This is a genomic window from Arthrobacter sp. AOP36-C1-22, assembly GCF_052377515.1.
GTDB lineage: Bacteria > Actinomycetota > Actinomycetes > Actinomycetales > Micrococcaceae > Arthrobacter_H.
Map to the genome: position 1 here is coordinate 1 of NZ_JBQSWW010000021.1, position 57,671 is coordinate 57,671.

Annotated in this window: 50 protein-coding genes, 1 tRNA gene and 1 pseudogene (1 of these 52 running past the window's edge); 14 read left to right on the plus strand and 38 right to left on the minus strand. The window is 66.1% G+C overall.

Annotated features, from left to right (window positions below):
* The 9 genes from ACT3S6_RS11700 to ACT3S6_RS11740 form a co-directional block, all read right to left on the minus strand.
* A partial coding sequence (locus ACT3S6_RS11700; RefSeq protein WP_444555100.1) for an SDR family NAD(P)-dependent oxidoreductase occupies window positions 1-455 on the minus strand: 455 nt, incomplete at its 3' end.
* 154 nt (window positions 456-609) lie between these two features.
* Window positions 610-1,728, minus strand: a complete 1,119-nt coding sequence (prfB, locus tag ACT3S6_RS11705) for a peptide chain release factor 2 (protein WP_444555101.1) — start codon at window positions 1,726-1,728, stop codon at window positions 610-612.
* A gap of 17 nt (window positions 1,729-1,745) precedes the next feature.
* Window positions 1,746-2,177: a hypothetical protein gene (locus ACT3S6_RS11710; protein WP_444555102.1), complete on the minus strand. Its 432-nt coding sequence runs from the start codon at window positions 2,175-2,177 to the stop codon at window positions 1,746-1,748.
* Window positions 2,178-2,268: 91 nt separating this feature from the next.
* Window positions 2,269-2,652, minus strand: coding sequence for a hypothetical protein (locus ACT3S6_RS11715; protein WP_444555103.1), 384 nt, complete (start codon window positions 2,650-2,652; stop codon window positions 2,269-2,271).
* A 64-nt stretch (window positions 2,653-2,716) separates the two neighbouring features.
* Window positions 2,717-3,142 carry a TadE family protein gene (locus ACT3S6_RS11720; RefSeq protein WP_444555104.1) on the minus strand — a complete coding sequence of 142 codons (426 nt, stop codon included), beginning with the start codon at window positions 3,140-3,142 and terminating at the stop codon, window positions 2,717-2,719.
* Between the two features lie 25 nt (window positions 3,143-3,167).
* Window positions 3,168-3,347: a hypothetical protein gene (locus ACT3S6_RS11725; RefSeq protein WP_444555148.1), complete on the minus strand. Its 180-nt coding sequence runs from the start codon at window positions 3,345-3,347 to the stop codon at window positions 3,168-3,170.
* Window positions 3,348-3,461: 114 nt separating this feature from the next.
* Window positions 3,462-4,403, minus strand: a complete 942-nt coding sequence (locus ACT3S6_RS11730; RefSeq protein ID WP_444555105.1) for a type II secretion system F family protein — start codon at window positions 4,401-4,403, stop codon at window positions 3,462-3,464.
* Window positions 4,400-5,251 (minus strand): type II secretion system F family protein, encoded by an 852-nt coding sequence (locus tag ACT3S6_RS11735; RefSeq protein WP_444555106.1) that lies wholly within the window; start codon window positions 5,249-5,251, stop codon window positions 4,400-4,402. Before ACT3S6_RS11735 ends, ACT3S6_RS11730 begins: the two co-directional genes overlap by 4 nt.
* Window positions 5,248-6,474 carry a CpaF family protein gene (locus ACT3S6_RS11740; RefSeq protein WP_444555107.1) on the minus strand — a complete coding sequence of 409 codons (1,227 nt, stop codon included), beginning with the start codon at window positions 6,472-6,474 and terminating at the stop codon, window positions 5,248-5,250. Before ACT3S6_RS11740 ends, ACT3S6_RS11735 begins: the two co-directional genes overlap by 4 nt.
* Window positions 6,475-6,903: 429 nt before the next feature.
* Here ACT3S6_RS11740 and ACT3S6_RS11745 point away from each other — a divergent pair.
* Window positions 6,904-7,173 (plus strand): annotated as a pseudogene (locus ACT3S6_RS11745) (FHA domain-containing protein); the annotation flags it as partial.
* A gap of 168 nt (window positions 7,174-7,341) precedes the next feature.
* Window positions 7,342-10,521, plus strand: a complete 3,180-nt coding sequence (locus tag ACT3S6_RS11750) for an FtsK/SpoIIIE domain-containing protein (protein WP_444555149.1) — start codon at window positions 7,342-7,344, stop codon at window positions 10,519-10,521.
* On the opposite strand, the gene ACT3S6_RS11755 is transcribed toward ACT3S6_RS11750, so the two are convergent.
* On the minus strand, window positions 10,518-10,961 hold the full coding sequence (locus ACT3S6_RS11755; RefSeq protein WP_444555108.1) for a hypothetical protein: 444 nt from the start codon (window positions 10,959-10,961) through the stop codon (window positions 10,518-10,520). The two genes, ACT3S6_RS11750 and ACT3S6_RS11755, sit on opposite strands and share 4 nt — an antisense overlap.
* Before the next feature lie 305 nt (window positions 10,962-11,266).
* On the opposite strand from ACT3S6_RS11755, the gene ACT3S6_RS11760 reads away from it, so the two are divergent.
* Both ACT3S6_RS11760 and ACT3S6_RS11765 read left to right on the plus strand, forming a co-directional pair.
* A complete protein-coding gene (locus ACT3S6_RS11760) occupies window positions 11,267-11,515 on the plus strand; it encodes a WhiB family transcriptional regulator (protein WP_086994524.1) in 249 nt (82 codons plus the stop codon).
* A 147-nt stretch (window positions 11,516-11,662) separates the two neighbouring features.
* Entirely contained in the window at window positions 11,663-13,816 is a 2,154-nt protein-coding gene (locus ACT3S6_RS11765) for a PASTA domain-containing protein (protein ID WP_444555109.1), read from the plus strand.
* Between the two features lie 89 nt (window positions 13,817-13,905).
* On the opposite strand, the gene ACT3S6_RS11770 is transcribed toward ACT3S6_RS11765, so the two are convergent.
* Window positions 13,906-15,303: a class II 3-deoxy-7-phosphoheptulonate synthase gene (locus tag ACT3S6_RS11770; RefSeq protein ID WP_444555110.1), complete on the minus strand. Its 1,398-nt coding sequence runs from the start codon at window positions 15,301-15,303 to the stop codon at window positions 13,906-13,908.
* Between the two features lie 103 nt (window positions 15,304-15,406).
* Window positions 15,407-16,345, minus strand: a complete 939-nt coding sequence (locus ACT3S6_RS11775; RefSeq protein ID WP_444555111.1) for a lysophospholipid acyltransferase family protein — start codon at window positions 16,343-16,345, stop codon at window positions 15,407-15,409.
* Window positions 16,346-16,469: 124 nt separating this feature from the next.
* Between ACT3S6_RS11775 and ACT3S6_RS11780 the strand changes: the two genes are divergently transcribed.
* Both ACT3S6_RS11780 and ACT3S6_RS11785 read left to right on the plus strand, forming a co-directional pair.
* Complete coding sequence (locus ACT3S6_RS11780) at window positions 16,470-17,258, plus strand: alpha/beta hydrolase (RefSeq protein WP_444555112.1); 789 nt, start codon at window positions 16,470-16,472, stop codon at window positions 17,256-17,258.
* The gene (locus tag ACT3S6_RS11785; protein WP_444555113.1) at window positions 17,251-17,706 is read left to right on the plus strand and encodes a hypothetical protein; all 456 of its coding nucleotides are present in this window, start codon (window positions 17,251-17,253) and stop codon (window positions 17,704-17,706) included. The genes ACT3S6_RS11780 and ACT3S6_RS11785 overlap by 8 nt, the downstream gene beginning before the upstream one ends.
* A 33-nt stretch (window positions 17,707-17,739) precedes the next feature.
* Here ACT3S6_RS11785 and ACT3S6_RS11790 read toward each other — a convergent pair whose 3' ends face one another.
* The gene (locus tag ACT3S6_RS11790; RefSeq protein WP_444555114.1) at window positions 17,740-18,720 is read right to left on the minus strand and encodes an ROK family protein; all 981 of its coding nucleotides are present in this window, start codon (window positions 18,718-18,720) and stop codon (window positions 17,740-17,742) included.
* Window positions 18,721-18,860: 140 nt separating this feature from the next.
* On the opposite strand from ACT3S6_RS11790, the gene ACT3S6_RS11795 reads away from it, so the two are divergent.
* On the plus strand, window positions 18,861-20,672 hold the full coding sequence (locus ACT3S6_RS11795; RefSeq protein ID WP_444555115.1) for an AMP-dependent synthetase/ligase: 1,812 nt from the start codon (window positions 18,861-18,863) through the stop codon (window positions 20,670-20,672).
* A 73-nt stretch (window positions 20,673-20,745) separates the two neighbouring features.
* On the opposite strand, the gene ACT3S6_RS11800 is transcribed toward ACT3S6_RS11795, so the two are convergent.
* From ACT3S6_RS11800 to ACT3S6_RS11810, 3 genes are all read right to left on the minus strand, one after another.
* A complete protein-coding gene (locus ACT3S6_RS11800) occupies window positions 20,746-22,167 on the minus strand; it encodes a mycothione reductase (protein ID WP_444555116.1) in 1,422 nt (473 codons plus the stop codon).
* A gap of 5 nt (window positions 22,168-22,172) precedes the next feature.
* The gene (locus ACT3S6_RS11805) at window positions 22,173-23,513 is read right to left on the minus strand and encodes a MinD/ParA family ATP-binding protein (RefSeq protein WP_444555117.1); all 1,341 of its coding nucleotides are present in this window, start codon (window positions 23,511-23,513) and stop codon (window positions 22,173-22,175) included.
* 114 nt (window positions 23,514-23,627) lie between these two features.
* On the minus strand, window positions 23,628-27,074 hold the full coding sequence (locus ACT3S6_RS11810) for a pyruvate carboxylase (RefSeq protein ID WP_444555118.1): 3,447 nt from the start codon (window positions 27,072-27,074) through the stop codon (window positions 23,628-23,630).
* Window positions 27,075-27,336: 262 nt separating this feature from the next.
* On the opposite strand from ACT3S6_RS11810, the gene ACT3S6_RS11815 reads away from it, so the two are divergent.
* A complete protein-coding gene (locus tag ACT3S6_RS11815; RefSeq protein ID WP_444555150.1) occupies window positions 27,337-28,158 on the plus strand; it encodes a ParA family protein in 822 nt (273 codons plus the stop codon).
* Between the two features lie 100 nt (window positions 28,159-28,258).
* Here the strand turns inward: ACT3S6_RS11815 and ACT3S6_RS11820 are convergent, their stop codons facing one another.
* The 13 genes from ACT3S6_RS11820 to ACT3S6_RS11880 form a co-directional block, all read right to left on the minus strand.
* A complete protein-coding gene (locus ACT3S6_RS11820; RefSeq protein WP_444555151.1) occupies window positions 28,259-28,846 on the minus strand; it encodes a MerR family transcriptional regulator in 588 nt (195 codons plus the stop codon).
* Between the two features lie 198 nt (window positions 28,847-29,044).
* The gene (locus tag ACT3S6_RS11825; RefSeq protein WP_444555119.1) at window positions 29,045-29,527 is read right to left on the minus strand and encodes a bifunctional nuclease family protein; all 483 of its coding nucleotides are present in this window, start codon (window positions 29,525-29,527) and stop codon (window positions 29,045-29,047) included.
* Window positions 29,528-29,545: 18 nt separating this feature from the next.
* Entirely contained in the window at window positions 29,546-30,295 is a 750-nt protein-coding gene (ftsR, locus tag ACT3S6_RS11830; protein WP_444555120.1) for a transcriptional regulator FtsR, read from the minus strand.
* An 11-nt stretch (window positions 30,296-30,306) separates the two neighbouring features.
* The gene (locus ACT3S6_RS11835) at window positions 30,307-30,783 is read right to left on the minus strand and encodes an FHA domain-containing protein (protein WP_444555121.1); all 477 of its coding nucleotides are present in this window, start codon (window positions 30,781-30,783) and stop codon (window positions 30,307-30,309) included.
* 307 nt (window positions 30,784-31,090) lie between these two features.
* Window positions 31,091-31,164: transfer RNA gene (locus ACT3S6_RS11840), tRNA-Pro, on the minus strand.
* Window positions 31,165-31,248: 84 nt separating this feature from the next.
* Complete coding sequence (gene der / locus ACT3S6_RS11845) at window positions 31,249-32,787, minus strand: ribosome biogenesis GTPase Der (RefSeq protein ID WP_444555122.1); 1,539 nt, start codon at window positions 32,785-32,787, stop codon at window positions 31,249-31,251.
* Window positions 32,788-32,868: 81 nt separating this feature from the next.
* On the minus strand, window positions 32,869-33,537 hold the full coding sequence (cmk, locus tag ACT3S6_RS11850) for a (d)CMP kinase (protein ID WP_444555123.1): 669 nt from the start codon (window positions 33,535-33,537) through the stop codon (window positions 32,869-32,871).
* Window positions 33,538-34,641, minus strand: a complete 1,104-nt coding sequence (locus ACT3S6_RS11855; RefSeq protein ID WP_444555124.1) for a prephenate dehydrogenase — start codon at window positions 34,639-34,641, stop codon at window positions 33,538-33,540.
* 3 nt (window positions 34,642-34,644) lie between these two features.
* On the minus strand, window positions 34,645-35,670 hold the full coding sequence (locus ACT3S6_RS11860) for a pseudouridine synthase (protein WP_444555125.1): 1,026 nt from the start codon (window positions 35,668-35,670) through the stop codon (window positions 34,645-34,647).
* A gap of 33 nt (window positions 35,671-35,703) precedes the next feature.
* Complete coding sequence (gene scpB / locus ACT3S6_RS11865; protein WP_444555126.1) at window positions 35,704-36,309, minus strand: SMC-Scp complex subunit ScpB; 606 nt, start codon at window positions 36,307-36,309, stop codon at window positions 35,704-35,706.
* Window positions 36,306-37,178, minus strand: coding sequence for a segregation and condensation protein A (locus tag ACT3S6_RS11870; RefSeq protein WP_444555127.1), 873 nt, complete (start codon window positions 37,176-37,178; stop codon window positions 36,306-36,308). The genes scpB and ACT3S6_RS11870 overlap by 4 nt, the downstream gene beginning before the upstream one ends.
* A gap of 26 nt (window positions 37,179-37,204) precedes the next feature.
* The gene (locus tag ACT3S6_RS11875) at window positions 37,205-38,101 is read right to left on the minus strand and encodes a ParA family protein (RefSeq protein ID WP_444555128.1); all 897 of its coding nucleotides are present in this window, start codon (window positions 38,099-38,101) and stop codon (window positions 37,205-37,207) included.
* Between the two features lie 227 nt (window positions 38,102-38,328).
* The gene (locus ACT3S6_RS11880) at window positions 38,329-39,702 is read right to left on the minus strand and encodes a cation:dicarboxylate symporter family transporter (RefSeq protein WP_444555129.1); all 1,374 of its coding nucleotides are present in this window, start codon (window positions 39,700-39,702) and stop codon (window positions 38,329-38,331) included.
* Between the two features lie 153 nt (window positions 39,703-39,855).
* Between ACT3S6_RS11880 and ACT3S6_RS11885 the strand changes: the two genes are divergently transcribed.
* Together ACT3S6_RS11885 and ACT3S6_RS11890 are read left to right on the plus strand one after the other, a co-directional pair.
* A complete protein-coding gene (locus ACT3S6_RS11885; protein ID WP_444555130.1) occupies window positions 39,856-41,580 on the plus strand; it encodes a sensor histidine kinase in 1,725 nt (574 codons plus the stop codon).
* The gene (locus ACT3S6_RS11890) at window positions 41,570-42,271 is read left to right on the plus strand and encodes a response regulator (protein WP_444555131.1); all 702 of its coding nucleotides are present in this window, start codon (window positions 41,570-41,572) and stop codon (window positions 42,269-42,271) included. The genes ACT3S6_RS11885 and ACT3S6_RS11890 overlap by 11 nt, the downstream gene beginning before the upstream one ends.
* Window positions 42,272-42,291: 20 nt before the next feature.
* Here ACT3S6_RS11890 and ACT3S6_RS11895 read toward each other — a convergent pair whose 3' ends face one another.
* Window positions 42,292-44,187, minus strand: coding sequence for a propionyl-CoA synthetase (locus ACT3S6_RS11895; RefSeq protein ID WP_444555132.1), 1,896 nt, complete (start codon window positions 44,185-44,187; stop codon window positions 42,292-42,294).
* A 162-nt stretch (window positions 44,188-44,349) separates the two neighbouring features.
* On the opposite strand from ACT3S6_RS11895, the gene ACT3S6_RS11900 reads away from it, so the two are divergent.
* From ACT3S6_RS11900 to ACT3S6_RS11915, 4 genes are read left to right on the plus strand one after another with little or no spacing between them, the layout of a single operon-like run.
* Window positions 44,350-45,000 (plus strand): GntR family transcriptional regulator, encoded by a 651-nt coding sequence (locus tag ACT3S6_RS11900; RefSeq protein WP_444555133.1) that lies wholly within the window; start codon window positions 44,350-44,352, stop codon window positions 44,998-45,000.
* Window positions 44,997-46,514: an MmgE/PrpD family protein gene (locus tag ACT3S6_RS11905; protein ID WP_444555134.1), complete on the plus strand. Its 1,518-nt coding sequence runs from the start codon at window positions 44,997-44,999 to the stop codon at window positions 46,512-46,514. Before ACT3S6_RS11900 ends, ACT3S6_RS11905 begins: the two co-directional genes overlap by 4 nt.
* Window positions 46,515-47,465 carry a methylisocitrate lyase gene (gene prpB / locus ACT3S6_RS11910; protein WP_444555135.1) on the plus strand — a complete coding sequence of 317 codons (951 nt, stop codon included), beginning with the start codon at window positions 46,515-46,517 and terminating at the stop codon, window positions 47,463-47,465. It abuts the gene before it with no gap.
* A 2-nt stretch (window positions 47,466-47,467) separates the two neighbouring features.
* Complete coding sequence (locus tag ACT3S6_RS11915) at window positions 47,468-48,610, plus strand: bifunctional 2-methylcitrate synthase/citrate synthase (protein WP_444555136.1); 1,143 nt, start codon at window positions 47,468-47,470, stop codon at window positions 48,608-48,610.
* An 8-nt stretch (window positions 48,611-48,618) separates the two neighbouring features.
* Here the strand turns inward: ACT3S6_RS11915 and ACT3S6_RS11920 are convergent, their stop codons facing one another.
* The 8 genes from ACT3S6_RS11920 to ACT3S6_RS11955 all read right to left on the minus strand — a co-directional run.
* A complete protein-coding gene (locus tag ACT3S6_RS11920) occupies window positions 48,619-50,259 on the minus strand; it encodes an NAD-dependent epimerase/dehydratase family protein (RefSeq protein WP_444555137.1) in 1,641 nt (546 codons plus the stop codon).
* Window positions 50,260-50,435: 176 nt separating this feature from the next.
* Window positions 50,436-50,993 (minus strand): NUDIX domain-containing protein, encoded by a 558-nt coding sequence (locus ACT3S6_RS11925; protein ID WP_444555138.1) that lies wholly within the window; start codon window positions 50,991-50,993, stop codon window positions 50,436-50,438.
* 18 nt (window positions 50,994-51,011) lie between these two features.
* Entirely contained in the window at window positions 51,012-51,995 is a 984-nt protein-coding gene (xerD, locus tag ACT3S6_RS11930) for a site-specific tyrosine recombinase XerD (RefSeq protein ID WP_444555152.1), read from the minus strand.
* Between the two features lie 21 nt (window positions 51,996-52,016).
* Entirely contained in the window at window positions 52,017-52,682 is a 666-nt protein-coding gene (locus ACT3S6_RS11935) for an NUDIX domain-containing protein (RefSeq protein ID WP_444555139.1), read from the minus strand.
* 3 nt (window positions 52,683-52,685) lie between these two features.
* A complete protein-coding gene (locus tag ACT3S6_RS11940) occupies window positions 52,686-54,374 on the minus strand; it encodes a CTP synthase (RefSeq protein WP_444555140.1) in 1,689 nt (562 codons plus the stop codon).
* Window positions 54,375-54,437: 63 nt separating this feature from the next.
* Entirely contained in the window at window positions 54,438-56,177 is a 1,740-nt protein-coding gene (gene recN, locus ACT3S6_RS11945; protein ID WP_444555141.1) for a DNA repair protein RecN, read from the minus strand.
* Complete coding sequence (locus tag ACT3S6_RS11950) at window positions 56,174-57,184, minus strand: NAD kinase (protein ID WP_444555142.1); 1,011 nt, start codon at window positions 57,182-57,184, stop codon at window positions 56,174-56,176. The genes recN and ACT3S6_RS11950 overlap by 4 nt, the downstream gene beginning before the upstream one ends.
* A 96-nt stretch (window positions 57,185-57,280) precedes the next feature.
* Window positions 57,281-57,671 carry the end of a TlyA family RNA methyltransferase gene (locus tag ACT3S6_RS11955; protein ID WP_444555143.1) on the minus strand. Its footprint extends 407 nt past the window's final position, so only the last 391 of its 798 coding nucleotides appear in the window; the start codon falls outside the window, past its right edge; its stop codon occupies window positions 57,281-57,283.

Consider the following 57,671-nt stretch of genomic DNA (forward strand, 5'->3'; position numbering starts at 1 on the left):
TCTAGGCCATGCTTCGCGGCGACATAGGCACTCTTATAGGCGGAGGCGCGCAGCCCATGGATGCTCGAGAGGTTGATGATCCGCCCGAACCCACGTTCATACATGCCCGGAAGCACCGCACGGATGAGCAGGAAGGGCGCTTCGAGCATGAGCCGGTGGATCAGCCGCCAGTCGTCGGGAACGAATTCGTGCACGGGGTTGATGCGCTGGATCCCTGCATTGTTCACCAGGATGTCCGCTTCCAGGCTGAGGTCCTCCAGCGCCGAGGTGTCCCCCAGGTCGATCTGCCATGCCTTGCCGCCGATCTCGGAGGCGACCTGCTCGGCAGCTTCCCCGTTGAGGTCCGCGACCGTGACCGTTGCACCACGCTCGGCAAAGGCCCGGGCACATGCGGCTCCGATGCCGCTGGCTCCCCCGGTGACGATTGCCTGGCGTCCCTGCAGATATCCGCTCATTGCTTTGCTCCCGTTCTCGCACTTCACGCTGTTCCAGCGATCATCGAAGGCGGCCGGCCAAGCAGCACGCCGTTGATCGCTGCACTCGGATCATTGCACGGCAGCGGTGGAACTGTCAGGGGACGGCGGCCTCTGCGGGGCGTCGTGACGGGTGTTATTCGGCGTGTTCATGCCGGGCGTTGGCCCGCCAGCGGATTCCTGCGTCGATGAAGTCGTCGATCTCCCCGTCGAAGACGGCACCGGTATTGCCGACCTCGTGCTCGGTCCGCAGGTCCTTGACCATCTGATACGGGTTGAGCACGTACGAACGCATCTGATCGCCCCAGGAGGCCTTGACGTCACCGGCGAGCGCCTTCTTCGCCGCGTTCTCTTCTTCCTGACGCGCCAAGAGGAGCCGGGACTGCATGACGCGCAGGGCGGCGGCCCGGTTCTGGATCTGGGATTTCTCGTTCTGCATCGAGACGACGATCCCGGTGGGGATGTGGGTCATCCGCACGGCGGAGTCGGTGGTGTTCACCGACTGGCCTCCGGGGCCGGAGGAGCGGAACACATCGATTTTGAGCTCGTTGTCGGGGATCTCTACCGAGTCGGTCTTTTCGATGAGCGGGATGACTTCAACAGCAGCAAAGGAGGTCTGGCGACGTCCCTGGTTGTCGAAGGGACTGATCCGCACCAGCCGGTGGGTACCTGCCTCGACGGATAACGTCCCGAAGGCGTAAGGGGCATTGACCTCGAACGTCGCGGACTTCAGGCCGGCTTCCTCGGCGTAGGAGGTGTCCATGACCGTCGTCGTGTAGCCGTGGCGTTCGGCCCAGCGCAGATACATGCGCATGAGCATGTCGGCGAAGTCTGCGGCATCAACACCACCGGCGCCGGCACGGATGGTGACCACCGCGGCCCGCTCGTCGTATTCCCCGGCAAGCAGGGTGACGACTTCGAGCTGGCTGAGCGCCTTGCGCAGGGACTTCAGCTCCTTCTCGGCTTCGGCCCGGGAGTCAGCGTCGTTTTCCTCTGCCGCGAGCTCGACCAGGACCTCAAGGTCATCAATGCGGGCTTCAAGCCGCTCGATCTTGCCCAGTTCGGATTGCCGGTGGGAAAGCTTGGAGGTGATGACCTGCGCCGCAGCGGGATCGTCCCAGAGGTCAGGGACACCAGCCTGTTCGGATAGCTCGGAGATATCCGTCTTGATCCGCTCGATGTCGGTGACGGCTTCGATGGAGGCGAATGTATTGCGCAGGTCGCGGATTTCCGCGGGAAAGTCAGTAGAAGCCATGATCTTCCAAGACTACGTCATCTGGTGAGTCCGGTTCGGGCACTGGACTCGACGCTGATGGGAATCCCCTCGGGGACGAACCAACCAATAATGGGTGGGCGCACCACCGCGCTCAGGCGCACGACCGCTGTGGTGTCGTCTCCGCTGGAGCTGGCGCGCGCCAGGGCGAATCCGTCGAACCTCTCCGCCGCACCCACGTCGGCCACGTACTTGGCGGCGGCCGCCGCCACTCCTTCGTCGCTCAGACGCAAGTCCAGGGCACCGTCTTCGCCATTTTCCTCCACTTCGAAGCTGTCGGCCGCAGCCGTGACGGCACTATCGGCAACGCTCAGGAGTTTGCGGGCCTGCGTGTTGACCAGGGTTGCAGCCAGGGTCGCGCTGACGGCGAGGAGCACTATCAGTACATAGCCGATGATCAGGATCATCGATTGTCCGGTTTCCTCGGTCATGGGGGGTCGGTGGCGGCCCCACGCCCCGTGCACTCTGCGGCACCCGGGGCGGTGTCCGGTGAACCATCGTCTTCCGGTGGACATGTTCGACTCACCCATACCGATCAACGCGGACGGTTGCCGACGAGGAAGACCGCCCGAAATCAAGGTCCACTCCTGGTGGCAGGTACGGCAGTCCCACACGAATGGAGACATCCACCGTCACCGTCGACCCCGGCTCAAGGCAGGACGGCGAACACCGGTATTCCATCGTTGCCGCCTGGGAGTCCACGGCAAGATTTCCCAACGCCACCTCAACCGCGTTCCTGGCCCGGGCCGCCCCTTCCGTCTCGGTATCGGCAGTCGCGAACGTCCTTGCAGCATGGTCTGCAGCACCGACTGCAGCGAAGGAGGCAGCCTGCAACTGCGAAGCGCTGATGATGAGGTAGGTGACCGGAACCAGCAGGAGGACCCCGAGGAAGATGAATTCAACCATGGAGGATCCACGTTCCGATGAATGCCCATCGGCCCACGTCTGGCGGATTCGTTTCATGAGCTCCCTATCCGCCATATCGCGCCGCTTCCCCGCTGACATGCAGATGCCCACCCACCGCAAAGTACCCCAGCAGTGGTAAGGGAGTGCTGACTGTTATCTTGAGCCCAGGCTGACCGCCGATGGTCGTGGCTGTGAATTCGACGTCCTTGTTCAGTCCCGGCCCCAGCGAACCATCGATGAGTTCCCTCGTACGCTGCGCCCCCTCAGCCGGTGAACGATCAGCCAGTGTGCCGAACCGCGCTCCCGACGCGGCGGCGTCCATCAACGTGTTGCGTACGTGCAGGACAAGTGCCAGTTGCAGAACGGAGACGAACAGCATCGTCAACAGGGCAGATACCATGACGAATTCCGCGACGGCGGAACCGTTCTCCGGACCGGCTTCCGCGCCGTGCTTCGTGCGACACCTGTCGGCATGCTGCAGAGTCTTCATCGAGGCTATCTCGTCCTGGCTCCTCCTAGCCGAGACCGGATACCCGGTTGATGGCCTGGTTGAACAGATCGCTCAATCGCGGGCCCGCGACGGCGAGCAGCGCCGCCACCAGCACCGCAGACATCAGCGTGATCATGACCCACCCAGGTACATCTCCCCGTTCGTCATCGCGAAACCGCGAGCCGAGGCCTTGGACCCTGGCCATGCAGATCAACGTCGCCGTCAATCCGAGTGCCCTGGCTTGGCTCCATGCGTACTTCATTGTGTTGTGCCTTCCTGCTAGATGGCTGGATGCCGCGGATAAGACCCCATTCGGCATTCAGAGGTTCATGTCGATCAGCGAGAGACCCGGATAGACGGCGAAGACGATGGTGAGCGGGAGCATGCCGAAGACAACGGGGATCATCATGCTGATTTCCTTACGCCCGGCAGTCTCCATCAACTCTCTTTTGGCTGCGTCCCGGACATCTTGGGCTTGGGCCCGCAACACTTCTGCCAATGGCGTCCCGCGCTCTGCTGCGACCGTGATTGCGTCGGAAAATCGGGTCATTGCGTTGAGATCAAGTCTTCTGGCCAGCCGTTGGAACGCCGTTGTCATGGGCGTTCCGGATCGAACATCCGCCAATAGGGCCTTGAATTCGTCCGGTAAATCGCCTTCGGCAGTGCTGCAGATACGCTCGATGGCCCCCACTGTGCTCTCCCCCGCCCCCACGGCCAAGGCGATGAGTTCGGCAATGCTCGGAAACTGCCCCAGAATCCTCCGGCTCCGTCGGGTCCCCAGCTCCGTGAGATGCCATTCTCGGAACGCAAATCCCGCTACCCCCGCGATCAACAGCACCGTGATTGCCAGGACCCCGTTGAAGTTCCCCCTCGCCGCCGATGCGACAACGAAAATGCTTCCCAGCAGAAGTCCGGCACCTGCATAAGTCAATTGCGATATCCGGTATTCGGTAACGCTCGCCACCAGTCCTGCCCGTTGGAGCCGCCGTTGAATTCCTCCCCCAGCCGGATTGAAACGGTTCAACATGGTGACAAGATCCTTCAGGACCGGCCAGAGGATCTTGACCAGCGGACCCAGTGGCGTTTCCGCCGCAACTTGACCGGGGCGGGTCCCGGAAGGATTCGCGGCCGGGCGCAATTGCCCGGAAATGCGATCTGAGAACTTCACCCGACGCAGGGCGGGAAGTCTCACAAAACACAACCAGAGTCCTGAGCCCAGCAGCAGCCCCAACGCCAGGGACCAGGCAATTGAGCCCGTCATTTGAGGATTCTTTCCTCGGAGGGCAATGTCCCAATACCCAGCATGATCCTGTAGCACAAGAAGGAAATGAACAGCCCGCCCAAAAGTACGACGGCGCCTCCGACCGTTGAATATGCTTTGACCGCTTGTGGCTGGGACGCCATGAGTAGCAGGATCACCCAGGGAGCAGCGACGGCCAGGCGCGCCGCGTTCACCGTCCATGACTGTCGAGCTTCGAGCTCGCCACGGGTGCGGGCACTATCGCGGAGGAACCCGCCCAAAGTCCCCAGCATCTCTCCCAGATCCGAGCCACCGACCTCGCGGGTGATCATCAGGGCCGCAACGATCTTGTCGGCGACGGGATCTGCCAGTCGGTACCGTAGTCGCTCCATCGCATCAACAAAATGCGACGTTGCCCGGTAGTCGAGCCCGAATTCCGTAAAGGCCGGCCGGAGTTGCTCGGGGCCTTGAACCCCCAATTGCATCAGCGCCTCCGGCAACGACAGACCGGCCCGGATGGCCGACCGAAGATGGTCGACCACATCCGGCCATTGCTCCCGGAGCACCATTGCTCGCTTGGCTGCACGCCAGCGGACGACCAACATCGGGACGAGTGTGCCAAAAGCTCCGAATATGGGAGCGATCAGCGGCGACAACGTCACAACAAAGACGATCACGGCGACGATGACGAAACAGAGCAGCATGGCAGACATGAAGCCAGCGACACTGACCTTATCCAGTCCGGCACGCAACAGCAGCGCCTGGATTCGGCGCTTCCGTGGTTTCGCCGGCTTCGCTGGTTCGCTCCAGCATGCCTGCCAAACCAATAGGAGTCCCAGGCCCAAGACCAGCCCCCAGACCAAAGTCATTGTCCGACCCCCAAGAGCAAGGTCGGGTCGATTCCAGCGTTGTCGAACTTGTCGTGGGCCAGATCCGCCGACGGAGCCATCCGTAGTTCGCCGTCGGTCCGTTTGAACGTCGTCGAGGACTCGATGATGCCGTTTTCGACCCTGCGACCTAGCTTGATGATCTCGGAAACCCTGCGATGCCCCGCAGCACTCCGCTCGCAGTGCACCACCAGGTCGATGCAGGAGGCAACGGTCGGCAGCACGAAATTGGAGTTGATGTTTTCTCCGGCCAGCAGGGGCAGCGTACAGATTTTCGTGACGGCGTCCCGGGCGGAGTTGGCGTGAACGCTAGCCATCCCCGGAAGTCCCGAGTTCATCGCGATCAGCATGTCCAACGCTTCTGCTTCGCGGACTTCTCCGACAATGATCCTGTCCGGCCGCATGCGCAGAGCCTCCTTGACGATGCGGCGCATGTCGATTTGGCCGTGACCTTCCAAGTTCGACTGGCGGCACTGCATGGCCACTACATCGCGCAGTGGAATCTTGAGTTCAAAGATCTCCTCCACCGTGATGACTCGCTCGCGGCTACCGATCCCCGAAGCCAGGCAATTCAGCAGCGTAGTTTTTCCTGCCTGTGTGGCCCCGGAGACCAGCACATTGAGTCCAGCCCCAACAGCGGAGTGCAAATAGTCAGCGGCCTGTCGGCTGAGCGATCCCAGCTCAACCAGATGATCAAGGCGAGATGCCCTGGCAATGAATTTCCTGATGTTGACCGACCAGTGTTTTCTGGTGATATCCGGGATGACCACGTGCAGACGCGACCCATCCGGCAGCGCGGCATCGACAAAGGGTGTGGATAGGTCCAGGCGGCGGCCCGACGTCTTCAACATGCGTTCCACCAGGATCCGCACATGCCCGTCGTCCAACCGAATCGAGGTCAATTCAGAACTGCCGCCCCGCGCAGCAAAAACCTCCGAAGGAGAGTTGATCCAGATCTCCTCGACCTCCGGGTCATCCAATAGCGGCTGCAACGGCCCGAAGCCCGCGATGGCGTCGAAGACCGATCTGCCTGCTTCCTCCAGGTCCCCGAGTCGTGGCAGCCCTTCCAATAAGGATCGTTCATCGTAGTCACGCACTGCCATGTCCACGATCCGACGGATCTCGGCGACATGTTCGGAAGGGTCCAGTCCCCGGCGCCGAACACGCTCGCGTGCCTCGTCCTCGATGGTGCGTTGTCCGTCCACCTGCATCTCCCGTGCAAAGTTCTGGGCACAGGACTTGATACCCGTGGTGTCCTCCGCTGGGACAACTCTTGTGACGTTACCCACACCGCATGCATCAAACAAGGGATTAGGCCCATGTGTGGAAAATCCTTGTGCATGTTATCCACAATATTTCGCTAATAAATATTGCGCTTGTGAATCCGGGCTAACGTGACCTGGAGCCGGGGATCATTGAGCGAAAGGCGCTTTCACATGACACTTCACGTCGCCGTCGTCCGACAGCCCTGGGGCCCGTTCGACGCTGCCCGGACAACGAGTTTCGAAGTCACCGGCCCCGACGGTCTATCGGGGGCCGAGCTGGGAAGTGTCCTGACCGATCTGGGCTACGCGCGACTCCGTCTGGCCGGTGGCGGACAGCTGGATCAGGTGGAACAGCTCCCCACCGAGGGGATGGTGACCCTCACACCGTTCAGCCGACCATTTTCACCTCCGCCTACGCCCTCCGAAATATGGCTGGTTGCCATCAAAGGACCGGATTGTGGTCCCCGTCTGCTCCTGACCCGCGGGAGATACTCCATCGGACGCGGTGACTGCGACCTGGCTACTTCCGATCCCGGGCTTTCCCGCCACCATGCCGACATCATCGTCGACAAGACCTCCATTGCACTTGTGGAAACCACTGGTCCACGATCAACCGGACGCGGTGTCTCAAAACCAAGGAAACAGTTCCTCGGCGCCGACGACGAGTTCTCCCTGGGGAACACCACCTTCCGCATTCACTCCGTCCGGGTCGATGGCCATGCGCGGTCCCCCTATGATCGTCCGGCTCCATGGCCGCCACCTCCGACGCAACTATCACGCCCCGCTTCCGGCAGCAGGCCGTGGCTGATGATGACTACAGCGGCCCTCCCCCTCCTCATCGGTATCGTTCTGGCGCTGACCCTGGGTTCATGGTTCTTTTTGGCTTTCAGCGCTTTCGGCCTCGTCACCGGCGGGGTCCCGGCGACCATCGAGCTCAATTCACGTCGTCATTTGCGTCGACGTATCCACGGCATCTCGACGGAATTGATCCAGGACATGGAACACCTGGTCCCACCAGTCGGACTCCAGGTTCTCCAAAACACGAGAAGGGGCAGCGCCTCGCTCAAAGCACGGCAGCCAGCAGCTGTCTCCCACCCCCTGCGTCTTGGGTCAGGACGCGTGGTCCCACCACTCATCCTCCAGCCACCTTCCGACCGAGGTCCCCAGGTGCCTTCCGTCAACGCTCCCGTCATCATCACGATTTCTTCAGGTAAATTGGGGCTCCTGTCGGGACCAGAACCGGGCCTCGGCCCGCTCATCCGCTCGGCCGTCATCCAGCTTTCCCAAGCCTGTTCTCTTGCGGCTTCGACCCTGATGATCATCGGCGGGACCGATACCCTCCCAATGGAAGTACGGCTCATGCCGTGCCTGCGCGTGTGCAACGACGCGGATGAAGCCTTGCTGCTCATACCCGCCCTGCACCCTTCCTCGGTCCTGCTGGTCACGCCAGGGACCCTCGGTGGAGACCGCATCGCTGCGGCGATCCGCGGTATCGACGGGGACCGCCAGCCGCCGGCCCTGATCCTCACCACTCCAATATCCGAGGCCACGGCCGACTGGAGTCTCGACCTCACCACGTCCACGTTGAGCCACGGCGACGACGAGGTTCTGGTCGCGGTGGACGGCATCTCCTCCGCGACTTTCTCCACGGCCTGCAGGTCATCCCAACAAGAGCTGGAGTTTCCTGCTGCGGGGGCAGCCGCACGCGACGACGAACTCGATACACCTCGCGGAGGTTCGGCAGGGCACACCCCCGTCTGGCAGGCCTCCTCGGCAGAATCACTCCTGAGTCGATTTGGTGTCTGTGAGGGGACTGCCGTGTCCTTGGACTTCGTCTGCGATGGTCCCCACGTCCTCGTCACGGGAACCACCGGCTCGGGAAAGTCCGAACTCCTCAAGGCCATGACCCTGGATCTGGTCTGCCGCTACGGTCCGGATCAGTTGTCGCTGCTCCTGCTGGATTTCAAAGGTGGAGCCACGCTGGGGCCCTACGCAGAAACACCACATTGCCAAACCCTGGTGACTGATCTCAATGCCGAATCCGGAGAACGGGTCCTCGGCGGACTACGAGTTGAACTACAGCGCAGGGAATCACTCTTCAAGGAGGCAAAGGCAGAAGACTACGCCCGCTATCGGGCCCTTGCCGATTCGGTGTCCGGACCACTTCCGCGCCTCGTGGTCATCGTCGACGAGTTTCGTGTCCTCAGCGACGAACTGCCCGACGCCGTTCCTGAACTCATGCGCATCGCAACAGTGGGGCGGTCCCTGGGTGTGCATCTGCTGCTCGCCACCCAACGCCCGCAGGGAGTCGTCACGGCGTCCATGCGCGCCAACATCAACACGGTCATCGCCCTTCGTCTGCTCAGCCCACTGGATTCGAGCGAGCTCCTTGGCACTTCGGCGGCCGCCGAACTCCCTGCGTCCAGCCCGGGGCTCGGCTTCATGCGTCGAGCCGGTGATCCGCCCATGCCTTTTCGGTCCCTGCCCGTCGGCGACGACGCACCGGTCTGGAAGGTGTGGGAAACAGGCCCAGGGTTCCAGGACTGCCGTCCCATCACGACGATCCACCGACCACAGCCCGCGGATTCTTCCCCGGCAGGGCTTCTGGAACGAAGGACCTCGGATGTCCAGGAGCCGCCGTCCCCGGTCGCGACGTTCGCTGCACCGCTCCCTGTCGAACTCCATTTCATACCGCGACGGCTCCGTACGCAACGGCCCGAGGGGGCCATCGCGCTCGGCCTGATCGACGACATCGAGCATCAGCGTCTGCTGCCGCTGTGGTGGATTCCTGAATCCCAAAGACGCCTAGCAGTCATCGCCGGTCCAGGAAGTTCCGCTGCCGCTTCGCTCCTCGGACTACTCAACACCCTCGCTCAGGGGGAACCGGAGCGCCACATCTACGTGTTGGACGGGGCAGGACACTTCGGCCCCGGTTCCGGGAACCCACGTGTCGCCGGTTACGTCACTGCCGGGGAACCGGAACGTGTCCATGAACTCCTGGACGTCTTTGATGCACCGCCGGATGCCGCAGACCAACCGACAGCAACTCGGGTCCTGCTCGTCAGCGGACTCGCGGCATGGGCCACGGTGCTGGGGGTTTCGGACTTCGCTTCCCTCGATGACCGGCTCGCGGCCCTGGCCCGTACGACGGAGCGGGAAAACACGTGTCTCATCGTCACCGGGGATCGTGATCTGACATCCTCCCGGTTCCACGCTTTGGCAGACCATCGGCTGTACCTCCGTTTTGGCCTGGGCGAAGAAACCTTGATGGGCTGGCCACGACTCAAGAACACCGGTCCATACCCGGGGCGCGCCGTATATACGTCCCCCCTTACCCCTGAGCGGGGGGTCGTCGTCCAACTCTGTACACCGGCGCCATCGACCGTCCAGGCCCAGGGCCCGCCGACCAATCTGCCGCTTCGCTCGTGTCATCCCCTGCCTTCACGGGTCGGCACAGACCAGCTGCCGCGCATCGACCGCCACCCGGGCCGATATCAGATCGGGCTCATGGCGCCGGAACACCGGCCGTGGATCTGGGAACCCGGCCGCGTTGGTCTCGTCCTGGGCGGCCCGGGAACAGGAAAATCGAACGTCCTGCGCATGATGGCCGGCCAGCTGGGGTCCGGCCTCGATATCCGCTGGTCCTTGGGCCCGGCCACTGACCCACCGGACTTGTTGTTCCTCGATGACGTTCTGGCACTCACCGACGCCGACCTGGCTCATCTGGATTCCCTGATCCGCTCAGGCACCCATGTCGTCATGTCGGCCTCACCCGAACGGGTCGGGCTCGCTCGGCTCCCCCCGGTGGCACGAATGCTCCCACCGGCTGCGTTTCTTCTGCTCAACCCCCGGCAAGCCAGTGACGGGGACTTCCCCGGATGGAGGCTCCGGCCACATCAACTGGCACTGCCGGGGCGGGCCGTCGTGCTGCGCCAGGGAAGGCTGACCCAGATCCAATGTGCCGTCGCGGATGGTGCCGACGCCTAGTTTTGTGGTGTGCGGTCTCCGAAGAATGCAGTGGCCTTCGGATCAAAAATCAGCAGGATGATCGCTGCCGCCGGGATCAGCAGCGTCAGGCCCAGCACCAGGCTCCACCCCCCGCTCCCGAGGAACGAAACAGCAAAGATGACCTGGAAGACCTGCCAGACCACGGCGGCCGCGCGTGTCCAGGCATTCCCCTTGAACACCTGGACCCCGACGTTGGCCTGCCATGCTGCCGCCCCGAGAATCAGAACGAGCATGAAGATGCGCCCACCCATCGACAAGGGTCCGGGTTCACCCAGCGACGTGGCGTACCAAGCAGCCGCGCCCAGTGCAGCGACGGCCTCGAGCAACAACAACATCGCCACCACGACGATCGATGGCGGGCGCCGACGGACGGCTGCCGGATCGTGGGGAGGGTGGGAGGGGGAACTCGGGGAACTCACCCCCCGAATCTACTCGACGAGCTGGGCAGGCCCAACCAGACGGTGTCCCCAGGGCACCCCCGGAGCGGGCCTTGACATGGGAACGCCTGCCCCGCAAGGCCTTGCTGGGGTGAGAAAAGCCTCAGTGTCATGAAACGATTGGTTGCGGTCCAACCCTTGTTTACACACAAGTAACATGACAATCTTATGGGGCAGGTGAACGGGAGCATTCGTGAGTGCTCTCTTTTGTGCTGCCACCGCCCCACTCTTCGGATTGACCGTGGTGGGTCGTCCCCCGAAACCTATTCCAAGGAGCATCAAAAAGCATGGATTGGCGTAGTCGCGCAGCCTGCCTGGACAAAGACCCCGAGTTGTTCTTCCCCGTGGGGAACACCGGACCAGCCTTGCTCCAGATCGAAGAGGCCAAGAGCGTCTGCCGCCGGTGCCCGGTCATCGACACCTGCCTTCAGTGGGCCATCGAATCCGGCCAGGACGCCGGTGTTTGGGGTGGCATGAGCGAAGACGAGCGCCGCGCCCTGAAGCGCCGCGCAGCCCGGGCCCGCCGCGCATCATAGCGAGACAGAACCTCTAGCCGTTCGGAGGGAGCGAATCCACGGATTCGCTCCCTCCGGCTGTTTAAGGACCTGAGCGTCACCCAACGATTCCGCCTCCCCCGAGCGGATGTCCACGGAAAGGCGCCGGGTTCTGGCTACCATCGTGGGGTGAGTGAACACGGAGCCAGTCCCGACCGGGGCACGATGATCGACGGCCGCTATCGCATTGTCGAGCGGTTGGCCGTCGGCGGCATGTCCACGGTCTATCTCGCCACCGACATCCGCCTCGAACGCAACGTGGCGCTGAAGATCCTGCATCCACACTTGGCCGAGGACCCGGTGCTGGTCGAGCGCTTCCGTGCCGAGGCGATCACCGCAGCCGGTTTCTCCCATCCGCATATCGTCGGTGTCCTGGATACCGGCGTCGACGGACACACCGCCTACCTGGCCATGGAGCTCGTCAACGGCCATACCCTGCGCGACCTGCTCAAGAGCCAGGGACGCATGGCACCGCGCCAGGCCTTGGCCCTGCTGGACGCGGTCGTCGAGGGCCTGGCCGCGGCACACGCTGCAGGCCTGGTCCATCGCGATATCAAGCCGGAAAACGTCCTGCTGTCGAATTCGGGCCAGATCAAACTCGCCGACTTCGGGCTGGCCCGCGCCGCGAGCAACCAGACCTCCACCGGCAACCTCATCGGCACGGTGGCCTACGTCTCCCCCGAACTCGTCACCGGGGCCCCCGCCGACGCCCGCAGCGACATCTACGCCGTGGGCATCATGTTGTACGAGATGCTCACCGGGCGCCAGCCCTTCGTGGCCGAAGCTCCCATTGCCATCGCCTACCAGCATGTCTCCAATGACGTGCCGGCCCCTTCGCTCCTCCTGCCGAACCTTGCTGCCGACCTCGATGAACTCGTGGAGTTCTGCACCCGCAAGGAACCCGAGGACCGGCCCCAGGATGCCGAAGCACTCCTGGGCGAGATCCGGCAGATCCGACGGACGCTCACCGATGAGGAACTCGACCAGCCCGTTGTCGATTCCGACGCCCCGGATACCGGGCCGGGATCCGCACCCACCCGGATCGTCGGGGCCCTGATGTCCCTGCCGGCCGCCGACGACGGCACGGCCCGGACCGAAGCCATCGGCCAGACCGGCCTTCCGGATGGGGCAACCGAGGTGTTGGGCGTCCCAGACAACGCCACCAGCGTCATTTCAACGCCTGCAGGAGCGACACAGGCACTGCCCCGATACAACGATTCCACCGATACCGGAGAACAACCCGCCCTCGACTCCGCGTCCGGAGCCGGCCGGTCGAAGCAGGCCATGCTGTCCCGGCGGGCCCGTGAACGCCAGACCCGCAAGGAGGCCAAAAACTCCCGCCGGCAGTGGGCGCGTGAAGCACAGAAACCCCGGGAGAGCCTTGCTTCCCCCTCGTCTCGACGACGTGGTTGGATCCTGGGCATCATACTTTTCCTGGTGACCGCGCTGGTGGCCACCGCAGCCTGGTTCTTCGGGATGGGCCCCGGTTCACCGGTGCAGATCCCCCAGCTCAGTGGCCAGTCGGCTGCCTCCGCCCAGCAGGCCCTGGAGGCGGGCCGCGTTTCGTCCAGTGCGACCCGGGTCTTCGACGACGAGATCAAGAAGGGCCTGGTGGTTGGTTCCGAACCGGAAGCGGGGACCACCATCCGCCGCTACCAGTCAGTCGAGCTCCTGATCTCCAAAGGTCCGGAGCTTTTTGCGGTGCCCAACGTGGTCGGGCTGGAGGAATCGACCGCCCAAAAAGCCCTGAAGGACGCCGAGGTCGTGCCGGGGAAGGCCAAGAAGGAGTACGACGAATCGATCGCCGCCGGTCAGGTCGTTTCGCAGAAGCCGAAGCCGGAGTCGAAGGTGCGCCGGGGGACCAAGGTCTCCTACGTGGTCTCCCGTGGTCGGGCCCCCGTCAAGGTCCCCGACGTCACCGGCCGCACCGAGAAGGACGCCAAAGCCACGTTGAAGGACGCGGGCCTGGAACCGGAGGTGTCAGGCAAGGAATTCGACAAGAAGGTCGACAAGGGGATCGTCATTTCGCAGGAGCCCTCCTCCGGAAAGGCCAAGCGGGGAACGACCGTCACCTTCGCCGTTTCCAAGGGACCGCGGATGGTCGAGGTGCCCAAGGTGCGCGGCAAGCAGTTGGAGAAGGCCGAGAAGATCCTCAAAGACGCCGGCTTCGAGGTCGAGATCAACGAAGGCAGCTTCGGCATCATCTTCGGCACGGTGGCCACGCAGGACCCGTCCTCCGGCGAACTCCCCGAAGGGTCCACGGTGACCCTCGGGGTCGTCTGAGCCACCCCGCCCGCTCGATCCTCCAACGACAAGGCCACGTCCGGGGTCTTCCCCGGGCGTGGCCTTCGTCGTGTGGCGCTTCAGGTCGATCAGTCGGTGCGCGGCTTGCGCTCGGCCAATGCGCCGGCCACCAGGAACGCCATCTCCAGGGACTGCCGGTGGTTCAACCGCGGATCGCAGACGGATTCGTAGAGATCGTCGAACTGGTCGGCGCGGATCGGGTCGGCACCGCCGAGGCATTCGGCCACGTCGTCACCGGTCATCTCCACATGCAGTCCGCCGGCGTAGGTGCCCAACGAGTTGTGGACATCGAAGAAGCCCCGCACCTCGTCCATGACGTCATCGAACTTCCGGGTCTTGTAGCCGTTCTCGCTGGTCACCGTGTTGCCGTGCATCGGGTCGGTGACCCAGAGGACCTGGGCCCCGGAGGCGGTGACCTTCTCCACGAGGTCCGGAAGCTTCTCGCGGATATTCTTCGCCCCCATGCGGGTGATGAACGTCAGCCGGCCCGGCTCGCGGTTCGGGTCCAGTTTCTCCACCAGGGCCAGGGCATCCTCGGGCGTCGTGTTCGGGCCCAACTTGACCCCCAACGGGTTGCGCACCCGGGAAAGGAAATCGACGTGGGCGCTGTCGAGCTGCCGCGTCCGCTCCCCAATCCAGAGGAAGTGCCCGGAGGTGTCGTAGGGCTGGCCCGTGCGCGAGTCCGTGCGGGTCAAGGCCCGTTCGTAATCCAACAGGAGGGCCTCGTGGCTGGCAAAGAACTCGGTGGTCTTCAGTGCTTCGAAGTCTGCACCGCAGGCGTCCATGAACCGCACCGCGCGGTCGATTTCGGCAGCCAGCGACTCGTACTGGCTGTGGGCCGGGTTGGCCCGGAAGCCCTTGTTCCAATGATGCACGCTGCGCAGGTCGGCAAATCCGCCCTGGGTGAAGGCGCGGATGAGGTTCAACGTGGCGGCCGAGGTGTTGTAGGCCTTGACCATCCGGGCCGGGTCATGACGGCGGGACTCGGGGGTGAACTCGAACCCGTTGACGATGTCACCGCGGAACGCCGGCAAGGTGACCCCCTCGCGGGTCTCCGAATCCGAGGAGCGCGGCTTGGCGAACTGCCCGGCCATGCGCCCCATCTTCACCACGGGCATCGAGGCGCCATAGGTCAGGACGACGGACATCTGCAGGATCGTCTTCACCCGGGCGCTAATGCGGTCGGCGGTTGCCCCGGCAAAGGTCTCGGCGCAATCGCCCCCTTGCAGCAGGAAGGCATGGCCCTGGGCCGCGGCGGCCAGCCGCTCGCGCAGGATGTCCACTTCTCCGGCGAAGACCAACGGCGGCAGGGAGGCCAGCTCGTCGACTGCCTTCGTATATTCCGGGCCGGACCACGTGGGCTGCTGTGAAATCGGGAGCTCGCGCCAGGCGTCGAGGCCGGGATCGGCAGCGGGCCCGGGGATGGGCTGGTGGAACGGGGCGGAAGTCTGGGTCGAATCAGTCACCAACCCAGCGTATCCGGGTCGTGGGCCGGCACCCTATTCGCGGCGTAAAGTTTCGTTTCGGCCGGTCATCCGGGGCAGGACGGTACTGCCGCCCGACCACCGCTCACGCCGGGTTGGAGTTGCCGTTCTTCCCGGGATCCCCGGGTAGTCCGGTGTCGCTGGGAGCATCGTCGTCGTCCGCCTGGCCGGTCCCCGTGGTCTGCTCCGCTGCCGGGGGCTCCTCCGTGGTATCGCCGTCCGCCCCGTCCTTGGGGGTACGGATGTGTTCGACCTCCTTCTTGGCGGCGTCCACCGTGGCCCGGACCTGGGCGCGGGCGTTCTCCGCCAGGGCCTCACGGGCCGCCTTGCGCTCGGCAAGCCGATCGGCAGTGATCCTGGCCTTCACGGAGGCGGCGTAGGAGTCGACGTATTCCTGGCCGGAGAGGCGCATCAGGGCGTACATGATCTCGTCGGTGACCGAGCGCTGGACGAAGCGGTCGTCCTCCATCCCCTCGTAGCGGGAGAAATCCAGTGGTTCGCCCACGATCAGCCCGACCCGTCGGATGTTCGGTACCGTCTTGCCGATCGGCTGGACCTTGTCGGTGCCGATCATGGCGACCGGGATGACCGGGACGCCGGTGGCCAGGGCCAGCTTGGCAACCCCGACCTTGCCCCGGTAGAGGCGCCCGTCGGGGCTGCGGGTGCCCTCCGGGTAGATGCCCAACAGGTTCCCGTCCAGCAGGGCCTGCTCCCCCGCCCCCAGCGAGTTCGCCGAGGCGGCACCCCCGGAACGATCCATCGGCAGCTGGTTGGAGAGGCGGAAGAACAAGGCAGTGAGCTTGCCCTTGATGCCCTTGCCGGTGAAATATTCCATTTTGGCCAGGAAGACGACCGGACGGTCCACCGCCACGGGCAGGAAGATCGAGTCGGAGACCGAGAGATGGTTGCTGGCCAGGATCGCGCCACCTTCGGCAGGGATGTTGTCCATGCCCTTGACCCACGGCCGGAACAGCAGGTTGGTCAGCGGTGCAATGAGCAGCCGCTTCATGATCCAATAAAACACGTGTGGGAGCCTTCCGCCGGGCAGGTCGTCGGGCGCCCGCCTCGCACGGACCCCATGTCGGTTACGCTCTACTCTAGGCACATATCCACCCCGGGGCACGATCCCCGGCCTGCTTGGGAGCGCTATGGAATTCTCGGCAACGGCCCCCTCCGACGCGGCTGAAGGCTTCCGGGTCCGCGGCGGCAACGGTGATGCGGTCCTGGTCATCCACGGTTTCACCTCCACCCCGCGCAGCATGCGCCCCTGGGCCGACGCCCTTCTGGCGGGCGGCTACACGGTCTCCTTGCCGGTGCTGCCCGGGCATGGGACCAGCTGGCAGGAACTGGCCCGGACCCCCCGTTCCGCGTGGACGGCGGCCGTCGAGGCCGAATTCGATCTCCTGGCCGCCGCCCACCGCAAGGTCTTCGTCGTCGGACTGTCCATGGGCGGGACGCTGGCCCTGCATCTGGGCATTGAACGCCGACCCGCGGGGCTCGCCCTGGTCAACCCCGCCCTGAGCATGGTGGACCGCACCGCGGCCCTGGCCGGGATCCTGAAACGGTTCGTCCCCTCGGTGCCGGCCATCGCCAACGACATCGCCCGCCCCGGCCAGGACGAGGGGGCCTACCCACGGACCCCGGTGGCCGCGGTGCACGAGCTGCGTCGGCTCATCCGCACCACCCGGAAGAATCTGGAAGCGATCCAGGCCCCGGTGTTCGTCTTCCGCTCGGTGGTGGACCATGTGGTCTCCGAACCGGGGTTGGATCTGCTGCGGCGCGAGCTGGTCGGCATGCACCCTTCCGGGGTGCCGCGGCTGCAATTGAGGTATCTGGAACGCAGCCTGCACGTGGCGACCCTTGATTACGACGCCGCAGCGATCTTCGAGGGCTCGCTCGCCTTCTTCGACGCGTTGGGAGGTCATGCCCATGGCTGATGACAACGCCCGCTCCCCCCGGGACCGGGCCGCCGACGAGGCCGCCTGGCAGGATCTGGTCAGCCGGCTCGACGACGTCGGGATGGATGTCGATCCGGAAGCCGAGGCCGCCGATCCACCGGGCCCGACCCCGGATCCCCTCGACGAGCCGGTTCCCCTGCTCCGCCCGGCCGGTGGGCCGCGGGACTACGAACTGCTCGAGGAGCCCGAGGAGGATTGGACCCCGGAAGATCCTCCGGCCCTGGGCTCGGGCAATCCGCTGACCGTGCTGGCCTGGACCTGTGCCGCCGGAGCACCGATCGCCCTGTTGCTTCTGGCCATCCTGTGGCGTTCGGCGCCGATGGGCGTCTGGCTGACCCTGTGCGTGGCTTTCGTGGCCGCCGCCGGTTATCTGGCCTTCAGGCTCCCGCGCCACCGGCAGGACGGCGATAACGGCGCCAGGGTCTGACCCCTGCCCGGGGACGGCACGGCCCCGCGGTCGTCACCCTCGGCTCGGGGCGGCTTCCTGCCGGGCGAGGTCGGCGGCTCCGATCAGCCCGGCGTCGGCCCCCAGCCCCGCCTGCCGGATGCCGGCGAACGGCCGGTAGCCCCGTCCGGTGAGGTTCTTCCGGTACGATGTCTCGGCTTCCTCGAGCAACCGGGTGGAGGCAGATCCCAGCCCCCCACCGATGACGAAGGTCCCCGGATCCAAGGCGGCGGCCAGATTGGCCAGGCCCAGCCCCAGCCACTGGCCGGCATCGATGATCAGCTCCTGGCAGGCAGGATCCCCGGCCGCTGCCAGCTCGGTCACCAACGACCCGTTGATGGCCTCCACGTCCCCTTCCACGGCGTCCAGCAGCGTGTGGGCCACCGGCGAGTTGGCCCGGGCTATTTCACGGCCTTCACGCCCCAGGGCGTTGCCGGAGGCATATTGTTCCCAGCAACCGCGGTTCCCGCATTCGCAGCGGTGGCCTCCGGGTTGGATGACCTGGTGGCCGAATTCCCCGGCCAACCCGAACCGGCCCCGGCGCAGCCGTCCCCCGGCGACCAGCGCACCGCCGATCCCGGTGCCCAGGGTCAGGCACACCAGGTTCGGTTCACCCTGCCCGGCCCCGAAACGATATTCCGCCCAGCCGGCCGCGTCGGCGTCGTTGACCACGCAGACCGTCCCGCCGAGCACGGTGGCCAGCCGGTCGCGCAGGGGTTCGTTGCGCCAGGCCAGATGCGGGCTGAAGAGCACGGTGCCCGTCTCGGGATTCATCCAGCCGGCTGCCCCGACGCCGATCGGGGCCCGGGGGGCGAAGCGGCGGAGGCCGGCCACCAGGTCCAGCACTGCCAGTTCGACGTCCTGGGGGCTCGATCCGGGGGTCGAACGCCGGTCGCGGTGCAGGAGGTTCCCCGCCCCGTCGACCACGCCACCGGCGATCTTCGTGCCGCCGATGTCCAGCCCGATGGCCTGGTCCGCTGCCGGTGCCGTACCCATGGCGATGCCCTTCCCTGGCCCGATGTTGGCACCATAAGTTACTAGCGAGTAGGTTAGTGATGCAACACACTATGCTTGGATGACGATCCCCATCGTCAGATGTCCAATCTGAATAGCCTACTGAAGTAGAGGAGCACATCGTGCGAGAGTTCAGCGTACCCCCGCTCGTGGTCAGCCCCGCGACGTCCAACACCACGGATTTCGTGCTGGAAAAAGCGAATGGGACCAACCCGATGCTGTTCTCGCGGCCCGACGGTCACGGCGGATGGATCGATGTCTCGGCCCGGGAGTTCAGGGACGATGCCAGCGCCTTGGCCAAGGGCCTGATCGCCGCGGGGCTCGAAAAGGGCTCCCGGATCGGCATCATGTCCCGGACCCGCTACGAATGGACCCTGGTCGACTTCGCGATCTGGTTCGCCGGATGCATCTCCGTGCCGGTCTACGAGACCTCCTCCCCCAGCCAGGTCGCCTGGATCCTGGGTGACTGCGGGGCCGCAGCGGCCATCGTGGAATCACCGAACCACGAGAACGTGATCCGCCAGGCCTCCATCCAGGAGCAGCTCGAGGACATCGGACACATCTGGCAGATGGACGGCGATGGACTCGACGTCCTGCGCTCGGCCGGAACCGGGGTCAGCGACGAGGAACTGGAGGCACGTCGCTCCTCCATGGGACTCGAGACCGTGGCAACGATCATCTACACCTCGGGCACCACCGGACGCCCCAAAGGCTGCGAGCTGACCCACCTGAACTTCGTGGAACTGTCCCGCAACGCCCAGGAAGCCCTGCCCGAATGTGTTCATGAGGGGTCCTCGACCATCATGTTCCTGCCCCTGGCCCATGTGTTCGCCCGCTTCATCTCGGTCCTGGCCGTCGCCGGCGGCGCCAAGGTCGCCCACACCCCCGACATCAAGAACCTGCTCCCGGATCTGCAAGGCTTCAAGCCCACGTTCATCCTGGCCGTTCCACGGGTCTTCGAGAAGGTCTACAACTCCTCGATGCTCAAGGCCGAGGATGCCAGCAACGTCAAGGCCAGGATCTTCCACGCAGCGGCGAAGACCGCCGTCCAGTTCTCCCGCGCCCAGGGCGAGGGCTCGGTGCCGCTGGCCTTGAAGCTGCGCCACGGCCTGTTCGACAAGCTCGTCTTCTCGAAGATCCGCGAGGCCATGGGCGGGCGCATCCAGTATGCGGTGTCCGGCGGTGGCCCGCTGGGCGAACGCCTCGGGCACTTCTTCAACGGTGCCGGGCTGATGATCCTCGAAGGCTACGGCCTCACCGAGACCACCGCCCCGATCACCGTGAACACCCCGAGCAAGCTGAAGATCGGCACCGTTGGCAGGCCGCTGCCGGGCAACGCCGTGAAGATCGCCGACGACGGCGAGATCCTCACCCGGGGCGTCTGCCTCATGGCCGGATACCACAACCGACCGGATCTGCGCACGGAGGCGTTCGACGACGACTGGTTCCGCACCGGCGACATCGGCGAGCTCGATTCAGACGGGTTCCTGAAGATCACCGGGCGCAAGAAGGAAATCCTCGTGACCGCCAGCGGGAAGAACGTCATCCCCGGCTTGCTGGAGGACCAGATCCGCGCCGATGCCCTCGTCTCCCAGGCCCTGGTGGTCGGGGACAACCGCCCGTTCATCTCCGCCCTGGTCACCCTCGACGAGGAGGCCCTGCCCGGGTGGTTGGGCCGTCACCAGCTCGGATCGCTGACCGTGGAGCAGGCCGCCGAGCACCCCAAGGTCCGTCAAAGCGTCCAGGCCGTCATCGACAAGGCCAACCAGACGGTTTCCCACGCCGAGGCCATCAAGGCCTTCCGCATCGTCCCCACGGACTTCTCCGAGGCCTCCGGCCACCTGACCCCGTCGTTGAAGGTCAAGCGCGCCCAGGTGCTCAAGGACTTCGAAACGGTCGTCGAGGAGATCTACACGGCCAAGAAGCCGTCCTGAGCCCCGGTAGACAACAGGCCGGGCCACGCACAGTGCGTGGCCCGGCCTTTTTGTGTGCTGCGGTGCGGCTCCGCTACAGCGGTGCGTCCTCCCCGGCGGGCAGCTCAAGGCCCAGCAACGCATTCTCCACGACCTCGGTCAACGCCGGGTGGATCCAGTAGGGGCGCCGGGCCATCTCGACGACCCCGAGCCCGGTGGCCATGGCCTGGATGAGCGGCTGGATGAGGATCGAGGCCTCGTGTCCCATCACATGGGCCCCCAGCAACAAGCCGGTCGACCGGGAGGCCACCAGCTTGAGGATGCCTTCCTGGTCCTCCATCGCCCATCCGTAGGCCGTGGAGCCATAATCCTGCACGACGGTGACGACGTCCTCGGGGTCCTGCGCCCGGGCCGTGGCCTGTTCGCCGGTCAGTCCCACCGAGGCGATCTGCGGATCGGTGAAGACCGCTGCCGGGACGAAGGACCGGTCGGTGGAGCGCAGCTGCCCGGGGTGTTCGAGGTTATGCGCCACCACCCGGGCTTCGCGGTTGGCGACATGTTTGAGCTGCTGTTCGTTGGAGGCATCGCCCAGGGCATAGCACCCGGGTAGCGCCTGACCCCCGGAGAGCACCCGCTGGAACCCGTCCACCGCCAACCGGCCGTCATGTTCCAGGTCCAATCCGGCGGCTTCGGCCCCGATCCGGTCCGAGTTCGGCACCCGGCCGGTGGCCATCAGCACGACGTCGGCGACCACTTCCACGGGCCCTTCAGCGGTCTCGAAGTGCCCGGTGACGGTTCCGTCGTCGTTCTCGGTGACGGCACTGAGGGCATGGTCCAGCTTCAGGGTCCAGCGTCGGGCGGCGGACTGCGTGAACCGGCGGGAGATCTCCTGGTCGTGATGGCGCAGCAGGGCCGCGGAACGGTTCGCTTGGATGACCTGGGAGCCCAGGCCATGGAAGACGTGGGCGAACTCGGCGGCGATGAAGCCGCCACCGACGATCAGCACCCGTTCCGGCAGCGCGTCCAGGCGCATCACGGTATCCGAGGTGTGGACCTGGGGCAGCTCCACACCGGGGACCTCGGGCAGCACGGCCCGGGAGCCGGAGGCCAAAACAATCTGGTCGGCGGTGATGACCTGCCCGGATTCGGTGACCAGCGTCCGCGGGTCACGCAGCCGGACGCTCTCGGTGTAGACGTCGACGTTCTCGAGCTCCTGGTCCCGGTAGCGCAGACCGTCGGCCGAAATCGCATCGATCCGCCCGAAGATCCTGTCCCGGATCCCCGGCCAGTCGGTTCCACGGTGTTCCAAGTCGACCCCGAGACGGGCCGCTTCCCGGGGGGAGGCGGCCAGGGTGGCCGGGTAGACGAACATCTTCGTGGGGATGCACCCCACGTTCAGGCAGGTCCCGCCGAAGGTCCCGGCGTCGATCATGGCGACCTTCTTATCGTCCCAGAAACCGGTGATCAGTGAATTGCCGGATCCGGATCCGACGATGGCCAGGTCATAATGCGTCAAGTGATTCAGCCCTTCAGTTCGTCCACGACCAACGCCGCGAGCTCCATCACGGCGTCGCGGGTGCCCGGTTTGAGCCGGTCCAGGGAGACCCGGGACCCTTCGGCCAGATGCGGATCATGCGGCAGCCGAACGACCGTGGCGACGCGCGAGCGGAAATGCGATTCGATCTCCTCGACGTTCACCCCGCGACCGGTTCCGGAGGACTGGTTGATGACCACGATCGCATTCTTCGCCAGCTCGGTGCGCCCGTGGGCCTCCAGCCAGGACAGTGTCTCGGAGGCCAACCGGGCTTCGTCGACACTGGCCCCGGAGACCAGGACGACGGCATCGGCCTTCTCCAGGGTGCCCTTCATGACCGTATGGACCATCCCGGTCCCGGAATCGGTGAGCACGATGGAGTAGTACTTCGAAAGCAGCTCGGTGACGGCACGGTAGTCGGCGTCGTCGAACGCCTCGGCCACCCGCGGGTCGGTGTCCGAGGCCAGCACGTGCAGACGTGATCCTTCCCGTGCGGCATAGGAGGAGAGCTTGGCGAAGGTGTCCACGCTGAAACGGTGTTGGACCAGGTTCCGGGCGGTGAACTCCGATTTGCCCGGCGAGCGGTCGCTGAGCGTCCCGCGGTCGGGGTTGGCGTCCAGGGCGATGACCCGGTCCTCCCGGATCTGCGCCAGGGCCATGCCCAGCAGGGTGGTCACCGTGGTCTTGCCGACTCCTCCCTTCCGGGACAGGACGGGGACGTAGCGGGTGGTTCCGGGCAAGGGGGCCGAAATCCGGTGTTGCATCTGCCGGCGGATCCGCACGGCGTCCGAATCCCCGACGTTGACCCGGCCTAAGGAGGCCCGGAACAACAGGCGACGCCATCCGCCCACGGGTTCGCGGTCCCGGGGTTCGAGCAGCCGGTCGGGCGTCAGCTGCGAAGCACTTTCGGGGGCCTTGGGCTGCGGGGCCGCGCCGGCTCCGGCGGTGGTTCCCGCCCCGACGCCGGCGGAGGCGGTGGCGGTGGCTGTGGCCGGGCCGGGGCCCGGGGTTCCCCCGACCGGACCGGCGGTGCCGGCCCCGGGGTCCTGCTGGTCGGTCGGTGCTGCAGGGATGACCATGCCCTGGGCCAGCGGGCGCGGATCGGAGGGATCCGCGGCCGTTGCCTCGTTCTGGTCCACCGGCTGCCAATCGGAGAGGTCCGGCAGGTCGGCGGCCCCATGGCCGGCCCCCGCGGATTTGAGGTCCTCGCCGAGGTCCTCCTCCGGGGTGTCGGTTCTGGGCTCCGACGGGTCCACTTCGTCGTGCGGAGCCGGTTCCGGGGTCTCCGGGGCTTCGTCGTCGTCGTGGTTCTGGTGCGGCTGGGTCATGGCATCCTCTGCGGAAAGTACTGGCTGTAGGAACGTCAGCCATCACCCTAACGCACCGACGGGACGCCCACCGTGTCGTCGGTGGACGTCCCGTCCTGCGGTGGTACGGCGGCCCTAGGCCTCCAGAACCACCAGGAGGTCCCCGCCCTGGACCTGGGCCGTGCCTTCGATGGCGATACGGCTCACCCGGCCACCGGCGGGCGAGGTGATCGCTGCTTCCATCTTCATGGCCTCGATCGTGGCGATGGTGCCGCCGGCGGGGACGGTGTCGCCGACCTCGACGGCTGCGGTGACCGCACCGGCGAAGGGTGCTGCCACGTGGCCCGGATTCGACTGATCCGCCTTCTCCGCGGCCTTGACCGTGGATTCGACGTTGTCGTCGCGAACCGTGATCTGGCGCATCTGCCCGTTCAGGGTGCACATCAGGGTGCGCATGCCCTTCTCGTCGGGTTCGGAGATCGCCTGCAGGGTCACCAGCAGGCGCACCCCCTTGCCCAGGGAGATCACGTGTTCGGCGTGCTGGACCAGCCCGTAGAGGTAGTCCCGGGTGTGCAGCAGCGACACGTCGCCGTATTCGGCCCGCAGCTTCTCGAAGTCACGGGTCGGCCCGGCGAACAAGAGCCGGTTCAGCGTCTGGCGGCGGGTCGACGAATCCCCGGCCAGGCCCTCCTGGTCCTCGGGCTCGAGCTCCTCGACCCGGACCTTGACGTTGCGTCCCTGCAGGGCCTTGGTCCTGAAGGGCTCGGGCCATCCACCGGGCGGATCCCCGAGTTCGCCGGAGAGGAACTGGATCACCGAATCGGGGATGTCGAATTCCTGCGGGTTGGCCTCGAATTCCTTCGGGTCCACGTTCATGCCCACCAGATGCAGGGCCAGGTCACCGACGACCTTCGAGGACGGGGTGACCTTCACCAACCGGCCCAGGATCGCATTGGCCGCGGTGTACATCTCCTCGATGTCCTCGAAACGCTCGGCCAGCCCCAGCGCCTTGGCCTGCTGGCGCAGGTTCGAGAGCTGGCCGCCGGGGATCTCGTGGCGGTAGACCCGGCCCGTCGGACCGGGCAGCCCCGATTCGAACGGCCCGTACATCGAGCGCACGGCTTCCCAGTAGGGTTCCAGCGAGGCCGCCGCCTCAAGCGGGATCCCGGTATCGCGGTCGGTGTTGGCCAGGGCGGCGACCAACGCCGATTCCGAGGGCTGGGACGTGGTCCCGGCCATGGAGGCCACCGCGACGTCGACCGCGTCGACCCCGGCGTTGGAGGCCGCCATGAGCGTGGCCAGCTGGCCACCTGCGGTGTCGTGGGTGTGCAGGTGCACCGGCAGGTCGAAGCGTTCGCGCAACGCCGTGACCAGCTGTGCGGCGGCCGCCGGTCGCAGCAACCCGGCCATGTCCTTGATCGCCAGGATGTGGGCTCCGGCGTCGACGATCTGCTGGGCCAGATCCAGGTAGTAGTCCAGCGTGTAGAGCTTCTCCTCGGGATCGAGCAGGTTCCCGGTGTAGCACAGCGCCACCTCGGCGACCGCGGTCCCGGTCTCGCGGACCGCCTTGATGGCCGGGGCCATCTGCGAGACGTCGTTGAGGGCGTCGAAGATCCGGAAGATGTCGATCCCGGCTGCGGCGGCCTCCTGGACGAAGACATCGGTCACCTCGGTGGGGTACGGGGTGTATCCCACGGTGTTGCGACCACGCAGGAGCATCTGCAACGGGATGTTCGGCAGCTCGGCGCGCAGCAGTTCCAGCCGCTTCCACGGGTCCTCGCCCAGGAAGCGCAGCGAGACATCGTAGGTGGCCCCGCCCCAGACCTCCATGGAGAACAGCTGCGGCAGCGTATGGGCGTAGGCCGGGGCCGCGGCAATCAGGTCACGGGTGCGGACCCGGGTGGCCAGCAACGACTGGTGGGCGTCCCGGAAGGTGGTGTCGGTGACCGCCAGTTCGGTGCGCGAGCGCAGTTCGGCGGCGAAGCCCTCGGGCCCGCGTTCGAGAAGGACCTGGCGCCAGCCGGCGGCGGGCTCGTGCTCCGAGGGGCCGTCGAAGGGGCTGCGCATCGGCTGGTCGGATTTGTCCCCCGGGTAGTACGGCAGCTTCTGCCGCGGGTCCAGGCCCTCACGGCGCGGGCCGTTGGGCTGGTTCACGGTCACATCGGCCAGGAAGGACAATGCCTTGGTGCCACGGTCCTGGCTGCGGTTGCCCTCGAGCAGATCGGGGCGCGAATCGATGAAGTCGGTGGCGACGTCCCCGGCGATGAACTGCGGGTCATCGAGCACGTTCATCAGGAACGGGATGTTCGTGGCCACCCCACGGATCCGGAATTCGGCCAGCGCGCGGCGGGCCCGGCGTACGGCGGCCTCGTAGTCCCGGCCGCGACAGGTCAGCTTGACCAGCATGGAGTCGAAGTGCGGTGAGACCACGGCACCGGTGTAGATGGTGCCTCCGTCCAGCCGGACCCCCGAGCCGCCGGCGGACCGGTAGACGGTGATGGTGCCCACATCCGGGCGGAACCCGTTGGCGGGGTCCTCGGTGGTGATGCGGCATTGCAGGGCGGCACCACGGATATGCAGCTGGTCCTGGCGGATGTCCAGATCCGTCAGCGAGGCCCCGGCCGCGATGCGCATCTGGGCGGAGACCAGGTCGATATCGGTGATCTCCTCGGTGACCGTGTGCTCGACCTGGATCCGCGGGTTCATCTCGATGAACACGTGCTCGCCGGCCCGCTCCCCCACCGTGTCCACCAGGAACTCGACGGTTCCGGCGTTCTGGTAGTTCAGGGCCTTGGCGAACTTCACGGCATCGGCGTAGAGGGCCTGGCGGATGCCCTCGTCCAGGTTCGGCGCCGGGGCGATCTCCACGACCTTCTGGTGGCGGCGCTGCAGCGAGCAATCCCGTTCGAAGAGGTGCACCACGTCCCCGTGGGCATCGGCGAGGACCTGGACCTCGATATGACGCGGGCGCAGCACGGCCATCTCCAGGAACATGGTCGGATCCCCGAAGGCGGTGGCCGCTTCGCGCATGGCGGCGTCCAGGGCCTCGGGAAGATCCTCCCGGGTATCCACACGGCGCATGCCGCGACCGCCACCGCCGGCCACCGCCTTGACGAAGATGGGGAAGCCGATCTTATCGGCCTCGCCGATCAGCCATTCGGCGTCGTCGCTGGGCTCGGAGGAGGCCAGCGTCGGAATTCCTGCCGCCTTGGCGGCCTTCAGCGCCTGGACCTTGTTTCCTGCCAGTTCCAGGACATCGGCCGGGGGCCCCACGAAGGTGATGCCGGCTTCCTCGGCGGCACGGGCGAGATCGGGGTTCTCCGAGAGGAACCCGTAGCCCGGGTAGATCGCGTCCGCCCCGGAGTCCTTGGCGACGCGGATGACTTCCTCCACGTCCAGGTAGGCGCGGACCGGGTGGCCCTCCTCGCCGATCTGGTAGGCCTCGTCGGCCTTCTGGCGGTGGATGGATCCGCGGTCCTCGTAGGGGAAGACGGCAACCGTCTTGGCTCCCAATTCGTAGCCGGCACGGAATGCGCGAATCGCGATTTCGCCGCGGTTGGCTACCAAAACCTTTGAAAACATGGTTCTCCTGCATGGTGTCTGTTCGGACAGGACGAACGCAACGGTCTCCCCGGGTCTCGGGGGGTTTTGCCTCCGTGCGTCAGGCGCGAAGCGTAGATTCAAGCCTGCGCTCACCTTACAGTGGGCCATCACACAGCTAAAACTCTATTTCTTCATGACCTGAGCCACACCGTGGCAGGGGGAGGCGCCGAACGGCGGGGCCACCCTATGATGGTTGGGAGCCGAATCAGCGTAAAAAAACAGTAAGGTCGTGGTCCGTTCCGTGCAGGTCGTGAGCATCAGCAGTCTCAAGGGTGGCGTTGGCAAGACGTCGGTCACCCTCGGTTTGGCGTCGGCGGCGCTGGCCGCCGGTATCCCGACCCTGGTGGTGGACCTCGACCCACATGCCGATGCCAGTACCGGCCTGGGCGTGGAACCCAACGGTGACAACGACATCGGACACCTGCTGAAGAACGCCCGCCGTGGCGACATCACCGCCGCAGCGGTCCCCAGCCCGTGGACCGGCAGGGCCCCGGCGTCCTCCGGCAAGACCGGGCCGGCCGTGCTCGACGTGGCCGTCGGCGGGGCCTTCAGCGGCATCTACGACCGTCCCGACCTGCGGTTGCGCCATCTGCGCCGCTTGAAACAGCTGCTCGCGCGCCAGACACGGTACGAACTGGTGCTCATCGACTGCCCGCCCTCGTTGAACGGGCTGACCCGCATGGCCTGGACCGCCAGCAACGACGTGCTCCTCGTCGCCGAACCGAGCCTGTTCTCCGTCGCCGGCACCGAACGCACCCTGCGGGCCCTGGAACTCTTCCGCAGCGAGTTCGTCCCGGGACTGCAGACCGCCGGGGTGGTGGCCAACCGGGTCCGCCAGTCCTCGGCCGAGCAGCGTTTCCGGCTCGAGGAGATGCGCACCATGTTCGGTGATGCACTGCTCTCCCCCGTGTTGCCCGACCAGGCGAACTGGCAGCAGATCCAGGGTGCCGCCTACCCCGTCCACCAATGGCCCGGCGACGCCGCCCGCCAGTCGGCGGAACGCTTCGATGAACTCCTGGCCGGGCTGCGCACCGGACCGGACAGCACCACCACGTCGCGCTAGGGGCTTCCCGGCCCCGGACGAGGAACGGCGCGCACCCCCTTCCCGGGGATGCGCGCCGTTCCTCGTTGACCGGTTCCACGGACCGGAACCGATGACGTCTCTAGCTGGCGGACTTCTTCGCCGCACGACGGCGGGCCAATTCGTCGCCCGGGAAGACCTCTTCCTCGACGACGGCATGCTCGCTGGGTAGTTCGGCCAGACTGCCTTCGACCTCGCGCCAGACACGGCCCACGGCAATGCCGAAGACGCCCTGTCCGCCCTGGACCAGGTCGATGACCTCGTCGGCGGAGGTGCATTCGTAGACGGAGGCCCCGTCGCTCATCAAGGTGATCTGGGCCAGATCCTCCACACCTCGTTCGCGCAGGTGCACGACGGCGGAACGAATCTGCTGCAGGGAGACCCCGGTGTCCAGCAGCCGCTTGACGACCTTGAGGACCAGGATGTCCCGGAAGCTGTAGAGGCGCTGGCTGCCGGAGCCTGCGGCCCCGCGTACGGCTGGTTCGACCAGCCCGGTCCGGGCCCAGTAGTCGAGTTGGCGGTAGGTGATCCCGGCCGCCTTGCAGACCACGGTGCCCCGGTATCCCGCCCCTTCGTCCAGGACGGGCAGGTCCTCGGTGAACAGCAGGCCCTGGGAATTGTCTCCGGCGCCCGTCTGGCCGGGGCCTGACGCCCCGCTATGCTCACCTATCGGACTCACGTGGACCCTCCTAGTTGAAAACTCCCCCCAATAGGGAGTTTGCCAGCTGTCGGGGAACCGTGGCGGCATCGGATGCCGTCCACTGTGCCGAGTGATGGGACAGCGAAGCAATGGGATTCTTATGCTTTGACGGTACGGCTGAACCAGTCCCACGTCAAAGACCTTCAAGTTTAACTTGAGGGCGTGTCGCTACTTGTCGAAATCCTCGGGTTCGACGTCGGCGAGGAACTCGCGGAATTCGCGCACCTGGTCCTCTGCGGCCTCTTCGGTGGAGCCCTCGTCGTTGACCAGGACCCCCGCCTCCTCCAGTACTTCCTCGGCGCAGGTGATGGGGCATCCGGCCCGCAGGGCGAAGGCGATCGCATCCGAGGCCCGCGAGTCCACGGTGGCCCCGCCGTCGAACTCCAGTTCGGCGTAGAAGACCGTTTCCTTCACCGACACCAGCCGGGCCTCCACCAGGGGGTGGCCCAGTGCCGAGGTGATGGACTCCAGCAGGTCGTGGGTCATCGGCCGGGGGGTGCCCATCCCCTGCTGGGTCATGGCGATGGCCGAGGCTTCGGGGGTGCCGATCCAGATCGGCAAGTGGCGGGGGCCGTCGATTTCCTTGAGCAGTACCAACGGCTGGTTGGAGGGTAGTTCGATCCGGACTCCGACGAGCATCAGTTCTCGCATGGGTTCCTCCTGCAGCGCCTAGTGGTCCATCTTTGCGATCGAGCCGTTGACCAGGGCGCTATGCAGGGCCAGGCAGGCGTCGCTGATTTCGCGCGCGGTCTCCGCCGCGCTGGCGCGCGAGGAGACGTCACGACGACTGGCCAGCGGGGCGACGGCCCGTTCGACCAATCCGATTTCACGGTCCGCGGCGGCGCGGAAGCCACGCAGGTGCCGTGGTTCGATCCCGTGTCCAGCCAGCTTGGCGCTGGCGGTGGCTATGCGCACGGCATGTTCGTCGAAGCGCTGGTCGTCCTCGGAGATGATGCCGTAGGCCAGCAGCTCGGAGACCAGGTCGTCCGAGGCCCCGGTGGCCCCTTGGAGTTCGGCCCGGGTCAGCGGCCGGGTGTGCCCGGCGATCTCCTGGGCCAACTGGTCGGTCACGCTGCGCGGGGTCAAGGTCAGCCCGCTGGCCAACTGGTCGGGGCGTTCACCCCGGTCGACGGCGTCCAGATAATCCTTGATGACCTTCAACGGAAGGTACTGGTCCCGCTGCAGGGACAGGATGAAGCGCAGCCGGTCGATGTCCGTGGCCGTGTACTTGCGGTATCCGGCGGCGGTGCGCTGCGGGGTGATCAACCCCTTTTCCTCGAGGAAGCGGATCTTCGAGGCCGTGGTCTGCGGGAAGTCCGCCGAGAGTTCGGTGAGGACCTCACCGATGTTGAGCACACTGGACCGGGAGGTGTCGGCGCCTACGCCGACACCCCGGCGGGAGTGCGCGGATGAAACCACAGGGATGACCGTCAGTCCTGCCGTGCGGCGGTCGTGGGGACGGTCCCCGAGTAGAAGGTCAGGCGGAACTTGCCGATGCGGACCTCGGAGCCGGTGCGCAGGCGGACCGCGTCCACCCGGTCGCCGTTGACATAGGTGCCGTTGAGGCTGCCGGAGTCGACGACCTGGAACCCCTCGCCGTCCCGGCGGAACTGGGCGTGCTTCCGCGAGACGGTGACGTCGTCGAGGAAGATATCGGCTTCGGGGTGCCGGCCCACGGTGGACAGTTCCCCGTCAAGCAGGAACCGGGCACCGCGATTCGGTCCGGAATGGGCGATCAGCAGGGCGGAACCTTCGGGCAAGGCGTTGACGGAGGAGCGCTCCTCCGTCGACAGCGAGGTCTCGGGAGAGACCTCGTCAGTGGTCGGAGGCAGGCCGATGCTGGTGGTTTCCGCAGCAGATTCCTTGCGGTCCGCAGCGGTGTCCTCCCAACGGTTTTCGCCACTCATGTGTTTCCTCCCTGAAATGCCATGTCCCTACTTCGGCCACCGGGGGCCATAACGCCCAAATGGCGCGCCCACTTTGTGTTTTATCCAGCCTAGCCTACCGGTTATCCCTCGACGCAAGCCGGTGGTCACGATCCGGGTGCGGACGGTTCACGCTGACGCTTCGGGGCACTTCGGGGCCCATGGCCGGCCGCGGCCTCCCCGGACGCGGAACCGGGGGCGGAAGAGGTTCCGGCCCCGTGGAGCAGAGCACGGCAAGAAGGACCTTGCCTGAACGATAGTTCGTTCTGACAAGGTCCTTCTTAGCCGGTCGGGCTAGCGGGATTCGAACCCACGGCCTCCTGACCCCCAGTCAGGCGCGCTACCAAGCTGCGCCATAGCCCGGCGGTTCCGCAGCCGTTCTCCCGTCCTCGAGGGGCGGGTGCCGTCTGCGAAAAGCTCCTCGGCTACTCTACCCTATTTTCCGTTCTACTTTGACCGCCCACGCTTCTCACGCACGCGCATGCTGACCTCGATGGGTGTGCCTTCGAAACTGAAGGTCTCCCGCAGCCGCCGGGTGATGAACCGGCGGTACCCGGGGTCCAGGAATCCGGTGGTGAACAGCACGAAGCGCGGCGGCCGTGACGAGGCCTGGGTGGCGAAGAGGATCCGTGGCTGCTTGCCCCCGCGGACCGGGTGCGGGTGCGCCGCCACGAGCTCGCCGAGGAAGGCGTTGAGCTTGCCGGTGGGAATGCGGCGGTCCCAGGACTCCAGGGCCAGGTCCAGGGCCGGGACGAGCCGGTCCTTATGCCAGCCGGTGGCCGCCGAGATGTTCACGCGCGGGGCCCAATCGACATGGGCCAGGTCGTGTTCAACTTCCCGCTCCAGGTAGTGCCGGCGTTCGTCGTCGAGCAGGTCCCATTTATTGAAGGCCAGGACCAGGGCACGTCCCGAGTCGATGCTGGTCTGCAGGATCCGCACATCCTGTTCACTGAGGACCTCGTCCACGGCCAACAGGACCACGGCGACTTCGGCCTTCTCGAGGGCCGACTGGGTGCGCAGGGAGGCATAGTAGTCGGAGCCGACGGCCATATGCTGGCGGCGTCGGATCCCCGCGGTGTCCACGAAGCGCCAGGTGCGTCCACCGATGTCGACCAGTTCGTCCACCGGGTCCCGGGTGGTTCCGGCGGTGTCGTCGACGACGACGCGGTCGGTTCCTGCCAATTTGTTCAGCAGCGAGGACTTGCCCACGTTCGGTCGCCCGATGAGCGCCACGCGGCGCGGTCCTCCCGTGGGGATCAGCGCGCTGACCGCCGAATAGGCCGGCAGCTTATCCAACAGGTCATCGAGCAGATCGGCGGTACCGCGCCCATGCAGGGCGGACACGGGGTAGGGCTGCCCGAATCCCAGGCTCCACAAGGAGGCGGCGTCGGCTTCCTGGGCTTCGCCGTCGACCTTGTTCGCCACGAGGAACACCGGCTTCTTCTGCCGGCGGAGCATCTTCACGACCAGTTCATCGGTGGCGGTGGCCCCGACGGCGGAGTCGACGACGAAGATGATCGCGTCGGAGTGCTCGGCCGCGATTTCGGCCTGGTCGGCGACCCGGGCGTGGATGCCTTTTGCATCGTGTTCCCAGCCGCCGGTGTCCACGAGGGTGAAATCGCGTCCGCTCCACTCGGCGTTGTAGGACACCCGGTCGCGGGTGACTCCCGGAACGTCTTCGACCACTGCTTCGCGGCGGCCGATGATCCGGTTGACCAGGGTCGATTTGCCGACGTTGGGGCGGCCGATGATGGCCACCACCGGGGGTGCCTTCTCCTCGACCTCTTCGAAATCATCGTCGTCGAGGTGGGACAGCAGCCGGGTGTCCTCGTCGTCGAGTTCGTAGTCGGACAGGCCTTCCCGCAAGGAAGCGGCGCGCTGCTCGGCTTCCTCATCGGTGATCAGTTCGAGTTTTTCGGCGACGTGGTCCTCTCCCGAGGGGACGTATTCGTCTCCGTCGCCGGTAACGGCGGCGTGATCGGTCATGTTCAGGGGTTTCCTTTGTTCGCCGCTTCCGCCGTACGCGGAAGCACTTACTATTTTTGCACGCTTGGGGCCCGTGGGTCCTCAGGCCGGGGCGTCGACGGCTTCCACGACGCCCAGCACGGCCTGGACCGTCTGCTCGAAGTCCAGGTCGGAGGAATCAACCGTGACCACGCCGTCGGCCGCAGTGGTGAAACTGGTGACCGTGGAATCCTTGGCGTCCCGGGCGACGACCTGGCGCTGCAGGTCCTCCCCGCTCTGGGTGCCGCCGAGCTGCAGGCCGCGGCGGGCCATGCGCACTTCCTCACGCGCGGTGAGCAGGATCCTGGCCGGCGCCTCGGGGGCCACCACGGTGGTGATGTCCCGGCCTTCGGCGACGATGCGCTCGTGGGCGGCAATGATCTCCTGCTGACGACGCACCAGTTCGGCCCGGACCTCCAGGATCACGGCGACGGAGGAAACGGCCTCCGACACGTGCGGTGCACGGATTGCCTCACTGACGTCGGCCCCGTTGACCATCACCTGTTCGGTATCGGTCTCGGTGCCGATCTGCACGGAGGCCGCCTTCACCGCTGCGGTGACTGCTTCGGCATCCTGCAGATCGGTCCCGGCCTCCAGGCAGGCATAGGTCAGCGCCCGGTACATCGCCCCGGTGTCCAGGTAGGCGGCGCCGAGCCGGCGGGCCACCTCCTTGGAGACCGATGATTTTCCGCTGCCTGACGGGCCGTCGATGGCCACCACTAGATTCTGCACTTACTGCACTACCTTCCATGAGCGTTCGGTGAGGGCTTCCATGAGTTCCTGGCTGCGCCCGGGTAAAACGGAGATTTCAACCATGCCGACCTGATGGCCCGAGGAGTGTTCCATCCTCAGGTCCTCCAGGTTGATTCCCGCGTCGCCGACGTCGGCCAACAGCTGGGCGATCTGCCCGGGGCGGTCGTCCACGATGACGGTGACCACGGCGAAGGCCTGCGGCGGGGACCCGTGCTTGCCGGGGATGCGTGCCTGACCGGCGTTGCCCTCCCCCATGAGTTCCGCCAGGTCCAACAGGGCTCCGGGGCCCTCGGGGTCCTCCAGCGTGGAGATCAGCCGGTTCAGGTCCTCCCGCAACCCGTGCAGGATGCCCACCAGCTCGGGGGCGTTGTTGCTCAGGATCTGGATCCACAGCCGGGGATCCGAGGCCGCGATGCGCGTGGTATCGCGCAGCCCGTTGCCTGCCAGGGCCAATGTATGGGCCGGGGCGTTGAGCAGGCGCGATGCCAACAGCGAGGAGGCGATCTGCGGGAAATGCGAGATCAGTGCGACGGCGGCATCGTGTTCGGCGGCTTCCATCCGGTGCACGGTGGCGCCGAGGTCTATGGCCAGGTCCGCCGCGATGACGGCGCTGGCCTCCCGGGACCCGGGGTGGGCACAGACGACCCAGGGCATGGCGGTGAACAATTCACCGCGGGCGGCCGCGGGACCGGATTTCTCCCGCCCGGCCATGGGGTGGGTCCCCACGTAGCGGGACAGGTCGGCCTCGGTCAGCCGGTCATCGGCCCTCAAGGCCCGCAGGATGGAGGTCTTCACGCTGGCGATGTCCACCACCGTGGCCCCCGGATGGGCCCGCAGGGCATCGGAGACCACCGCAGCACTAACGTCCGGCGGCGCGCCGACGACGACCAGCAGCGGCTCGGGTGAGACACCGGGTTCGTACAGGGTGCCCGCACCGATGTCCTGCGCGACCCGTGCGGCGGTCGGGGAGGTGTCGGCCAACGAGACCTGGACGCCGAGCCGGCTCAGGCCGAGACCGACGCTGGCGCCGAGCAGTCCGGTACCGATCACCAGTACCGGACCTGGAAGATGTGCGGCAACCACCTGCTACATACCTACTTCGGAAAGCAGGTGGCCGACCTCGTGGTTGCCCAGCTGGCGGATGGTGCCCTGCTTCTGGTCACCCAGACGGATCGGGCCCATCTGCACGCGCACCAGGCGCTTGACGGGGTGGCCGACGGCGTCGAAGAGCCGGCGGACGATCCGGTTGCGGCCCGAGTGCAGGACGACCTCCACCAGGACCTTGCCCGGGGTGGAATCGACGAGCTTGAAGGAGTCCACGCTGGCGATGCCGTCCTCGAGCTTGATGCCGCTCTTCATCTCGGCACCCACCCCGTGGGCCATCGGTCCGGGCACCTGGACCAGGTAGGTCTTGGGGATCTCGTAGGAGGGGTGGGTCAGCCGGTTGGCCAGTTCCCCGTCGTTGGTCAGCAACAGCAGTCCCTCGGTGTTCACGTCCAGACGGCCGACGTGGAAGAGGCGTTCGCCCTTCTTGCGCAGGAAATCCGAGACGCAGGGCCGTCCCTCGGGGTCCTCCATGGTGGAAACGACGCCGCGCGGCTTGTTGAAGACGAGGTATTTCATCGTCTCGTTGAGTTGGATCCGCATGCCGTCCACATGGATGGTCTCGGAGCCCGGGTCCACCCGGATGCCGAGCTCGGTGACGATCTCACCGTTGACCTCCACCCGTCCGGCGGTGATCATCTCCTCGCTGACCCGGCGTGACGCCACCCCGGCGTTGGCCATGACCTTCTGCAGACGCACGCCGTCCTGGTCCTGCGTCGGTTCGGTGCGCGGAGTCGTCCGTCGCTGGGGAGCCGGGCGGTTCTTCTTCACCGGTCCCAGGTTCCGGCCGAAGCGTTCGCCACCGAAGGCCTGGGGCCCCCGCGGGGCCGAGGATGACTGGTCCTTCTTGGCTGCGCCCTGCTTCTTGGCGCCGTAGCTGCCCCCTGATTTCGGGCCCTGCTTGGGTCCGTCCTGTCGTCGTCCGGAAGCGCCGCGCCCGGCACCCTCGCCGGGCGTCGACCGGCGTTGATTGCCGCGGCCTGCGCCTGAATTGGATCCCTGGGTCATGTCGATTCCTTCGTTGCTTACTGAGATGGTGGCCTAGAAAGGGTCCCCGTCGTAGTGCTCGAGGTCGTCCAGTCCGGGCAGATGGGGGGAGAGCTGCGGCAGGTCCGCCACGCTGTCCACCCCCAATCTTTCCAGAAAATAGCCGGTGGTCCGATACAGCATGGCACCCGAAGTCGGATCCGTCCCCTCTTCGGCGACCAAACCGCGCATCGAAAGGGTCCTGACCACGGAGTCCACGTTGACCCCGCGGATCGCCGCAATGCGGGCGCGGGAGACCGGTTGGCGGTAGGCGATCACCGCCAGGGTCTCCAGCGCCGCCTGGGACAGACGGGAGGTGGCGCCGTCCAGGACGAAGCGGGAGACAACGGGAGCAAAGTCACGTTTTGAATAGACCCGCCACCCTCCGGCAAGCTCGCGCAGCTCGAAACCGTGATGCAGGTCATAGTCGTTCTGCAGCTCGGCCAGCAGTTCGCGGACCCGCTGGACGTCCACCGCCAGGACCTCGGCCAGCCGCTGCGGGGCCACCGGCTCGTCGGCGACCATCAGCACGGCTTCGATGGCCGCCCGCGCCCCACCGGGAAGGTCATCGACGTGGGGGTCCTCGGGCGGTGGCGGCGCCCCGGCGTCGTTGCCGGTCATGGCCCCTCCTCCCCCGCCGCGGGGGCCGCCGCGACGGGTGGAGGCAGCTGATGGTCCCCGGTCACGGTTTCGGGGTCCCACGCCCCGGCATCCTGGTTCCAGCAGACCAACAGTTCCGCCAGCGGACCTGCCTGCTCGAAGCCGATGAACCGGTCACGGAACAAATCCAGCAGCGCCAGGAACCTGGCCACCACCACGGGGGTCCGGGAGTCGTCGGCCACCAGTTCGGTGAAACTGACCTGTCCGCCTCCGATCAAGCGGGTGGCGATCAGTTCGGCCTGTTCACGCACGTTCACGGCGGGGGCGTGCAGGTGCTCGATGCCGACTTCGGTCGGTTCGATCCGCTTGGGTTCCATGGCCTTGCGGGCCAGCCGGGCCAAGGTGGACGCGCTGGTGGTGAAGACCAGTTCGGGCAGCAGGGCCGCGAAACCGGGTTCCAGGGAGACCCGGCGCGGGTAGCGTTCGGCTTCGACGGCGAGGCGGTCGGAGAATTCCCCGGCGATCGCTTTGAACGCCCGGTACTGCAGCAGTCGGGCGAAGAGCAGGTCACGCGCCTCCAGTAGGGCGATGTCCTCGTCGGATTCGACCTCGCCGGTGGGCAGCAACCGGGCCGCCTTCAGATCCAGCAGGGTGGAGGCCACCACCAGGAACGACGTCGTCTCCTCCAGGGCGCCCTCCCCCGCGCCGTCGCGCAGCTCACGCAGGTAGGCGATGAATTCGTCGGTGACCTTCGCCAGGGCGATCTCGGTGACGTCGAGCTGGTGTTTGCCGATGAGGTTCAGCAGCACGTCGAAGGGCCCGGAGAAATTCTCCAGGGCCACGGCGAAGCCACCGCTGCCCTGCGGGTCGGGGGCGGCGGACGGCGACACGGTGTCCGCACGGTCCGCCGTCCTCATTACGGGGCGCCGCCGCGGCTGATGAGCTCCTTGGCCAGCATCCGGTAGGACTCCGCCCCCGGGTGGTTGGTGGCATAGCTGGTGATCGGCTCGGCGGCGACGTTGGCGTCGGCGAACTTGATCGTGCGTTTGATGACGGTCTCGAAGACCTGGTCCCCGAAGGCCTCGACGAGCCGGCCGATGACTTCCCGGGAGTGCAAGGTCCTGGCGTCGTACATCGTGGCCAGGACGCCGTCCACCTGCAGGGAGGGGTTCAACCGGTCCTGGACCTTGTCGATGGTCTCCACCAGCAGGGCCACGGCACGCAGGGCGAAGAACTCGGCGGTCAGCGGGATGATCACCCCGTGGGCTGCGGTCAGCGCATTGACGGTCAACAATCCCAACGAGGGCTGGCAGTCGATGAGGATGACGTCGTAGTCGTCGGAGACCTTGCGCAGGGCCCGTTCGAGCACCTGTTCACGGGCCACCTCGTTGACCAGCTGGACCTCGGCGGCCGAGAGGTCGATGTTCGCCGGCAACAGGTCGATGTTCTCGATGTCGGTGCCCAGGATCGCATCATGGATGCTGGTCTTGCGTTCGAGCAGCACGTTGTAGACGGTGATGTCCAGCTCATGCGGGTTGGTTCCGAATCCGGCGCTGAGGGCTCCCTGCGGGTCGAAGTCGACCAACAGCACCTTACGACCGTATTCGGCGAGCGCGGCTGCGAGGTTGATGGTCGAGGTCGTCTTGCCGACCCCGCCCTTCTGGTTCACCATCGCGATGATGCGGGCCGGGCCGTGGCTTTCCAACGGCTGTGGTTCGGGGAAATTCGTCAGGGGTCGACCGGTGGGCCCGACCACCGGCGGCTCCTTCAGCAACCCTGCTGTCCGAGTCCTCGAACCCTTTTCCTCGCTCACGGTATGAACCACGCTTCCGATCGTTGCTTACTTCTCTCACTGCCTAGCCTCTAGGCTATCGCTGCGACGGTCCGCAACCGCGCAGGTTTGCCGGCAAACGGCGAGCCTTTACCTTGAAGCTGAACTCGAGGGTTGACCCCGGGCGGACGGCTTCCACCGCCGGAAGGGCGCGGTCGACCGGTCCGCCCCATGGGCCGAACCGGTCGACGGCGAGGTGCATGAGGCGGCTAATGCGTGAGCGCCGGTTCGGGCAGGTTTTGCCCGGCTTGCGCCTCGGCCTCGGCCTCGAAAGCCTCTGGTTCCAGCGAGAGCTCATCGAACGGGCGCTGGCCGGAGAGCACCGCGCGGGTTTGCTCCATATCGATTTCGCGGGTCCACTTGCCGATCAGCAAGGTGGCGACGGCGTTGCCGGTGAAGTTCGTGAGTGCGCGGGCTTCCGACATGAACTTATCGATGCCCACGATCACTCCCATGCCGTCGAGTAGCTCGGGACGGTGTGATTGCAGACCGGCAGCCAGCGTGGCCAGTCCGGCGCCGGTGACTCCGGCGGCGCCCTTGGAAGCGATGATCATGAACACCAGCAACGATATTTGTTCGCCCAGGTTCATGGGCATCCCCATGGCGGTGGAGACGAAGAGCGAGGCCATCGTCAGGTAGATCGCCGTGCCGTCGAGGTTGAAGGAATAGCCGGTCGGCACGGTGATCCCCACCACCGGCCGGGAGACCCCGGCATGCTCCATCTTGGCCATGAGGCGCGGCAGGGCCGATTCGGAGGATGAGGTGGAGAAGATCAGCAGGTATTCCCGGGCCAGGTATTTCATCAGCTTCAGGATGTTCAGCCCCGTCACCGCCTTGAGGATCGAGCCCAGGATCACGAGGATGAACAGCGCACACGTGATGTAGAAGGAACCCATGAGGATGGCCATGGAGCCGATGGCCGCCCAGCCGGTGGCCCCCACCACTGCGGCGATGGCCCCGAAGGCGCCGATCGGGGCGGCCCACATGATCATCATCATCAGTTTGAAGACCACGCCCTGGATGTGCTGGATGCCCTTGAGCACCGCTTCCCCGGATTTGCCCATGGACTGCAGGGCGAAGCCGACCAGCAGTGCCAGCACGAGGGTGGGCAGCACCGGGATGGAACCGGGGATCAGGCTCATCAGGAAATCAACGGTTCCGCTGTCCTGATCCCCCGCGGCCGCATCGTAGGGCTGCAGATGCAGTCCTGAACCGGGGTGGATCAGGTTTCCCACGAGCAGGCCGATGGCCAGGGCAAAGGTGGACATCGTGATGAAGTAGCCCAGCGCCAGACCGCCGACCTTGCCGACCGTCGCGGCCCGGGCCACCGAGCCGACACCGAGGACGATGGTGCAGAAGATGATCGGGGCGATGATCATCTTGATCAGTGCGACGAAAGCGGTGCCCAGTGGCTTGAGCGATTTGCCGACCTCCGGGAAGACCAGTCCGATCGTCGCGCCCAGGACGACGGCGATGATGACCATGATGTACAGCCAGTGGGTCCTGTCCTTCTTCCGCACTGGAGGCTGACCGGCCGCCACGCTTCCGGGACTGGGTTCATATGCTGCTGGCTTCGTTGCCATGCCGGCTCCTTCTGCTCTTCGAAATATGGGTTCCCTCCATGGTCGGACCGAAAGTGATTCACCTCACGCTTGCGTTCATATTGGTCACGCGTCTCCGCGCCGGGTCCGCCGGTCCCCGTGCGAAACTTGGTGACGGATTCCAAGGAGGACCCCATGGCGGCGAAGGCACATCCAACGGTGCAGGGTACTTTTTCGCTGGCCAGCCGGTTGTTCCTGGCCCAGCTGCTGCTGGTCGTCCTGATCTGTGCCGCCGTCAGTGCAAGCAACTACGCCACGGCACAGACCCAGGCCCGGGAGGCGACGGCGGACCGGGTCCTCGGCATTGCGGTGACCCTCGCCAACGACCCCTTCGTGGAGGACTCCGTCACCGGTCCTGCCCCTTCTGACGCACTGCAGCCCTACACGCGGAAGGTCGATGCCATGGCACACGTCGACTTTGTGACGATCATGGCTCCCGACCGCACGCGGTTCACGCACCCGAATCCCGACGAGCTGGGCCGCCCCTATATCGGCAGCATCGATCAGGCCTTGGCCGGGCACAGCCAGGTCGAGGAATACGAGGGCACCCTCGGCCCCTCCGTCCGGGCGATCGCCCCGGTGCACGACGACGGGGGCGGGGTGATCGCGATGGTCGCCGTCGGGGTGACCCTGCAGAGCCTGTCCCTGGCTCAGGCGGCCTCCTTGCCCACGGTCCTCTGGGTGGCTCTGGCCGCGACGATCCTCGGCAGTCTCGGTTCCTGGCTGCTCAGTCGGTATTTACGCCGGGTGACCCTGGGATATGGTCCCGAGGAACTGCGCAGCCTCTTCGCCTACTACGATTCGGCACTGCATTCGCTGCGCGAAGGCCTGGTGCTCATTGATGACCACCGTCGCCTCGTGCTCTACAACGACCAGGCTGCAGACCTGTTGGCGCTCCCGCCGGCCGGAGCCTTGAAACCTGCTCCGGTGGCGGAGCTGGGACTACCCGAGACGGTCCTGGACCTCTTCGCGTCGGGCCGCAGGGCCACCGATGAGATCCATCTGACCCGCGAAAGGATCCTGGTGATCAGCCAACAGCGCGCGAGCGAACCGGATATCGGCCCTTCGCCCGTCTTTCCGTTCCGCAGGTCCGGTGGGCTGCGCCGGGGAGAGCCGGCGGCCCGTCCAACCCCGCGCCAGCTGGGCACGGTGGCCACCTTGCGTGACCACACGGAGCTGCAGGCGCTGACGGGGGAACTGGAGTCGATGAAGACGCTCTCCGAGGCGCTGCGGGCCCAGACGCACGAACATGCCAACCGGCTCCATACCGTGGCGACCATGATCGAACTTGGTCGCGAACGGGAGGCGCTGGAATTCGCCGTGCAGGACCAATACGAGTCCCAGCGGCTCACCGACGAGTTCGTGCAGTCCATCGACGAGCCGTTCCTGACCGCCCTGATGATCGGCAAGGCGGCCCAGGCCCACGAACGCGGGATCCGTTTGACGATGTCTGCCAGCGGGGACCTTCCTCCGGGGGCGCTGGATGCCCGGGATCTGGTCACCTTGACGGGCAACCTGCTCGATAACGCCTTCGATGCCGCCGCCACCTCACCGCTCCGCACCGTCTGGGCCGACTTCTCGGTGGCGGACCAGATGCTGATCATCTCCGTTGCCGATTCCGGGCCGGGGGTCGACACCGACCAGCTCGAGGAGATCTTCCGTCTCGGTGGCACGTCCAAGGGCCCCGGGGCTCCTGGGGGACGCGGACTCGGGCTGGCCCTTGTCCGGCAGGCCGTGGCCCGGCTCAACGGAACGCTCGAGGTTGAATCCGACGGTGGCGCAATCTTCACCATCACCTTGCCACTGGGCCGCCAGATCCCCGACCACCCATCATCAGGAGGTGTCGACCATGGCCACTGACCGCGAATTGCGCACGCTCATCGTCGATGACGAACCGATGACCGCCCAGGCCCACGCAGACTATGTGCGCCGGATCCCGGGCTACGTGGTCGATGCCGTCGTGCTCACCGGCGGCGGGGCGCTCGCCAGGCTCGACGCGGCGGCCACCGTCGGGGCCCCGATCGATCTGGTCCTGCTGGATATGAATCTAACCGACCTCCACGGCCTCGATGTGGCGCGGCGGATCCGCGGCCGCGGGCATACCGTGGACATCATCGCCATCACCGCCGTCCGGGATCTCCACGTGGTCAAAACGGCACTGTCGGCCGGGGTGACGCAGTACCTGATCAAGCCGTTCAGCTTCGCCGTGTTCCGGGAGAGGCTGGACAACCACCGGAACTTCCGGCTCAACCTTGCCGATGCGGAGGGCACTGCCACGCAGGCCTCGATCGACAGCGCCTTGGCTGCCTTGCGCACGGTGGCCCCCACCCGGTTGCCCAAGGGGTTGCAGGAGGAGACGCTCGCGGCGGTCTCCGGTGCCCGCCAGAGCAAACCGACGGCTTTGTCAGCCACCGAAGTCGCCGACGTCGTGCAGCTGTCCCGCGTGACCGCCCGCCGCTATCTGGAATACCTTGCCGGGGCCGATCAGGCGATCAAGTCACCGCGATATGGCACCCCGGGCCGGCCGGAATATGAATACCGTTGGCGGTAGGCACACCCGATCCTGCCGCCTCACTCCATCCGCAGGAACGGCAGCAGCGCCTCGATGACCGCGGGGTCCTCGATCGTCGAGGGTACCGAGTAGGCCTTGCCGTCGGCGATCTGACGCATCGTCTTGCGCAGGATCTTCCCGGAGCGCGTCTTGGGCAGGGCCTCGACCACCCGGACCCGGCGGAAGTCGGCCACTGGTCCGATCCGCTCACGCACCAGGGCCACCAGCTCGGTGGCGAGTTGTTCCTCGGAGGTGGAGATCCCCGATTTGAGCACCACGAAACCGCAGGCGCTCTGGCCCTTGAGGTCGTCGGCCACCCCGATGACCGCGCATTCGGCCACCGCGGGGTGGGCCCCCAGGACCTGTTCGATCGCCCCGGTGGAGAGCCGGTGCCCGGCGACGTTGATCACGTCATCGGTACGACCCATCACATAGAGATAGCCGTCCTCGTCCAGGTAGCCCGAGTCACCGGTGGTGTAGAAGCCGGGGAACTGGTCGAGGTAGGCCGAGCGGTAGCGCTCGTCTTTGCCCCACAGGGTCCGCAGCGCCCCCGGGGGCAGCGGCAGCTCCAGGACGATGTTCCCCTCCTGCCCGGGCCCGACCGGTTCGCCCAGCGGATCCAGGATCGTCACGTGGTATCCCGGGACCGGCACGGTCGGGGACCCCGGTTTGATCGGGAGTGCCTCGAGGCCCAGCAGGTTGGAGGCGATCGGCCAGCCGGTCTCCGTCTGCCACCAGTTGTCGACGATGGGCACCCCCAGGACCTTTCCGGCCCAGCTGAAGGTGTCCGGGTCCAGCCGTTCACCGGCGACGAAGAGCGCCCGCAACCGCGAGGTGTCGTAGTTCTCCAGCAGTTCCGCCCGAGGGTCCGCCTTGCGGATCGCCCGCAGCGCGGTCGGGGCCGTGAACATGACGTCGACCTCGTGTTCTGCCACGACCCGCCAGAAGGCACCGGCATCGGGGGTGCCGACCGGCTTGCCCTCGTACAGCACCGTCGTCGCCCCGGCGATCAGCGGCCCGTAGACGATGTAGGAGTGGCCCACCACCCAACCGACGTCGGAGGCGGTGAACATGGTCTCGCCGGCTTCGACTCCGTAGATGTTGCGCATCGACCATGCCATGGCCACCGCGTACCCGCCGGTATCGCGGACCACTCCCTTGGGGGACCCGGTCGTTCCGGAGGTGTAGAGGATGTAGAGGGGGTCCCCGGCGGCCATGTCCACCGGGCCCGCGGGCTCGGCCGCTGCGGTGAGGTCCTCCCAATCGAGCCACCCGGCAGGGGTGCCTCCGTATTCGGAACGGTCGTGCTGGAAGCCCTCACGGTGGTGCACGACGACGGTGCCCATTTTATGTGCCGCCGTCTCCATCGCCTCGGCAACCACCGGCAGGTATTCGACACGGCGGGCCGGTTCGACCCCGCCGGTGGCGGTGACGATGGCCTTCGGGCGGCAATCGTTGATCCGGGCCGCCAGTTCCTTCGCGGCGAACCCGCCGAAGACCACCGAGTGCACGGCCCCGATCCGGGCACAGGCCAGCATGGCGATCGCGGCCTGCGGGATCATCGGCAGATACAGGATGACCCGGTCCCCCGCCTCGATCCCCCGGTCCCGCAGGACCCCGGCGAAGCGCGAGACCTCGTCGAGCAGCTCCGCATAGGTGTAACTGCGCCGGGTCCCCAGGACCGCGGAATCGTAGACCAGGGCCGCCTGGTCCCCGCGACCGGCGGCCACATGGCGGTCCAAGGCGTTCACGGTGAGGTTCAGCCTCCCGTCCGGATACCATCCGTACAGCGGTGCCCGGGAGTCGTCCAGCCCGCGTTCGGGGCGGGTGCTCCAGTCAACCAGCGTGGCCGCTTCCAGCCAGAAGGCGGCGGGATCCTCGGTACTGGCGGCATAGGTTTCACGGTAGTCAGACATCAGGCACTCCCTCGTAGATGGGCAGGTAATGGGCCCACTCTATGGCCCGGGTCACAGAGGCTCAACCATTATGTATACATAGATCCCGAATCTACTCACGAAAACTCGATAGGACCCCCAATCCTCTGGGCATCATCTCGAGTTCTTGTATACACTGATGGTATGAAGGCAAGTGATAAGGCCTACGCGGCGCTGCGACGGGACATCGTCTCGTGGGCCCTGCCGCCGGGCTCGGTGCTCGGTGAGGTGGAGCAGGCTGAACGACTCGGCGTTTCCCGCACACCGCTGCGGGAGGCCTTGTCACGGCTGGCAGCGGATGGTCTGGCCGTATCCCAACGAGGTCGCGGGGTCGTGGTCTCCGATGTCTCCCTGGACCATGTCGATGACCTGTTTTCGCTCCGCCGGGCCCTGGAGGTCGAAGCCGCACGCAGCGCAGCCAGGACCGGCAGCCCGGCCGTCTTCAACGAACTGGCCCGACGCTTCGACGCCGCGGCCCGCACGCTCAGTGCCGCCGCCGAGCGCGATGGCTATTATTCCTTGGCTGGCGAGCTGGATGCCGCCATCGAGGACGCCGCATCCAATGCCTATCTGGCCCAGGCCCTCCAGGGCCTGCGCGTGCATCTGGCCCGGTTGCGCCGACTCTCCCATGATGCCCCGGCGCGACTGCGTGCCTCGGCCCGCGAACACGCCCAGATCGCCCGAGCCGTGGCCTCCGGGGATCCCGGACTCGCGTCGGCCGCCACGCTGCTGCACCTGCACAACAGTCTTGAACACATCAAATCCCATGCCCTACCGAAAGAGGCTTCAGCATGATCAACCACCCAGTCCGCGTCTACCGTTCGGAAGAGAACCTGCCCCGCGAGTGGCAGCTGGCCCATAAGATCGCCACCGTCGCCGCCGATCCGGTGGAGGTTTCCGCCGAGGTCACCGACATGGTCATCAACCGGGTGATCGACAACGCCTCGGTCGCCGTGGCCTCGCTGAACCGCGGCCCCATCATCGCCGCCCGCGCCCAGGCCCTCTGCCACGCACCCAGCTCCGGCGGCGCGGGCGCATCGGTCTTCGGGATCACCGAGAAGGTCTCCCCCGAGTGGGCTGCCTGGGCCAACGGGGTCGCCGTGCGTGAACTCGACTACCACGACACCTTCCTGGCCGCCGAGTATTCCCACCCCGGCGACAACATCCCTCCGATCCTCGCCGTCGCCCAGCACACCGGTGCCACCGGTGCCGACGTCGTGCGCGCCATCGCCACCGGCTACGAGATCCAGGTCGACCTGGTGAAGTCCATCTGCCTGCACGAACACAAGATCGACCACGTCGCCCACCTCGGCCCCTCCGCTGCGGCCGGAATCGGCACCCTGTTGGGTCTCGAGGTCGAGACCATCTTCCAGGCCGTCGGCCAGGGACTGCACACCACCACGGCGACCCGCCAGTCGCGCAAGGGCGAGATCTCCACCTGGAAGGCCCACGCCCCGGCCTTCGCCGGCAAGATGGCCGTCGAGGCCGCCGACCGTGCCATGCGCGGCCAGACCTCCCCCGTGCCGATCTACGAAGGCGAGGACGGCGTCATCGCCTGGATGCTCGACGGACCCGACGCCTCCTACACGGTGCCGCTGCCCGCCCCCGGTGAAACCAAGCGCGCGATCATGGATACCTACACCAAGGAGCACTCCGCCGAGTACCAGGCACAGGCGTGGATCGACCTGGCCCGCAAGCTCCATGGCGAACACCCCGAGGCCACCGACCCGGCGAACGTGAAGTCCGTGCTGATCAAGACCAGCCACCACACCCACTTCGTCATCGGTTCCGGCGCCAACGACCCGCAGAAGTACGATCCGACCGCCTCCCGAGAGACGCTGGACCACTCGATCCCGTACATCTTCACCGTGGCCCTGCAGGACGGCTCCTGGCACCACGTCGATTCCTACGCCCCCGAGCGCGCCGGGCGGGCCGACACCGTGGAACTGTGGCATAAGGTCACCACCGAAGAAGATGCCGAATGGACCCGCCGCTACCATTCGAAGGACATCGCCGAGAAGGCCTTCGGCGGATCAGTGGAGATCACGCTGAATGACGGCACGGTCATCACCGATGACATCGCCGTCGCCGACGCCCACCCCCTCGGGGCCCGTCCGTTCGCCCGCGAACAGTACATCAACAAGTTCCGCTCGCTGGCCGAAGGAATGGTCGCCCCGGAGGAGATCGAGCGTTTCATCGCGACCGCCGAGCGGCTGCCCGAGCTGGCCGCAGGGGAAATGGACCAGCTGAACATCGTGGCAGCACCGGGTGTCATCGACGCTGCCGCCGCACCGAAGGGACTGTTCTAGATGTTGTATTCCACCACCACCGCCGAGGCCAAGCGCCGCGCCCTGCGCGAGATGCTGGTCCCCGGGACTGCCCGCCAGTTCCCCGGAGCCTTCAACCCGCTCTCGGCCCGGTTGATCGAGGAAAAGGGGTTCGACGGCGTCTACATCTCCGGTGCCGTGCTCGCCAACGAACTCGGTCTGCCCGATGTCGGGCTGACCACGCTGAGTGAAGTAGCCGGCCGGGCCGGGCAGATCGCCCGGATGACCGATCTTCCGGCGATCGTCGATGCCGACACCGGTTTCGGTGAACCGATGAACGTGGCCCGCACCATCCAGGAACTCGAGCATGCAGGTCTGGCCGGTTGCCATATCGAGGACCAGTTCAACCCGAAGCGCTGCGGCCACCTCGATGGCAAGAACGTCGTGGATCTGGAGACCATGGTCAAGCGGATCGCTGCCGCCGCCGATGCCCGCAGGGATCCTAACTTCCTGATCATGGCCCGGACCGATGTGCGGGCCGTGGATGGGCTGCAGGCCGCCGTGGAGCGGGCCAAGGCCCTGGTCGATGCGGGAGCGGACGCCATCTTCCCCGAGGCGATGAAGGACCTCTCGGAGTTCGAGGCCATCTGCCAAGCCGTGGATGTGCCGGTGCTGGCGAACATGACCGAATTCGGCAAATCGGAATTGTTCACCCGTGACGAACTGGCCGCGACCGGCGTCTCCCTGGTGATCTACCCCGTGACCTTGCTGCGCAGCGCCATGGGTGCCGCCGAGCGCGTCCTGGACACCATCAGCGCCCAGGGGACCCAGCAGGAGCAGGTCCCGCAGATGCTGACCCGCGCCCGGCTGTATGATCTGGTGGACTATGAAGCGTACAACCGCTTCGATACCGGGATCTTCAATTTCCAGGTCCCCGGGCTCGAGATCGACGGCAATGGCGCAAATCTCCCATCGGGTTCAAAGGAGCAGTAAGCATGAGCGAAACCGAGACCGACATCAAAAAGGGCCTGGCCGGGGTCGTCGTCGACTACACCGCCGTCTCCAAGGTCAACCCCGAGACCAATTCCCTGCTCTACCGTGGCTACCCGGTCCAGGACCTGGCCGCCCGGAAGAGCTTCGAGGAAGTGGCGTTGCTTCTGTGGACCGGGGAACTCCCCAGCGCCTCGGAACTGGAGGAGTTCGTCTCCTTCGAGCGGTCCAATCGTGCCTTGCAGGACAACGTCAAGGCCGCAGTGGACCTGTTGCCGTTGGATTGCCACCCGATGGACGTGGCCCGGACCGCGGTTTCGGTGCTCGGGGCCAACCACCCGTTGGCCGAGGACGCATCCCCGGAGGCGGAACTGGAAAAGGCCAAGTCGTTGTTGGCCCGTTTCCCCGCGGTCCTGGCCTACGACCAGCGTCGTCGCCGGAACCAGGACGTGGTCGCCCCGCGTGATGATCTGGACTATTCGCAGAACTTCCTGTGGATGACCAACGGAGAAGAAGCACCCGCGGAGGTCGTGGACGCCTTCCGGGTGTCGATGGTCCTCTACGCGGAGCATTCGTTCAACGCCTCCACCTTCACCGCACGGGTGATCACCTCGACCCTGTCGGATATGCATTCGGCGGTCGTCGGGGCCATCGGTGCCTTGAAGGGCTCCCTGCACGGGGGTGCCAACGAAGCCGTCATGGACACCTTCGAGGAGTTGGGCATCCGCAAGGACGAGACCCGCGAGGACGCGGCCATCCGCGCCAAGAAGTGGATGGAGGAGGCCCTGGCCGCCAAGAAGAAGGTCATGGGCTTCGGACACCGCGTCTACAAGAACGGCGACTCCCGGGTGCCCACCATGAAGAAGGCACTCGATGCGATGGTCGCCTACTACGGCCGCGCCGAGATCCTGGGACTGTATGACGGGCTGGAGTCCGCCATGGCCGAGGCGAAGGACATCAAGCCCAACCTCGACTACCCCGCGGGGCCGACGTACCACCTGATGGGCTTCGACACCCAGATGTTCACCCCGTTGTTCATCGCCTCGCGTATTTCCGGCTGGACCTCGCACATCATGGAACAGCGCGCCAACAACGCGCTGATCCGCCCGCTATCGGCCTACAACGGCCCGGATCAGCGCGAGCTCTAGCGCCGGATCTACTCTCCGGCGACGGCGGTGTCGGCCCCCAACGGGGGTTCGGCACCGCCGTTCTCCGTGTCGGGGCCCCGGTGCTCGGCGGTCGGCCAGACCTGCGCGAAAAAGGGGTTCACGGCGGCGATCCGGTCGAAGTCCCACGGAGGTGCCTGGCATTCCGGGCACCAATGCCCCGCGCGGAGGACCAGGTAGGGGGTTGCCGAAAATTCGTGGCCGAAGGCGCACCGCCAGAAGGCCGGGGTATGCAGCTCACCGGGTTCCAGGGACGACCCCAGATACTCGCCTCCACGGAACGCCGCGGCCGATTGCGCCTGGACGACCCCGAGTTCGGCGTCGGGGAGCTGGTCGTCGAAGCCGTGGCTGAGCGATCGTGGCGGGCCGGGTTCGCCGATCTCCTCCGCCCATCCGGGAATGGATTCCCAGTTTGTGCGCGTCCCGAAGAAGGCCGCGATGCGCTCGTGGTCGTTTCCCTGGATCCAGTGCAGAGGTCCTTCGGGCCTCCTGGCGATCCGTTTCATCAGCAGCTCCCTCAGCAGCCAGCCCGGCACGAGCCGCGCGACCCCTGCCTTCAGGTACCAGGAGGCCTGTGAAGCGACCTGGTCAAGATATTCCTCGAAGCCGTCGCGGCGGAATTCCAGGTGCTTTTCGAGGACGTCCGAGTCAAGGAACCACTGGCAATGGAAGTTCTTCAACGCGAACCACGAACGGCGGAAGAGTTTCCGGCTCGGGGGCAGGCCCAACCTGCTGAACACCCGGTCCAGGTATTCCAGGTACCCCACGCGGAAGTCCTCACCACCACCGATGTTGTAGACGTGGCGCCAGAAGTCGTCTCCGACCCCCTCCTCGCAGGCGTTGGCCAACAGCCGGCCCGAGTCACGTGCCGTCACGAACTCGAAGACGGTGTCCAACGGCTGGTGGAACAGGATCGGGTGCAGGAGGCTCAACAATCGCGGGATGCAGATGAAGGTCTGGCGCAGTGAGACCCAGTGGGCCAAGCCGGATTCCACGACGAGCCGTTCCGCCTCGATCTTGCTGACGGCGTAGTGGTCCCCCACCGCCGGGGCGATCGGATCCCCCACACGTCCCCAATGGATCGGCGGCAGCCTGCTGCCCGTCATCGCCACGGAGCCGATCGACACCAGGTGCACGGCATCGGGATCGGGTTGTGCCCGGATCGCCCGGAGGATGTTGATGATCGACCCGACGTTGATCTGATCGGTGGCCACCGGATCACGATCCGCGGCCGGGGAAATGAGGGCGGCCGCATGGAGGACGTAATCGGCTCCGTCGACCCCTTCGAGCACCGCGGCGTAGTCACGCAGGTCGCCCCAGATGATCCGGAGTCCGGGCATGGCCATGTAGCGCCGCAAGGCACGCCGGGCCCGGAGCGAATGCTGGACCAGTATCACGAGGTCGAACTTGTCCCGGCGTCGGACCAGTTCGGCCAGTGCGGCGGAACCCATCGATCCGCTAGCCCCCGTCAGGAAGACCGTCCTCTTCGGCACGGCGCGGCGTGTGCCCCCTGCCTGATGAGCCCCGACCGGCATCGGTGTCCTTCCGTTGAAAACCGTCCTTCCGCCTCGGGGCGGTCCCCCGGTGGCAGCTGGAGTCCGGGCATTGGACCGACACCCCCTTGCAGACATCCTGCCCGAACCGCGGGCGTTCGGCCATCGACGACGATGATTGGTCGTTCGGGACGTCGCAGGGCCTCGAAAATGAGGAGTCAGGTCTCCTAGGTTACTTATCCACTAGATTATGAACGCCGCCCCTGGCTGCCGTCCTGCCGGGCCCGCCCGCGAAGGCTTGGTCCCGAGACGCGTTATGCCGGGGTGGGGAAATCGGATTCCGTGGCAGGGGCATCAGGCATTGTGCCCTCCGGCCAGGCAATCGTGGCGAAGTGCGCCACCGATTCGTTGTCATCGCCCAACCGGACCAGGGCATCGAAGCGTTCACCACGGAACAGCCGGTCCAGCCACAGCGGGGAATCCTCCCACATCCGGTCCAACGGCAGGTGCCCGACCGGATACCAGCCCGGGAGGAGTTCGTCCGAGGCGGCGGCCATGCCGGAGAATTCCGTGGTCAGGAAGACCTGGCAGTCCATATCCGCCGCGGGGTTGGCCGGGAAACGGAAATAGACCCGGGCGGCAGGTTCCAGCGTGGCCGGATCGGTGAGCACCGAGGTTTCCTCGTGCAGTTCCCGTGCCGCCGCCTGGGCCGGGCTCTCCCCCGGCTCGATCTTCCCTCCGGGGGCCACCACGTGGCCGGCGCCGAAGCCCCGTTGCTTCAGCCCCAGGAGCACTTGGCGTCCGGTGAGCCCATTCAGGATGGGCAGGCACAGGACGACCTGCACGGGTGGGGTTGCCGGTGTGGGTGCCATGATGTCGAAGATCCGTTCCTAGTGGTTTGCCCGGGGGTGCGTAGCGGCGTACACCTCGCGGAGGGTCTGGGCATTGAGCATGGTGTAGACCTGTGTGGTCGTCACCGAGGCATGGCCGAGCAGTTCCTGGACGACCCGCACATCGGCTCCGCCTTCAAGCAGATGGGTGGCGAAGGAATGCCTCAGCGTGTGCGGGGAGACGTCCTTCCCGATGCCTGAGCGTTCGGCGGCGACCTTGAGCACCGACCAGGCCGACTGCCTGCTCAACCGACCGCCCCGGAGGTTCAGGAACAGCCCGGGTGTTCCCTGGCCCTTGGCGGCCATGCCGGGGCGTCCCCGGATCAGATAGGCCTCCAGCGCCGCGGCGGCATAGGAACCCAGCGGGACCACGCGTTCCTTGGAGCCTTTGCCGAACAGACGAACGACCGCAGGACCATCGGCGGGGCGTTCCAGATGCAGGTCATCGACGTCCAGGCCCACGGCCTCGCTGATGCGCGCACCGGTGGAATACAAGAACTCCAGAAGTGCCCGGTCGCGGAGACCTGCTTCGGAGTCGGTGGGAACCGCCTCGAGGATCGAGGTCACCTCGGCAACACTGATGGCCTTGGGCAGCCGCTGCCCGGCGGCCGGGGGGTGCAGATCCGCAGCCGGGTTGTCGGTGGTGGTCCCCTCCAGGGCCCAGAACCGGTGCAGACCCCTCACCGCGACGACACAACGAGCCGCCGAACGGGCGCTGAGAGGGGCCCCTCCATCCGATCCGTCACGCAGGGATTGGGCGAACTCGGTCAAATGATGGCGGGTGATTCCCGTCGCGGACTCGATGTCCCGGCCGGCGAGAAACGTGGCGTAGCGCTGCAGGTCCCGGCGGTAGGCGGCCACGGTATTGGCCGCCATCCCCCGTTCGACGGCGACGTGCTGGAGGTAGGAGGCCAGCTCTCGAGCCAGCGGTCCGGGAATCCCCCCGCCGTCACCGGTGGCTGCCGGTTCCGGCGTCACGGCCATGGACATGTGCTCACCCGATCCCTATCCCCCGGAAGCCCGCAGACGAGGGTGGGCCGTCCATGGTTCGTCGGCAGGGCGCAGGCCGGTGAAGTCCTGGGCCCTGGCGGTGGCCGCGGCCATGACCCCGGCAACCGCCGAAAGGTTGTGGATGTTTCCGGCCAATACCGCTTGGACGGCCTCGGCGAGCGGAACCCATTCCCACTGCATTTCCGCTTCTTCCTCGGTGCGTTCGAAACGCTGGCCGGCAGGAATCAACTGCGGGTCACGGGCCAGGTAGACGCGCAATGCCTCGCTGGAGGAACCCGGTGAATTGAACATATCCACCAGGACCTCCCACCGTCCGGCCGTCAGGTCTGCTTCCTCGGCCAGTTCACGGGCCGCCGCATGCTGGGGCAGCTCCCCCTCCATGTCCAGCAGTCCCGCGGGGATCTCCCATAGCTGCATGCCCACCGGGTGGCGATATTGACGCACCAACAGGACCCGGTCCTGGTCATCCAGAACCAGGATCGCCACGGCTCCCGGGTGGGCGACGTAGTCACGCACCAGCGGTTGGCCACCTTCGGACAGTTCGAAGGTGTCCTGCAGCACGTTCCAGATCCGCCCCGAATACACGGACTCGGAGTGGAGCACGCGGCGCCGACTGATTTCGTCTACCGGTCCCGCGTCCTGTCGCTCGGGGGTCGCCATGGTCTATCGACCGGCTTTCTGGTGGTCCAGCCCCGCCTTGATCAGCCCGGCGAACAGCGGGTGCGGCCTGGTCGGACGCGAGCTCAGTTCCGGGTGCGCCTGGGTGGAGACGTAGTACGGGTGCTTCTCGGCCGGCAGTTCCACGAATTCAACCAGGTCGCCGTCCGGGGAAGTCCCCGAGAAGACCAGTCCGGCTTCCTCCAACTGCTTGCGGTAGTTGTTGTTGACCTCATAGCGGTGGCGGTGGCGTTCGGAGACCTGCGTGGCTCCGTAGGTCGCGGCCACGACCGTGCCTTCGCCCAGGGTCGCGTCGTAGAGCCCCAGACGCATCGTGCCTCCCAAATCGCCCTCGCCGTCGACGATGTGCTGCTGTTCGGCCATCGTGGCGATGACCGGGTGCACCGAATCGGGCTCGAACTCGGTCGAGGACGCCTCGGCCAGGCCGGCGACGTTGCGGGCGTATTCGATGACCATCGACTGCAGGCCCAGGCACAGGCCCAGGGTCGGCATGCCGGTTTCGCGGGCGAATTTCAAGGCCCCGAGTTTGCCGTCAAGCCCACGGATGCCGAAGCCTCCGGGAACACAGATGGCGTCCACCCCGTGCAGGGACTTCTTGGCTCCTGCCTCGGTGGCGCAGTCGTCGGAAGGGACCCAGCGGATCTTGACCCGGGCGCCGTTGGCGAATCCGCCGGCGCGCAGCGCCTCGGTGACGGAAAGGTAGGCGTCGGGTAGCTCGATGTACTTGCCGACCAATGCCACTTCGAGCTCATGGTCCGGGTGATGGACCGCATGCAGCAGGCGGGTCCATTGGGTCCAGTCGACATCCTTGAACTTCAGGCCCAGGGACTGCACGATGTAGGCGTCCAGTCCCTGGTCGTGGATCGTCACGGGGATGTCGTAGATGCTCGGGGCATCGGCGCAGTTGATGACTGCCTCCGGATCGACGTCACAGGTGCGGCCGAGCTTCTCCCGCATCTCAGTCGGGATTTCGCGGTCCGAACGGATCACCAGGGCGTCGGGCTGGATGCCGATCGAGCGCAATGCCGCCACCGAGTGCTGGGTCGGCTTGGTCTTCAGCTCGTGGGATGGGCCGATATAAGGCACCAACGACACGTGAACGAAGAACACATTATTCCGGCCGACGTCCTGGCGGACCTGACGGGCGGATTCGAGGAAGGGCTGCGATTCGATGTCTCCGACGGTGCCACCGATTTCGGTGATGATCACGTCGGGGGCGTCCTCCGCCTCGGACGGCAGCCGCATGCGACGCTTGATCTCGTCGGTGATATGCGGGATGACCTGGACGGTATCACCCAAGTAGTCACCGCGACGTTCCTTTTCGATGACCCGGGAGTAGACCTGTCCCGTGGTCACGTTGGCCGAACCGTCGAGGTTCTCGTCCAGGAAGCGTTCGTAGTGGCCGATGTCGAGATCCGTCTCGGACCCATCATCGGTGACGAAGACTTCGCCGTGTTGGAAGGGGTTCATCGTGCCGGGATCCACGTTCAGATATGGATCCAGTTTCTGCATGGTCACCGTGAGGCCACGTGCCCGCAGCAGGTGACCGAGGCTGGAAGCCGTCAGCCCCTTTCCGAGGGACGACGCCACACCACCGGTGACAAAGATCTGCTTGGTAGTTTCGGACCGGGACTTGGAAATTGTTCGCTGCACCACGGGGTTCGAGCCTATCATCTATTTGCTGGACGGGTTGTCGTCAATCTATCTCCCGGACGCTGGTATCCGCGTCCGGAAAAGCTATGTCACGAAGCTCGATACGGCCTGACGAGCGCTTTCAAGCAATTCCTCCGCATGCGCCTGGGCCGTGTCGGAGTCTTCGGCCCCGGCCAGCATGCGAGCCAATTCACGGACGCGATCGCCTTCCTCGAGCCGGACGACGTCGCTGGCCGTGAAGCCCGCGCCTTCCTGTGCTTGGGCATCGGAGTTCTTGATCACGCGGATATGGCGCTGGGCGTAGGCGGCGACCTGGGGCAGGTGGGTCACCACGATCACCTGGACATGACGGGCCAGCATGGCCAGCCGTTTTCCGATCTCAACGGCCGCCTTGCCGCCCACGCCGGAGTCGACCTCGTCGAAGACGAACGTCGGAACCGGGTCGGTTTCGGCCAGCACGACCTCGATCGCCAACATGACCCGCGATAGTTCGCCGCCCGAGGCCCCTTTGCCCAGGGGGCGGGGAGCGCTGCCGGCATGGGGTTGCAACAGCATCGAGATCTGATCGGCCCCATGCCTGACCGGTTCCTCGGCGTCAGTGACTTCCACGACGAAACGGGCATCGGGCATCGCCAGCGCCATCAGCTCGGAGCTGACGCGTTCGGAGAGCCGCTGTGCGGCGTCACGGCGAAGGGCACTGAGTGCCGCAGCCTGTTCCGTCAGCCGCCCTTGCAAGCCGTCCAGCTGGGCCTGGAGCGACTCAACCCGTCCGGTGTCGTCCTGCAGGTCCATATGCCGCCTCCGGGCCGTCTCGGACCAACTGATGACTTCGTCGATGGTGGGAGCGTATTTCCGGATCAGCTGGTTCAGGGCCGAACGGCGTTCCTCGACCTCGGCCAGCCGGCCGGGTCCGTCCCCGTCCAAGGTGCCCAGGTAGCTACCCAGTTCCATGGACACATCGGCGACCAGGATGCCGATCTCGTTGACCCGGTTCCCGAGCGTCTGCAGCTCGGGGTCGTCATCGGCGACGAGCTCGAGGGAACGCCGGGCCACCTCGACCAGGCCGACGGCGTTGGGGTCCTCGCTGAATTCATCTCCACTGAGTGCCGCGTGGGCGGTGACGGCAGCAGAACGGAGTCCTTCCACGTTCCCCAGCTTCTGGGCCTCGGCCTTGAGTTCCTCGTCTTCGCCGGGCAGTGGTTCAACGGCATCGATTTCCTCCAAGGCCAGCTGCAGGGATTCCGCTTCGCGGGCCCGCTCACGGGATGCGGAGGTGATCTCCTCCAGCTCCACGGACACGGCCTTCCAGCCATCGAAGGTCTCCTGGTAGGCCGAGCGCGCAGCGGCCAGCTCGGGACCGCCGAATTTGTCGAGGGATTCACGTTGGGCCACCGCACTGCGCAGACGCAGCTGGTCGCTTTGCCCATGAACAGCCACCAGGTGGGAACCCAGTTCCGAGAGCAACCCGACCGGAGCGGCCGTGCCACCGACGGCGGCCTTGCTCCGGCCCTCGGCGCTGAGGATGCGCGCCAGGATCAGCTCGGCATCCCCCGCGTGTTCTTCAACCAGGGCACCGCTGTCTTCGGCCCGCGCCAAAGCCGGGCTATCGGAGGGTAGACGCAATATTGCCTCGGCCACTGCCTGCTTGGCTCCGTGGCGGACGGCACCGGCGTCGGCCCGGTTGCCCAGGAGGAGCCCCAGGGCAGTGACGACCATGGTCTTGCCTGCACCGGTTTCGCCGGTCACGACGGTGAAGCCCGGATCCAGTTCCAGTGTGGCCCTGGTGATGACGCCGAGGTCCGAGATGCGGATCTCCTCGATCATGGGTGCTGCTCCGTATCGGGACGCGGCTGGTAGTGGCGGGGCTCGATGACTTGCAGGGGCGAGGTCACCACCGGTAGCGAGGACGTGGCGGTATCACGGTGTGCATCATCCACGGGGCCACGCCAACCGCTGGTGGGCAGTTCAAATTTGCGGACCAGCCGCTCGCTGAACGGCGTGCGGTTCACGCGGGCCAGTCGCACGGGTTTCGTGGAGCGGGTCACTTCGACGCGGGATCCGGGCGGCAGATCCAGGGTGCGGCGGCCGTCACACCACAGCACTCCGCTGGCATCGGTACGCGTCAACATCTCGATCGCCATGGTCGACGTCGGGGCGACCACCAGTGGTTTGGCGAACAGTGCATGGGCGGAAATCGGCACCAGGATCAAGGCCTCGACACCGGGCCAGACCACCGGTCCCCCGGCGGAGAAGGCATAAGCGGTCGAGCCGGTCGGCGTGGCCATGACCATCCCATCACATCCGAAGGTGCTGATGGGGCGGCCGTCGACCTCCATGACGACCTCGATCATCCGTTCCCGGTTGGCCTTTTCCACGGCGGCCTCGTTCAAGGCCCAGGTATGGGCAATCCTCCGGTTTCCGAGCCAGACCTGCACATCGATGGCCATGCGTTCCTCGACCACGTAGTGCCGGTTCACGACCCAGTCGACGGTATGGCGTAGATCAGCCCGCTCGCTCTCGGCCAGGAATCCGACATGGCCCAGATTGACGCCCAACAGCGGGACCGCCGATTCGCGCACCATTTCCGCCGCACGCAGCACGGTGCCATCGCCGCCGAGGACCATGCCGAGATCGATATCGCTCAGGGAGACGTCTTCGTCGAGGATCTGCACTTCGAGGCTCTTGCCATCGGGGGCGTTGCGCAGGTTTCGGAGTTCGTCACGTCGCATCACGGGGATGAGCCCGGAGTCACGCAACCGAAGACAGGTATCCAACGCCGCTCTCAGGGCGTCTTCCCTCCCGGTATGCGCCAGGACGAGTATTCGTCTCATGCGTTCCTTCCCTTTTGTGAACCTACTTCACGGTAGACGAAGGCATGCTTCTGCCCGGTTCCTGACACGGAATCGTCCGGCCGGAACGGGTCCCCTTCAAGAGTAGTCAACTTCTGGCAATGCGGGGGTCTCCGCGTCCGGTTGTGGAAGGTCTGCGGTGGCTACGCGGCTCAGCCGCAGGAAGAACTCCACGTTTCCGTCTTGTCCGGGCAAGGGACTGCGGGCCAGGCCGGCCAGGGACAGTCCCGCCTCCCGAGCCGCCTGGACGACCCCTTCGACGGACCGGCGGCGCAATTCCGCGCTGGTCACCACACCGGTGCGCCCGAGGTTGTCCCGTCCCACTTCGAATTGGGGTTTGACCATCAGGACCAGGTCCCCACCCGGGCGGGTCACCCCGGCCAGGGGGCCTACGACCAGACGCAGTGAAATGAAGGACAGATCCGCGACGACGAGGTCGACGGGACCACCGATCATCTCGCGGGTCACC

Excerpts from the sequence above, each read along its gene's own strand:
- ACT3S6_RS11720 (WP_444555104.1), bottom strand. The coding sequence starts at position 3,142 with ATGAAGACTCTGCAGCATGCCGACAGGTGTCGCACGAAGCACGGCGCG.
- prfB (WP_444555101.1), bottom strand. The coding sequence starts at position 1,728 with ATGGCTTCTACTGACTTTCCCGCGGAAATCCGCGACCTGCGCAATACA.
- ACT3S6_RS11935 (WP_444555139.1), bottom strand. The coding sequence starts at position 52,682 with ATGGCGACCCCCGAGCGACAGGACGCGGGACCGGTAGACGAAATCAGT.
- ACT3S6_RS11835 (WP_444555121.1), bottom strand. The coding sequence starts at position 30,783 with ATGAGTGGCGAAAACCGTTGGGAGGACACCGCTGCGGACCGCAAGGAA.
- ACT3S6_RS11790 (WP_444555114.1), bottom strand. The coding sequence starts at position 18,720 with ATGGGTACGGCACCGGCAGCGGACCAGGCCATCGGGCTGGACATCGGC.
- ACT3S6_RS11905 (WP_444555134.1), top strand. The coding sequence starts at position 44,997 with ATGATCAACCACCCAGTCCGCGTCTACCGTTCGGAAGAGAACCTGCCC.
- ACT3S6_RS11730 (WP_444555105.1), bottom strand. The coding sequence starts at position 4,403 with ATGACGGGCTCAATTGCCTGGTCCCTGGCGTTGGGGCTGCTGCTGGGC.
- ACT3S6_RS11725 (WP_444555148.1), bottom strand. The coding sequence starts at position 3,347 with ATGGCCAGGGTCCAAGGCCTCGGCTCGCGGTTTCGCGATGACGAACGG.
- xerD (WP_444555152.1), bottom strand. The coding sequence starts at position 51,995 with ATGGCCGTGACGCCGGAACCGGCAGCCACCGGTGACGGCGGGGGGATT.
- ACT3S6_RS11710 (WP_444555102.1), bottom strand. The coding sequence starts at position 2,177 with ATGACCGAGGAAACCGGACAATCGATGATCCTGATCATCGGCTATGTA.
- ACT3S6_RS11760 (WP_086994524.1), top strand. The coding sequence starts at position 11,267 with ATGGATTGGCGTAGTCGCGCAGCCTGCCTGGACAAAGACCCCGAGTTG.
- ACT3S6_RS11880 (WP_444555129.1), bottom strand. The coding sequence starts at position 39,702 with ATGGCAACGAAGCCAGCAGCATATGAACCCAGTCCCGGAAGCGTGGCG.
- ACT3S6_RS11860 (WP_444555125.1), bottom strand. The coding sequence starts at position 35,670 with ATGACCCAGGGATCCAATTCAGGCGCAGGCCGCGGCAATCAACGCCGG.
- ACT3S6_RS11915 (WP_444555136.1), top strand. The coding sequence starts at position 47,468 with ATGAGCGAAACCGAGACCGACATCAAAAAGGGCCTGGCCGGGGTCGTC.
- ACT3S6_RS11810 (WP_444555118.1), bottom strand. The coding sequence starts at position 27,074 with ATGTTTTCAAAGGTTTTGGTAGCCAACCGCGGCGAAATCGCGATTCGC.
- ACT3S6_RS11900 (WP_444555133.1), top strand. The coding sequence starts at position 44,350 with ATGAAGGCAAGTGATAAGGCCTACGCGGCGCTGCGACGGGACATCGTC.
- ACT3S6_RS11920 (WP_444555137.1), bottom strand. The coding sequence starts at position 50,259 with ATGTCTGCAAGGGGGTGTCGGTCCAATGCCCGGACTCCAGCTGCCACC.
- der (WP_444555122.1), bottom strand. The coding sequence starts at position 32,787 with ATGACCGATCACGCCGCCGTTACCGGCGACGGAGACGAATACGTCCCC.
- recN (WP_444555141.1), bottom strand. The coding sequence starts at position 56,177 with ATGATCGAGGAGATCCGCATCTCGGACCTCGGCGTCATCACCAGGGCC.
- ACT3S6_RS11780 (WP_444555112.1), top strand. The coding sequence starts at position 16,470 with ATGGAATTCTCGGCAACGGCCCCCTCCGACGCGGCTGAAGGCTTCCGG.
- ACT3S6_RS11785 (WP_444555113.1), top strand. The coding sequence starts at position 17,251 with ATGGCTGATGACAACGCCCGCTCCCCCCGGGACCGGGCCGCCGACGAG.
- ACT3S6_RS11950 (WP_444555142.1), bottom strand. The coding sequence starts at position 57,184 with ATGAGACGAATACTCGTCCTGGCGCATACCGGGAGGGAAGACGCCCTG.
- ACT3S6_RS11895 (WP_444555132.1), bottom strand. The coding sequence starts at position 44,187 with ATGTCTGACTACCGTGAAACCTATGCCGCCAGTACCGAGGATCCCGCC.
- ACT3S6_RS11890 (WP_444555131.1), top strand. The coding sequence starts at position 41,570 with ATGGCCACTGACCGCGAATTGCGCACGCTCATCGTCGATGACGAACCG.
- ACT3S6_RS11925 (WP_444555138.1), bottom strand. The coding sequence starts at position 50,993 with ATGGCACCCACACCGGCAACCCCACCCGTGCAGGTCGTCCTGTGCCTG.
- scpB (WP_444555126.1), bottom strand. The coding sequence starts at position 36,309 with ATGACCGGCAACGACGCCGGGGCGCCGCCACCGCCCGAGGACCCCCAC.
- ACT3S6_RS11735 (WP_444555106.1), bottom strand. The coding sequence starts at position 5,251 with ATGACTTTGGTCTGGGGGCTGGTCTTGGGCCTGGGACTCCTATTGGTT.
- ACT3S6_RS11750 (WP_444555149.1), top strand. The coding sequence starts at position 7,342 with ATGATGACTACAGCGGCCCTCCCCCTCCTCATCGGTATCGTTCTGGCG.
- ACT3S6_RS11715 (WP_444555103.1), bottom strand. The coding sequence starts at position 2,652 with ATGGTTGAATTCATCTTCCTCGGGGTCCTCCTGCTGGTTCCGGTCACC.
- ACT3S6_RS11825 (WP_444555119.1), bottom strand. The coding sequence starts at position 29,527 with ATGCGAGAACTGATGCTCGTCGGAGTCCGGATCGAACTACCCTCCAAC.
- prpB (WP_444555135.1), top strand. The coding sequence starts at position 46,515 with ATGTTGTATTCCACCACCACCGCCGAGGCCAAGCGCCGCGCCCTGCGC.
- ACT3S6_RS11805 (WP_444555117.1), bottom strand. The coding sequence starts at position 23,513 with ATGACCCAGCCGCACCAGAACCACGACGACGACGAAGCCCCGGAGACC.
- ACT3S6_RS11940 (WP_444555140.1), bottom strand. The coding sequence starts at position 54,374 with ATGATAGGCTCGAACCCCGTGGTGCAGCGAACAATTTCCAAGTCCCGG.
- ACT3S6_RS11885 (WP_444555130.1), top strand. The coding sequence starts at position 39,856 with ATGGCGGCGAAGGCACATCCAACGGTGCAGGGTACTTTTTCGCTGGCC.